Source organism: Janthinobacterium tructae (assembly GCF_006517255.1).
In the GTDB taxonomy this organism is placed as follows: Bacteria; Pseudomonadota; Gammaproteobacteria; order Burkholderiales; family Burkholderiaceae_D; genus Janthinobacterium; species Janthinobacterium tructae.
Map to the genome: position 1 here is coordinate 2452131 of NZ_CP041185.1, position 57153 is coordinate 2509283.

Here is a 57153-nt window from a genome sequence, read left to right on the forward strand (position 1 = left end):
CCTCGACATTGACTAGTGCATCGGTTTCCTTGCTGGCGCTTTGCATCTGCACGATGCCCACCACGGTCAGGCTCGTCAACAGCAGCAGGACGGCGGCAAAAGCGCCACCGAGGCGTACGCCGATTTTGAGGTTTTTCATTGCGTGAATCCTATCTGAAAAAAACAATGCACAGACGCCACGAAACCGACTTGCTGCCAGGTACCAATATAACAGGCATCTGCCGTGCGGCAATCACGAGCGGCAACGCAACCCTACCCACCTCGCCAGAATGGCAGCGCGCCGCAGCGCACCACTTTGGGGCAGATTGTGAGTGAACCAGGATGGTAATGCAAGAAATAAGATGCAGAAAAGCAACAATTTCAAGGTACTATGCCGCCACGCACGCGCGGCAGGCAAGCGTGGTCAGTTTTGCTTCACATAGATCAATTTTGACGTGTCGAAACCCAGCCCCTGGGCTTTCTCGACCAGACGCTGCTGCAAGGCAGGGTCCATGGTCGGCGTGCGCGACAGCAACCACAAGTATGACTTGTCGGGGCCGCTGATCATGGAATAGCTGTAGCCTTGCTGGTCCAGGTCAAACACAATGTAGGAACCATAGAAGGGGCCGAAAAACGATACTTTCAGGTAGCCCACGTCTTTCTTGTCGACAAAGTACGCCTTGCCTTCCGCTTCCTTCCACTGCGCGTCCGCCTCCTTGTAGCCGCGATTGAGTACTTTCAGGCCGCCATCCTGGCGCAGGCTGTAGTCGGCCGTCACATGGCTCAGGCCCCGTTCGAACGAGTGGTCGAGGCGCGCGATCTCATACCACTTCCCCAGATAGCGGGTCGTCTCGAAGTTGTTGACAGGCACGATATTCTCGGGACGGCCGACACAGCCGGCCAGCACGAGCACACTCAGGAACAACAGTTTTTTCATGGTCTTCTCCATAGCTCGAATCAAGGTAGCAACGTCAGGGTAGCAAGGTCACGGTAGCAATGCCTGGTCGACGATGCGGCGGATCGCGCCGTTGGTTTGCATGCGCACGATCGCGGCATTGAATTGTTCAATAAAGTCCTCGCGATAGGGGTAGGTGGCCGGCCTGCGCACCGTAAAACCCAGGTGGCCCTGCTGGCTGGCCAGCTGCGCCATTTCCTCGATTGCCTGCATAGGCGTGCCCGGCGGACTCTCGCGCCGGATGCGCTGCAATTCCCACTGCGCCGACAGGCGGTCGCTGACATAGCAATCGATGCGCCCGCGCATCAGCTTGAGCAGATTCGTGCGCGTGCCCTTGGCCGGGTCGAGCACGATTTTTTCGGCGCGCAAGGACTCCGTCAGCGCCGCATCGCCAAGCAGGAAACCCGCGTTCACGCCAATGTGCAGGCCGCCATAATCGGCTGGCCACTGCCGCAGCGCGCGCCTGGCCAGCACGTCCTGGCTGCACAGCACCACCAGCTGCTCCATCAGCAGCGGCACGGAATAGCGCACATACGGCCGTTCGCTGCGCCACGAATACGGCGGGTACAGGGCAAAGGCCTCGCCCGTCTGCAGCATCAGCAGCCCGCGCTTCCAGGGCACGGGGCGCAGCTGCACCGCATACTGCGGCATCGCTTGCACCGCTTCGCGCACGATCTGCGTGTAGATGCCTTTCAGCTGGCCATTCTCGACGTAGGAGTACGGCGGATAATCGTCGTCGCCATAGATCACCAGCGGCGTCGGCGTCCCGGCCTGCGTGCTGGCAGCGATGAACAGGCATAGCGCGGCAGGCAACATGGGCATTCTGAGCATGCCCAAAGATTAGCATGGAAGCGCCAACAGCGATCACCCGTTCGCGCTGTTCGTCCCCAGCATCTCGTCGAGCTGCGCCAGAGTGCCAGAGTCCTTCACGACGGCGCGCAGCCACAGGTGCAGCGGCAGCTCGCCCCAACTGGCGGCCTTCTCGGCCAGGTAGGCAACGGGGCTGTGCGGCTCCGTGCGGCGGAAGAAATCGGCCACCTGGCGCAACTGGGCCAGCGCCTGCTGGCGCTGCACGATGGTGCCCCCGCCCCCGTCGGCGCCCTGGCCGGCGGCGGCCGGCGCATCAGCGAAGTCCGCGCCGGGCGACAGCGGCGCGATGAAATGAATGACGTTTTCCAGCGCTTCGCGCGCGGCGCGAAAACTCGGGCCATCGGCGCCGAAACGCACATCGACGCTGCGTTCGAACGCCAGCAGCGACTGCATGCAGTATTGCGCATCGGCCAGCAAGCCGTCGGAAAAGGCGCGCGTATTCCTTTGCCGCGCCGCCTCCATCTGCGCCAGGGTCGCAGCGTCATCGTGGCGCGCATCGCCCCAGCCCTGCTCCGCTGCGCCCTGCGCCAGGCTGGCCGCCGCGCGCTGGCGCGCCGCATCGAAGTCCTGCAGTGAAAACAGGCCATCCGTCCCTTCGGTCAGCGGGATCTCGCGCAGCAACTGCGGCGTGCGCGACAGCAGCCAGAACACGTTGCCGATGCGCTGTTCCTGATCGCCCTCTTCCGCCGGCGGGTACAGGCCTGCCCAATAACGCTCGCACAGGCCGGCCAGCAGCGCGTAGCCATCGCCCAGGCCGCGGAAGTGGCGCGTCTTCGCGTGCGCCTCGGCCAGCCACACGGCCACGCGCAAATCCTTGCTGCGCGCGGCGATCAGCTGTTCGCAGCGCGTCGCCACGAACGGCCAGTCGGCTTCCTTCAGCGCCGTCACCCACTCGCCCTGGTCCAGGCTTGGATCGTCGTGCTGGCGCGCGCGCGCGATGGCGTCGAGCTCCTGGCTGAAGGTGATGTCTTCGCCGCATGGGCTGACGGCGCTGACGGGATGCAGCAACTGCTCCAGGTTGAACATGGCGCTCTCCGCAAGGTGGATTATCGGATCGTGTACTTGAACTGCCCCTGCTTGCCGGCGCTGACGCGTATCGAGGTGATCGGCTCGCCGTCTGCCATGCGCGCCAGCACCGCTTCGGCGATGGCCGGCAGCAGGCTACCGTTGAGAATTTGATCGACATTGCGCGCGCCCGAATCGACCTCGGTGCAGCGCGCCAGCACGGCGTCGACCAGGCCCGCGTCATGGCTGAACTGCGCCTGGTGGTTGCGCGCGATGCGCGCGCCGATATGCGCCAGTTTCAGGGCGATGATCTCGGCCAGCACCGCGTCGTTCAGCGGATAGAACGGCAGCACCTTCAGGCGTCCCAGCAAGGCCGGCTTGAAATGCGCCACCAGTTGCGGGCGCACCAATTCCTCCAGCGCGGCCGGCGTGGGCAAGTCTTGCGCTGCCCGGTTCAGGCAGGCGGCCATCATGGCGCCGGAACCCAGGTTCGAGGTGGCGATGATGATGGTGTTGCGAAAATCGACTTCGCGCCCTTCCGCATCATCGAGCACGCCCTTGTCGAAGACCTGGAAAAACAGTTCGAGCACGTCGGGATGCGCTTTTTCCGCTTCGTCGAGCAGCACCACGCTGTAGGGCTGGCGCCGCACGGCTTCCGTCAGCACGCCGCCCTCGCCATAGCCGACATAGCCGGGCGGTGAGCCTTTCAGGCCGGCCACGCTGTGCGCCTCCTGGTATTCGCTCATGTTGATGGTAATGAGCTTGCGCTCACCGCCATACAGCAGGTCGGCCAGCGCCAGCGCCGTTTCCGTCTTGCCCGTGCCGGACGGCCCCGTGAACAGGAACACGGCTTGCGGCTTGTTCGGGTCGTCCAGGCTGGCACGCGCCGTGCGCACGCGCTGTGCCACCGCCGCGATGACGTGGTCCTGTCCCAGCACCCGTTCGCGCAGCGCCCCGTCAAGGGTCAGCACCGTGCGGATCTCGTCCTTGAGCATTTTCCCCAGCGGGATGCCGGTCCAGCCAGCGACGATGCCGGCCACCACCTGCGCATCGACTTCCAGCGGCGACAGCGGTGTTTCTCCCTGCAGGGCCGCCAGTTCTTCCTTCAGCGCCAGCAGGCGCGCCGCGCCCACTTCGCCCGGCCGCTCGCCGCGCAACTGCGCGCGCAGGTCGCCGATCTGCGCCACCAGCGTTTTTTCGCGCTCCCATCGCTGCGCCAGGGCCGCGATCGCCGCCTGCCCTTCATCATGCTCGCGCCGCAGCTGCACCAGGCGCGCGGCAGCGGCTTTATCGGGCGCTTCGCCGTCAGTCGCCTCGCGCGTCAGGGCGGCGATTTCCGCGCCGATGCGTTCCTGCCGCCGGTTCGCGTTTTCCAGCTGCGCCGGCGTGGCGCGCTGGCCCAGCGCCACCTTGGCGCAGGCCGTATCGAGCACGCTGATGGCCTTGTCGGGCAGCTGACGCCCGCTGATATAACGGTGCGACAGGCGCACCGCCTCGACGATGGCGGCGTCGCGCACGCGGATGCCGAAATGGCGCTCCATCAGCGGCGCCATGGCGCGCAGCATGGCGCAGGCGATGTCCTCGCTTGGCTCTTCCACCTTCACCACCTGGAAGCGCCGTGCCAGCGCCGCATCCTTTTCAAAGTATTTTTTGTACTCGCTCCAGGTGGTGGCGGCGATGGTGCGCAGGGCGCCGCGCGCCAGCGCAGGTTTCAGCAGATTGGCCGCGTCGTTCTGCCCCGCCTGGCCGCCGGCGCCGATCATGGCGTGCGCCTCATCGATGAAGAGGATGACGGGATGCGGGCTTTTCGCCACCTCGTCGATAACGTTCTTCAAGCGGCTTTCAAATTCTCCCTTCACGCTGGCGCCGGCCTGCAGCAAGCCCATGTCGAGCGCGTGGATGTGCGCCCCCTGCAGCACCTCGGGCACGTCACCGGCGGCGATGCGCAAGGCCAGGCCTTCCACCACGGCAGTCTTGCCCACACCCGCCTCACCGGTAAGTATCGGATTGTTCTGGCGCCGGCGCAGCAGGATGTCGACGGCCTGGCGTATCTCGCCCTCGCGGCCGATCACGGGATCGAGCTTGCCGTCGCGCGCCAGTTGCGTCAGGTCGGTGGTGAACTGGTCCAGCGCCGGGGTCTTGCTGGCCAAAGTCGCAAGCGGATCGTCGGGTGTCTCGGAAAGCTGCGGCACGGCCGCGCTTTCCTCCCCGGAGCCGGCCGTCAGCTTGTCCGGATGGTGCTTCAATTGCTCCACGCTGAAGCGGGCGAACAGCTTCGAGCCGCGGTACGCGAGCTGCGACAATTCCGGCTCCGTCAGCAGCGCCAATAACAGATGGCGGCTGCGGATGGGTCCCGGCTGAGCCGTATCGAGCGAGGCGACCAGCCAGGCGTGCTCGAACAGCAGCGGCAAATGGGGAGAGAAGACGGGCGTGCGCGCGCTGCCCGTGCGGAAGCTGCCGATCTCGCGGCGCAGGTCCGCCTCCAGCGTCGTCAGGCTGATTTCGCTGCGCCGCGCGATAGTGACGAAATCGCTGCGTTCCTGTTCCAGCAGGGCCAGGAACAGGTGTTCGATATCGACTTCATACTGCCCCAGTCCCACGCAGATGCCGGCGGCGCGGGTGGCGGCCGTGCGCGACGTGTCATTCAGTTTGGCGATCAGGGTTTTCAAATGGTTGCTCATGCGGCGGCTCCCTTGCGGTTGATCGAATAGCGCAGTGACGACGGCTGCAGCACGGCGTCGAAATTGACCGTCTCGCCACCGGACATCACGGCCAGGGTGCCGCTGATGACGAAGCCGACGCGGTTGATGCTGCCCACCTCCCGCTCCAGGCGGGCGCGCACATTGCGCAGGCGCGGTTCGTGGCGTTCGATGGCCGCCTTCAGCGCGGCGCAGATGCGGGCGCGGTCTTCGCTGCTGGACAAACACATGCCGGCGAAATCGATCAAGCCATAGTTGACGATGGACGCCGCGCATTCCGGATAGGCGTCCAGCGCGCCGGGCGGCAGGGCCACGCGCGTGTTGAGAAGCTCTTCCAGGTCGCGCGCCACCGCATCCTTCAATTGTTCCAGCGACAGGCGCGCCGCCACGCCGCCCGCCGCACTGCCGTCGCCCATCAGGCGGTCGAACAGGCCGGGTACATAACTGTCCATGCGCTCTCCTGAAAAATCGGTGCGGCGCGCGGGCGTTGGTGGCCGCCGCGCGCCGCGCACCATCGATCAAGCCACGCGGTTCGCGGCCAGGTCCCAGCCGCCCGAGGTATTGCCGCCGGCGCCGCCCGTCACTTTTTGCTGCGTGTATTTCCACTTCACTTTCGAGAACTTGAAGCCGACGTGTTCACCGAGGATGTCGCCTTCTTCCACGTTCGGCGTGACGGCGCCGATCAATACATTCTCGATTTCGATTTCAAAGTACTTGACGCGCTCGCCCTGGCCGTCGGCGCGCATGAATTCGAAGCGCGCCTTGGGAATGGTCTTGCCGGCCGAGCAGGTTTGCAGCAGCACCGGCGAGGCCAGGTCGGCCAGCTTGGAGATGACGATGTCCTTGTGCTCGCAGCGTTCGGCCGTATGGCCGCCGCCCGTCGAGGCGGTGGCGGACTTCGGCTGCTCGACGCTCCAGCTGACCGATTTGCACTCGATCCAGTCCTTGTGCTTGTCATCTGTGGACTCGCCCTTGATGCCGTCTATCTGCAGATATACATCGATTGCCATGGTGTGCTCCTCTGGTTGAAAGATGGGTGGATCATGAATTGGTCGACTTCGGCAACTCCGCGACCAGTCGGAGCGAAACGGATAATTCATCGAGCTGGAAGTGCGGCCGCAGGAACGACACGGCGCGGTACACGCCGGGCCGGCCCGGCACTTCATGCACCTGCACGGACGCCTCGCGCAGCGGGAACTGCGCCTTCTGTTCCTGGCTGGCGTTATCGTCGAGCAGTACGTACTGCATCAGCCAGCGGTTTAGAAAATCTTCCACGTTGGAGGCGGCGGCAAAGCTGCCGATCTTGTCGCGCATCATGGCCTTCATGTAGTGGGCGATGCGCGAGACGGCAAAGATGTACTGCAGCTGCGACGACAGCACCGCATTCGCATTGGCCGCGTCGCTGTTGTACTTGCGGCTCTTCTGCGCCGACTGCGCGCCGAAAAACGCCGCGTACGCCGTGTTCTTGCAGTGCACCAGCGAAATGAAGCCCAGGTCCGACAATTCCTTTTCGCGGCGGTCGGTGATCGCCACTTCGGCCGGGCATTTCAGGGCCACGTCGCCCTCGTCAGTCTTGAAGGTGTGGGTGGGCAGGTCGTCCACCAGGCCGCCGCCCTCCACGCCGCGGATGGCGGCGCACCAGCCGTAATCGGCAAACGCGCGCGTCAGCTTGCTGCCGAACGCATACGCGGCGTTACACCACAGGTATTTGTGATGGTCGCTGCCGTCGACTTCCTCGACAAAGTTAAATCCTTCGACCGTGGTGCCGTCAACGGGATTGAAGGGCAGCCGGCCCAGGAAGCGCGGCAAGGTCAGTCCCACGTAGCGTGCATCCTCGGATTCGCGGAAGGCTTTCCATTTCGCGTACTCGATGGTGTCGAACACCTTGGCCAGGTCGCGCGGCTTGCCCAGATCGCCGTAGCTTTCCAGCCCAAACAGTTCCGGCGCGGCCGAGGCGATGAACGGTGCGTGCGCGGCGGCGGCGATGTGCGACATCTGCTCGACGAAATACATGTCTTCCGGCTGGCGCGAGATGGCGAAGTCGCCCAGCAGCGCGGCGAACGGCGCGCCGCCGAAGGTGCCGAACTCCTCTTCATACACCTTCTTGAACATGCTGCTCTGGTCGAACTCCAGCGCGGCCTGAAAATCCTTCACCAGCTCGCGCTTGGTGGCGTTGAACATGCGGATCTGCAGGCGCGTGCCTGTATCGGAATTGCCGACCAGGTAGCGCAGCCCGGTCCAGCTTTGTTCGAGCTGCTGGAACGGCGCCGCGTGCATGATTTCGCTGAGCTGGGCGGAGATCAGGCGGTCGATCTCCGCCACGCGCGCGTCCAGCGTCGCCGACAGGCTGGTCGACATCAGCACCGTGCCGTCGAGCACCTGCGCCACCAGTTCCGAGATCAGGTCGCGCGCGCGCGCATGCTCGGCGCCGGACTTGGCGACGCGGCTTTGCTCGACGATCTGGTCCAGCAAATCGGTCGCAGCCGGCGCATCGGCGGTGGATACTGCTAGGGCTTCTGCCTGGGCGTTCATTTCAATCCTCCTGCGCTGGGAACTGCGGTTTCAAACTGGCCAGGCTGTCCGTGTTGTTCAGCACTTCCGTCAGCAAGTCTTCCAACTTGTCGTTGCCGGCCAGCTTGTTGCGCAAGTCGGCCAGCTTGGTGCGCGCCTCGAGCAGCTTGCGCAAGGGATCGACCTGGCGCACCACCGATTCCGGGCGGAAGTCATCCATCGAGCGGAAGTGCAGGTCGACGGCGAACGTGCCGCCCGCCTCGCTGATGCGGTTTGGCACGGCGAAACGGGCAACCGGCTCCACGCCGGCCAGCACTTCGTCGAAGTTGTCGCTGTCGATGGCGACGAACTTGCGGTCCTTCAGGCGTTTTTTCTCGCTGTCCGGATTGCCGCCAAAGTCGCCCAGCACGCCCACCACGAAGGGCAGCTCCTTGTTTTCAATCGCGTCGCCAATCTCGACGTCATAGGTCATTTGCACGCGCGGTGCGCGTATCTGCTTCAGGCGTTTCTGCACGCTGTCGGACTTGGGCATGTCGCTTCCTTTGCAAGGGGATGGTGGGGATGCGGGCTTACTTCAAGCCGCTGAACGGGTCGGCCGCGCTGCCTGGCGCTGCCGCGCCCTTCGCCGCCGACGTGCCGGAACCGGCGGCGCGCTTGCCGGCCGCCGGCGGGCGCCTGGCCGGCGGCACCAGCACGTCTTCGCCGATGCTGGCGCGCAGCAGCTTGGCCAGCTCCTGCGCTTCCGAGCGCAGCGAACCATTCAGATTGTTTTGCCGCGACAGGTCGGCCAGCGCCTTGCCGGACAGGCGCAAACCGCTGACGGCGACGATGCTGTTGGCGACCTTGTCATCGGGGTCGCGTTCCAGCGCTTCGAGCGCATGGCCGATGGCGTCGCCGTACTGGCCGCGATCGAACTTCATCTGCGCCATTTGCAGCCACGGCGCCTTGTCGGCCGGGTAGCTGCCGCCACCGGACTTGAGCAGGGTCATGGCGCGTTCGTACTGGCCGGCGCGCGCGGCCGCATCGGCGTCGCTCATCACTTGCGCCAGGGTCGGCGCGGCAGGTTTGGTGGGCGCCGGCTGGTCTGGCGTGGCGCAGGCGGCCAGCAGCAAGGCGCTGGCGAGGCAGGCAATACGGGGCAACATGGTGGCTGGCTTCATCGGGCATTCCTTCACGTGGAAAACGCTACCGCTGGGAAAGATGGGCGGCGCCTTGGTGGAGGCCATTATTGATCGCCAATTTTTTTGCCAGATTGAGATTAATCAGCAAAGAAGAAGTTCCGCGCCACAGCGGCGGACAGCTCCATGAATCCTGATCTGGCGCAGTAATTGTCTTGATCGCAGGCGGACTTTGCGCCAACGCAAGCAGGCCGCTGGCACATGCGTTTAAATGACTGCAAGACTTTTATTTCCACTCACCATTTTTGCAAAGATCGTCCATGCCATCTGACGCCCCGCTCCGCCGCCTGGCGCGCACCACCCCGCTACTGCTGCCGGTGTTGCTGCTGGCCTTGCTGCAAGCCGGCTGCGCGGGCGGCGCCATCGGCACCCTGACCAACGCGGCTCTGCAAATGGCCGGCGTGGCCAAGCCGCCGCCCGAACTGCCGGACGCGCAAAAACCGCCGCGCAACGTCAGCATCCGCCTGCACGCGGCGCAACGCCTCAACACCGATGCCGAGGGCCGGCCGCTGGCGCTGGTGGCGCGCATCTACAAACTGCGCCAGAGCGCCGCCTTCGAGCAGGCCCCATATGACAGCTTCCTCGACGCGCAGCGCGAAAAGGCCGCACTGGGCACCGACCTGATGGAAGTGAAGGAAGTGCTGCTGGTGCCGGGCCAGCGCTACGAAGTGCAGGAAAAAGTCAGCAAGGAAGCGTATTTCATCGGCGTGGTGGCGCTGTTCCGCGCGCCTGCGGCGCAGCGCTGGCGCGCCACCTTTGGCGCCGCCGACGCGGAACGCGGCGGCATCACCGTCGGCCTGCACGCCTGCGCGCTGAGCGTCAGCGGCACGTCCACGCTGTCAAGCCCGCGCTGCCAGTAGCGCAAACACACGCCACACATTCAAAGGAGAAACGCGATGGGCATGGCAGCGAAAGTCTTGTGGGGAGAGGGCCTGTTCCTGCGGCCGCAGCATTTCCAGCGCCAGGATCAGTATCACGAAGCGCGCCTGCATCACACGGCCAGCGCACTGCATCCCTACCTGTGGGGCGTGGCGCACATGAAATGGGATCTGGCGGCGCTGCAGACGGGCACCTTGCGCCTGCTGGCCCTGTCGGCGATCTTCCGCGACGGCGAAGTGTTCGAGGCGCTGGGCGACGGCGCGCCGGGCAGCGATACCCTGCCCCCGCCGGTGGATCTGGAAGCGCTGCCGCCGGCGGTGCAGGAAGTGACGTACTACGCGGCGCTGCCCATCCTCAACCGCGAAGGCATGAATTACACGGCGCAGGCGTCAACGGCAGGCACGCCTGCAGCCACGCGCTTTGCGCACGCCATGCGCGCCACGCCCGACCTGTTTACGGAGTCCGCCGTGGCCGACGTGGCGTACCTGAAGAAGACGGTGCGCCTGATTCCCGACAGCGAGGCGCGCGGCTCCTACGACTGCCTGCCGCTGATCGCCCTGCGGCGCACGGTGTCGGGCGGCTTCGAGCCCGTGCCATCGTTCATGGCGCCCAGCCTGGCGATCGCCGGCGCGCCGCGCCTGCAAGGCCTGCTGGAACACCTGCTCGACGCACTGCAGGCGAAGGTGAGCGCGCTGCACGGCCACCACCGCGAGCCAAGCCGCAACGTGATCGAATTCCGTTCGGGTGACGTGTCCTCTTTCTGGCTGCTGCACACGGTCAGCACGGCCGCCGCCGCGCTGATGCACTATGTGCGCCATCCGGCCCTGCATCCGGAGCGCCTGTACGAGGCGCTGCTGGGCCTGGCGGGTGGCTTGCTCAGCTACTCCAAGCACTACACCCTGGCCAGCCTGCCCGCCTACGACCACGCGCATCCGGGCGCCTGCTTCGACGCCATCGACGCGATCATCCGCGAACTGCTCGACACCGTCATCTCGTCGAAGTATTTTTCCATCGCCCTGCTGGAAGACAAGCCGTCGTATTACCTGGGCAAGCTCGATTCGGGCAAGATCGACCAGCACACCACCTTGTACCTGGCAATACGCGCCGCCATGCCCGCCATCGAACTGGTGGATGTGGTGCCGCTGCGGGTAAAAGTGGGGGCGCCCGACGACGTGGAAAAATGCGTGCTCACGGCCATGCCCGGCCTCAAATTGTCGCATGCGCCGCAAGTGCCGGCCGCCATTCCCGTGCGCCCCGACACCTATTATTTTGTACTTGAAAACCGCGGCGCGCTGTATGAACAGATGCTCAAGGCGCAGTCGATTTCCGTCTACGTGCCGGCCGGCATACGCGACCTGCAGCTGGAACTGATCGCGGTGACGGCATGAGCCAGCTCATCGAACGGCGCGCGGCGCCCTCCCTGCTGGGTCCACGCGGTGCCGCCCCAGCAGGCAACAACCGGCAGGCCGGCGGCGCCCTGCTGGACCTGATGCACGAAGGCTTTTACATGCTGTTCATGCTCAAGCACGGTTCGACGCCCGGCGACGAGCAAAGCTTCATGGAGCGCATCACGGCCTTTCTCGCCGACTTCGAACGCGAAGCGAAAAAGATCCGCGCCGACGGCGATGATATCGAGGCGGCCAAGTATGCATTCTGCGCGGCCGTCGATGAAATCATCCTGGCCTCGCCCTTCACCCTGCGCAAGCAGTGGGAAAGGCGCCCGCTGCAGCTGCTGATCTTTGGCGACCAGCTGGCCGGCGAACACTTCTTCGACCGCCTCGACGCCTTGCGCGGCAAGGGTGCCATGCGCGTGCAGGCGCTGCAGGTTTTCCACATGTGTTTATTACTGGGATTCCAGGGCAAGTATGCGATCGACGGCGGCGAAAAACTCAGCTACCTGACAGCGCGCCTGGGCGACGAGATCGCCCACATCAAGGGCAAGAGCCGTGGCTTCGCGCCGCGCGCGGAACGCCCCGACCAGGTGGTCAACAAACGCGGCAGCGACGTGCCGCTGTGGACGCTGTCGAGCTTTTTCGCCCTGCTGGCCATCTGCGCCTACCTGGGCCTGAAAACGCATCTGACGCGCGGCACGCAAACGACGCTGGCCGCGTATGCGGACCTGGTCAAACTGGCGCCACGCCCGGCGAATTTGACGATCACCTTGCCCTGATCATTGCGCGTGGTTCATTGAGCAATGCGGAACTCGATGCGCCGGTTTCTCGCCCGGCCATCGGCCGTGGCGTTGCTGGCCACGGGGCGGTCCGGACCCTGGCCCGACACCAGCACCGACTCGGCCATGATGCCCTTGCTGGCCAGGTAGGTGCGCACGGCTTCGGCGCGCGCCTGGCTCAGGGCCACATTGCTGGCGCGCAGGCCCGTGTCGTCCGTATGGCCGATCACCTCCACCTTGCGTCCCCGCAGCTTGAGCATGACGGCCGCCATCTCGTCGAGGATGGCCAGGCCGGCCTGTGTGATGGAAGCCTTGCCGCTGTCGAATTCGATGATGCGTTTATCCAGCGCCGCATCGAGCAAGCCCTGCTCGGCCTCGGCCGCCTTGACGCGCAAGCCGTTGTTGACGATGTAGGTGGGATTGAGGCTGGTGGCGATGTCGCTGGCGATCTGCTGGCGCTGCGCCTCGTTCGCCACTTCGCCGCGCACGCTGACGTTGTTGCCGGCGATGCTGATCTGCCCCCGCGAAATGAGCTTCAAGTTCGGTGCAATCAGTTTTTGCACGTAGGCGTTCCAGTTGGCCGGCACGGCCACGTTGCCGATGGCGATCTGGTCGACCACGCGCTCGGCGCCATACAGTTCGCGCAGGCGGGCCAGCACGGCCGCCTTGCCCGCCTCGTCGGCCAGGGTACCCGTGACGAGGATTTGTCCCGGCATCGGCGTCTGGGGCGCTTGCGTCTGGGCCTGCGCGTGGCAGGGAACGGCCGCAGAAAGCAGCAGCGGCAGCAGGAAAATGTGAGATTTCATCGCAATCCTTCAGGCAAAGGTGTCGGCAAACATGGCGCAGGCCGAGCGCAGCGACAGCTGCTCCTGCTGCAGGCAGGCGGAAAACTGGCGCAGCGCCGCTGCGTCTCCCAGCTGCTCCTCGACCCAGTCGAGCTGGTCAAACACGATCAGCCGTTCGCTGCCGGCCTGCGGATCGATCAGCGCGCGCAAACCGTGCGGGTCGGCGCCGCAAAAACCGATCACCAGCACGGGCGCCTCGTCGAGGTGGGAAAAAAACAGCGCCAGTTCGAAATCGGCCTGGCGCAGGAAAGGCGCGATCAGGTGCAGCCAGAAGCTGGCGACCAGCTCGCGCAGCGGTGCCTCGTGCGGCAGCGGCAGCACCAGGCTTTTCTCCAGGCGCGGCAAGCCGCTCTGGCGCACCGGCTGCAGCAGCAGGCCCAGACCCAGCAGCAATTCACGCACCGTCACCGGGAACGCGGGCGAGGCCAGCATGGTCTGCAAGCCGTGCACGGTCTGCGCCTGCAAAAAGGCGGCCAGCCGCGCCGCGTGGCACGCTGCGGCCGGTTCGACTTCGACCACGTTGCCGGCCAGCGCCAGCAGGGCCGGACCCGGTTCGGCGCTGGTCACAATGCCTTGCGAGAGCTGCTCCACGCGCTGCCACAGGGGCGCCAGCGCCAGCGGGCTGCAAGCGACAAAGGCTTCGGCGTCATCGACTTCCAGCGCGCCCATGGCCATGAAGGGAAAGCGCCGCTGCGACTGGTCATTGCTCGCTTCCAGGCGCCCGGCGATGGCGCGCCGGCTGCGCGTGCCGACAAAGGCAAAGCGCAGCGGCGGCAAGGCGTCGTAATTGAGCTTCCAGCGCGGTTCCACCGTCAGGGCAGTCATGACCTGCGCCAGCCAGTCGTCGAGCAGCTGCACCAGCGCGTGATTGTCGCAAGCCTTGATGAAGTCGCCGCGCGCGGGGATCTTGCCGAAGTAGCCGAGGCGCACCTGCTGTTGCGCGCGCATCATGGCGACACTCCCGCCGCCGCAACGGCGGCAATAGCCGACACGGGTGCTGGAGCACCGACGATGGTCTCGGGCAGCTGCATGCCGCGAAAACCCTGCTCCTGCAGCGCCGCAGTTCCGCCCGCACCCGTCGCCGTCGTTTCCGCGCTGCTGGTGATTTTCAGGTCGACCGCCACGGCCACCTCGCCGCGCGCCCAGCGCAGTTCGAACACGCCGCCATCCTTGCGCTTTTTGCTCGCCGCATCGATCATGCGCTTCAGGCCGAATTGCCCCGGCTCGTTGAACAGCTCCACCGTGCGCCCGTCGAAGGTGACGGCCGTGATGCGCGCCCCTTGCATGCCCGACGCGCCCTGCGGGCCGGGATGAACCATGTTCGTCCACTGCGCCGGCGTGTTACGGTAGCGCAGCTGCTGCCCGTCGATCTCCACCGTGTATTCCAGGGTGCCGGGCGCGGGCGACGGCTGGATCTGGAACACGGTTTGCGCCGCCGTCGAGGTGGCCGCCACGCCGCCCGCGCCCAGCGGCGCGATCCAACCGGGAAACCGCGCCACTACCTGCGGCGACAGGCTGATGCCCATGTCGGCCCAGGTGCGCGGTGCCAGCACGTCGCCGCGCCGCACCACCAATGGTCCCATGGACGTCGTGACGAATTTCGCCACCAGGCCTTCCGGGCCGAAGAACTGGCCGATCTCCAGGTTGCTCGCCTCGATGCGCGCCGTGGGCGCGAACGGATATTTGTTGGCCAGCGATTTCTGGAACGGTTCGTACACCTGCGCCGCCCAGGTCTTGTTGATATCGAGTTCGGCCGGCGCGACGATGACGGCAAAGGTTTGCATCAGCGGGCGCACGAGGATGGGGCGAATCGCCTGCTTTTGCGCGTCGTTCATCCCCGTAAGCACCTGCTCATCGACCAGCTTCAGGGCGTCGGCCAGTTCGGAACCGCTGCCTTCCAGGGTCTGCTGCATGAACTGGCGCGCACCCGGCCCCGCGTCGCCCTGGTTCTTCAGCAAGTTCAAACGGCTGCGCAGTTTCGACAGCGCTTCCAGGTAGGCGCGCATCAGCGAGGCATTGTTGTCCCTGGCCGCCACCAGCTTGCCCACGCCGGCAAATTCGCGCCCCACGGGGCCCATGGGTTTATCCAGGCGGGCCGGGTCGATCTGCGCATTCATGCCCGGATTGGCCGTCACCTGCGACGGCGCGCGGCGCAGCACGGTTTCCTTGAACCAGGCGATGATGCCCCGCTCGGCCTTGCGCAATTGCGCATTTTGCAGCGCCGGATTGTCCCACGAGGTTTCATCGTAGATGGTCGTCAGCAGTTTGGCGATCGGCGACGCTTGCGGGTCGCCCAGGCGGTTCATCGCCTGCACGGCGCCGTCAAAGCCTTTCAGGTCGGCGACGGCCACGCCCTGCACGAATTTTTGCCACTCGCGCGCGTAGTCGGCCTTGTACATGGCCACCAGGTTTTTCTCGATCTGCTCCGGGCTGCCTTCCAGGGTCAGGTCATCGGTGGAGGCGCTTTTCAGCACCCAGTCGGCGCTTTGCAGCTCGCGGTTGGCGGCGTCGCGAAAGGCGCCCTCTACGAACTTTTCCCACGCCTGGCGCGTAAAGGCGCCGGAGACGGCGTAGCTGCCCGCCAGCAGCGCCTGATCCTGTTCGCCGACGATGCGCGCCACCGTCATGCCGGGAAAACGCGTCGAGGCGCGCGCGCGAATGTCGGCATACACGCGCTCGCGCGCCGGCATGCCGCGCACCACGCGGCGCAGGTTTTCGCGCGCCTGGTCGACCAGCGCCAGCTTCTGCTCGATGCGCGGCCAGGACGGATCGCCGATCTGCGCCAGGTAAAACGTCAGCAGCCGTTCGGCACTGCGTATCATCTGCTCGCGCGGCATGGCGCCCCGGTTACCTTCCAGCCAGCCGCGCCAGAAGCGCGTCAGCTGGTCGTTCAGGTGGCTGCTTTCCGCATGCGTCTTGTCGGCCAGCATCAGATAGGTTTTCAGCGCGTTGTAGGCATCTTCCACATTCGTCGCGCTGGCCGCCTGGTACTGAACATTGCGTGGCGCAGAGGATGCGGCGGCCGGTGTCTGCGGCGTGCGCGCCGTGGGCTGCAGCTGGTCGGCGCTGGCGTTCATCTCGAACAGCAAGGCTTCCAGCGCGCCCGCCACGGGGTCCAGCATGACCTGGCGCGCGCCGGCAAAATATTCCTCGCGCAGCTTGCGCTCAAGTAACTCACCCTGATACAGGCCCAGGCGCAAGGACCATGGCCGTTGCGTGCGGTACGCTTCCAGCTGCTCGATGCGGTCCTGCAAGATCTCCAGCGCTTCCAGGCGCGACTGCAAGTCCAGGCGGCGCTCCTGCAGTTTCACCACTTTGTTCAGATCGGCCTCGACGTTGGCCACCAATTGCCGGTTGCCCAGGTAGGACCAGCTCCAGCCACCCAGGCAGGCGCCCAGCGACACGGTGGCGGCAAAGAACACGGCGTACTTGAAGCGCAGCTTGGCGCGGTTGGCATAGTTGGCCACCAGGTGCTTGTCTGCAAAAATCACCTTGCGGAACAACTCCAGCAGGAAATAACCATGCTGGCGCGCGCCCGATGGCACGGCGGCCGGGGCCGGCGCGAAGGCCAGGTCGAAGCGGCGCGCCACCTGCTGCGAGGAGGCACTCACGGGCTCGCCCTCCTGCAGCGCGCTGGTGAAATAAAAGCCGCGGAACACGGGCTGGAACTGGAACGGGTTTTCCTCGAACAGGGTGGCGATGAAGGCGCGCAGGGCCGGCTTGATGGCGGCAAACTCCAGCGGAAAGGTAAATACGCCGGGCGCCATCGTCTTGCGTTGCCGGTGCGCCATGTTGGCCAGGCTCAGCTCCGTCAAGCCATCGTGCAATTCATCGAAACTCTGGTCGAAAAACGCCAGCAGGTCCGCCGTGGGCAGCTTGCGCTGGTAGGGCATGGTGGCGCCCCAGACACGCTCGCGTTCGCTGCGTTCGGCATCGGCAAAAAACTCCGTGAAGCCGGCGATCAGGTCTGCCTTGGTAAACACGATGTACAGCGGCGCGAACACTTCCAGGCGTTCGATGACGTCCTGCACGCGCTTGCGCAGGCTGCGCGCCAGTTGCATGCCCACATCGGGGTTGCCTCCCAGTTCGGCGATGCTGACGGCGATGAGGATGCCGTTGATGGGTGCCTTGCGCCGGTATTTTTTCAGCAGGTCGAGAAAGCCGAACCACTCGCCGCGATGCTCGTCGACGACAGAATAACGTCCCGCCGTGTCGAGCACGATGCCATCCGTGGTGAAAAACCAGTCGCAGTTGCGCGTGCCGCCCACGCCTTGCACGACCTTGCCGTCAGCGAAAGGGAATTGCAGGCCAGAATGCAGGATGGCGCTGCTCTTGCCGGCGGCCGGATTGCCGATGATCATGTACCACGGCAATTCGTACAGGGCGGCGGCGCCCGATTTGAGGCCCAGCCTGGACGTTTTGATGGTCTCGATGGCGGCCAGCATGTCCGTGCGCACGGCGTCGAGTTCACCCTGCCGGGTGCTGTTGGCCGTCGAGGCCGAGGCCGCTTGCGCGGCGGCGATCTCGGCCTCGTTGAGGATGGCTTGCCCCAGCGCCTGGGCGTCGCGCCGCGCGCGGCGCCGGCGCCACAGCCACAGGCCCAGCCAGGTGACAAAGGCCAGCAACAGCAAGGCCAGCGCCCAGATCAGCGCCACTTCCAGCACCTCGGCCCCCAGATACAGGAACACGGCCAGCGCCACGAAGCCGAGGATGGTCAGATTGCGGCTGTCGGTGAGGAAATACCAAATTCGTCGCAGCATGATGAGCCCAGGGTGAGGTCGCAAAGCAAGGCGGATTCGACCCATGCTGACAGCAAGTCGGCGCACCTTTGTTGACATATGACAAGTACCAGACGCCAGCGCACGACAGGCGCTGGCGTGCCATTGACGCTGCGCAAGCAAGCTTGCAGCTGTGAAAATGATGGCGCGGCGCGGCGCTAGAATGGCTGGCGCGGCTTACTTGCCCAGCACGCGCGGTTGCGGCAATTCCGTGTGGCCAAAATCCATCATGGTCCAGCGCCCGCCCCAGCGCAGGCCCACCGATTCGGCCGTCACGCCATATAAACGGTAGCCACGCATGGCCCAGGCATTTTTTTCAGAAATGATGAGCTTTCCTTCATGCATGAATGCGCAATCGGCCGCCAGGCCATACTGGTGATAGCTTTGAAACGCCCTGGCGTTGGTCACGTTCGGGCCGGCCGCCGCCAGCTGGTCCTGGCGCGCGGGGCTGCGATAGCCTTCCAGCAAGACCATGTCGTAGCCATGCACGTCCTTCATGATCTTGAAGACCAGCAACAGGCGCTGCGCGTAGTCGTGGTCGAGCAATTGCCAGTTGCGGCTGGCGCCGCCCAGCAGCGGGCGCAGCTGCGTCACTTCCGCCGTGGAAAACAGCAGCGGCGGCAAGGTTGGCGGCGGCACCAGCTGTTCGCCTTTCAGCAAGTCGCTGACCTGGTCATTGATGACGTGTTGCCGGTCGGCATAGCCACGCAAGGCGATACGGTCGCTGGACAACCACGCCAGCAGGGGCGGCACGATGACCAGCACGCTGCCTGCCAGGCTCAGCCAACGATGCCGCCACAGCAGCTGCCAGGCGCGCGCCATGCCCGAGCCCGTGTGCCGCCGCATGCGCTGCCACTGCGCGCCGCTGCCGCCTTTCAGATGCTGCGCGTGCCGCTGCACGCGCCAGCCCAGGTTGACGAGCGTGTGCAGCACGATGGCGCGACCGCCGGGAAACAGCAGCAGCCAGCAAGCAAAACAGGCAAGCAGGAAATACATCAGGACCAGGGCGACAAACATGGGCGCTCCGTGACAGGGGTAGTCTGGGCCGGACAGCAATTTCCCGGCGGTATCGCTAGATCGTAGGCGTCCGCGGCCCGCATGAGCGCGGTTTACATCAAGGTCAGTCGAGTTTGATCCACTGCGGAGGTGATATTTTGTCTCTATTGAAAACCGGGGATGGCCAGGCGCACGGTCCTGACCTGCTGAGCAAGGCCGGCACGGCTGGCGTGCACGGCGACGGCAAGGGCATCCTGTCGCAGCTCGAACACGGCGTCGCCGCGCCTGCGGCCAGGCCCGCCCTGCGCTGGCGCCCCGGCTGGCGGCACTGGGCCGCTGGCGCGCTGTGCCTGGCGGTGCTGGCCGTGCTCGCTTATGACACGAGCAGCATGCCGCCGGCGCCCGCCACGGCCGTGACGGTGGCTCCGCCCGCACTGCCTGTGCCAGCAGCACCAATTGTGCCCCCGCACACGGCGCAGGCGGCCACCATCGTCAATACGGCGGCCCCGCCCTTGCCTGCGGTCGCTGCCACAACGGCAAGCGCGCACGCCAGTGCGCCACGCAAGGCAGCACCGCCCGCGCGCCCGCAGGGGCCGAGGCCGGCTGCCGCGCCCGGCGACAGCGACGTCGCCTTGCTGACGGCGATGGTGGCCCATACGCACCGGCAGGAAGGTACAGCAAGACCCGTGCGCGACGTGGTGCTGCGCAGGCAGGAAGAAGAAACGGCGGAACTGTTGCAGCGCTGCAAGCAGCTGGGCCTGATCGAAGGCATGCTGTGCCGCTCGCGCATCTGCTCGGGCCGCTGGGACAGCGATCCCGCCTGCCATTGAGGGGGACGCGCCCGATGGGACGTCAGACCCGCTTGCCGCGGGTGGTCAATACCAGATGATCGAGGTGCTCTATCAAATGCTTCTCGGGTGAGTGGCCGCGTCCATGCGGCCTTGCAAAAAGCCTTCCATCAGCGCCAGCAATGCCTGCGGCTGCTCCTGGTGCGGTGCATGGCCGCACTGCTCGACCATGGCAGGCACAGCGTTGAGGGCCTGCGCCACGATCGTGTCAACCTGGGCCGCGCTGCCGTACTGGTCCTCGCTGCCCTGCAGCACCAGCGCCGGACATTCGACGGAAGGCAGCAGGTATTCGATGTTCCAGAACTGGAAACCGTAGCTGAGCCAGGTATCCGACCAGGCCTTGAAGATGGATTCCGTCTTGTCGCCATGGTATTTCGCCAGCGCGCGCAGCTTGCCCGCGCCAAACGCCGCGTCCGCCACGCGTATCCCATCGAGCGTGACGCCCTCGACAAACACGTGCGCCGCTTCGGTGATGATGCCGCGCAAGCGCGGTGGCTGCTGCGCCGCATAAATGAGGGCGATGCTGCCGCCATCGGAGTGGCCGATGAGAAAATGGTCCTGCCCCGGCAGCAGTGCGGCGAGCACTTGCGGCAGCTCGCACAGCGCGTAGTCGTGCAAATAATGGAGTTGGCGGCGCGCCGCCAGCGGCGACGATTGCCCATAGCCGTGGCGGTCATACAGCAAGCCGCGGCAGCCCGTCGCCTGGCATAGCTGCGCGGGGAAATCTTTCCACATCGCACAGCAGCCGAGCCCCTCGTGCAGGAATACCAGGCAAGGCTTGGCGGGGTCGCCCTCGATCAATTCGTAATAGATATCGGTTTCAGCACTCAGGTTCAGTATCGGCATGGGCTAGGCTCGCAACGGGTTGCGTATCGACAGGTCGGCTGCACCTATTGTGCCATTGTCCAGCGCGGCATGCGTGGCGGCCCCATAAAAATAGCCTGCGGGAAAAGATCTTGCGATTTGCCTGCAAGGTGTTTGCGCCAGCACAAGTTAGCGCCGTTTTTCCGGTGGCCTTGCGCGCTTTTTGCCCGCGCGTTTGCCTAGAATGGCTTACTCCAACAGCATGGAGCAGGCGGCTACCTTATCAGCCAGGACGTGACACTGGCCGTCACGGCAACAGATAGGGCGTCTTGCCACGCGACGACAGGCGCGGCATCCAAACTATCGATCAGGAGCACATCATGGATATGAAAGTAGAACATCGCACCGGCAGCAACCTGGCACTGGAAGAAACCGATGCACCGATGGAGCAGGAAGGAAAAAGCGCCAAAGGCGCGGCCGCACAGGACTTGAACCTGAGCGCCGCGGCCTTCACCACCTATTACACGTGGACCGCCAATGGCGTGCATCCTTCGGTCAACTTCGCCAATGCCAACGTGAAGGCCAATTCGCGCGTATTGCTCAACATCAGCGAATTTGGCGCGAATGCCCAGGATCGTTTCATCGGTGCCGCCCGCATGGCCGTGTACAACATCGCGCCATATAACGGCGGCTTCCGTGCCTGGGTGGATATCTCGTGGGGCAGCCCGCTCAAGGTGCGTTTCGACGTGTTTGTGGATCCCTGATCCGGGAAACACTGAGCATGCCCCTGCGACCAGCAGACCGGCACCGCGCATGTCGCTAAGACACTAATGGGAAGGCCAGCGTGAACGGGAAACCGTGCGCGCAAAACAAAAGGGCCACGTGTTGCCACGTGGCCCTTTGCTACTGCTTGTTCTGGCTCCCCGACCTGGACTCGAACCAGGGACCTGCGGATTAACAGTCCGTCGCTCTACCAACTGAGCTATCAGGGAAAGGAGGCCGAATTATATACGTCAAAATTTCTCATGTCCAGTTTCAATCTGCATGGCCAGCAAAATACGCCGCCAGGGAACAAGCCTTGGCAAGTGGCTGCGTCCGTCTGCGCGGCGCCACGCAAGATAGTAGAATAGCCAAGCCTTGCCAACACGCAAGGCGCTAACGGCATGCCGGCAGCGGGGCGTCGACCACCGCGCTGCCAGCATGCGCTTGCAAGGTTCATCCTTGCCCCTGGCTGACTGCTCTCACTCGACATGACAGAATCAAGCGCATCCCTGGTGGACAAGCCCGGCAGCGGCGACAGCTCGGCGCAAATTGCCGAGCATATGGCGGCCGCCATCGTGGCACGCCAATTGCCGCCCGGTACGCGGTTGCGTGAAGAGGCGCTATGCCGGCTGTATGGCGTCAGCCGCACCAAGATCCGCGCCGCCCTGCTGATTCTCTCGAAAGACAAACTCATACGCATGGTGCCCGACAAGGGCGCCTTCGTCAGCCAGCCCACCGAAGCGGAAGCGCGCGACATCTTCGCCGCGCGGCGTATCATCGAAGCGGCCCTGGCGCGCGAATTCGTCGCGCGGGCCAAACCCGCCGACTACCGGATGCTGGAGCGGCACCTGAAAGCGGAACGCCTGGCGCTGGCACAGGCGACGCCGCTGCGCTCGCAACTGCTGGGCGACTTCCACGTCTTGCTGGCCGACATCGCCGGCAACGCCGTGCTGCGCGATATCGTGCGCGAACTGGTGGGGCGCAGCTCGCTGATCACCATGCTGTACCAGTCCGGCCACGCTGCCGCCTGCTCGTACGACGAACACGGCCGTTTTCTTGAGGCGGCGCGCAGCGGCGACGCGGACCTGGCGGCGCGCCTGATGGTCGAGCACCTGACGCATGTGGAAGCGGCCTTGCGCTTCGATGGCAGCGCCGCCGACGCCAGGAAGGACCTGGTGGCGGCGCTGCTGATGTAAGCGACGCCATCATCAAAAAAGGCCGCCGATGCGGATGCACGGGCGGCCTGGTCATTGCGCCGGCAATTGCTTGCCGACGCCTGTCCTGCTCTCCTCGCTATTCGCCCAGGTAGATAAACTTGAACAGGAAGATGGCGGCGATGATGTAAGCCACCACCGACACTTGCTTGCCCTTGCCCGTCAACAGTTTCAATACCGCGTAGGTGATGAAGCCGAACGCCACGCCGCTGGCCACCGAATAGGTAAACGGCATCATCAGCGCCGTGATGGCGGCCGGAATGCTTTCCGTGCTGTCATCCCAGTCGATGAAGGTCAGTTCGCGCAGCATCAGACACGCCACGTACAGCAGTGCAGGCGCCGTCGCGTACGGCGGCACCGTGTGCGCCAGCGGGGCGAAGAACAGGCTGCCCAGGAACAGCAGCGCGACGGCCACGGCCGTCAAGCCCGTGCGGCCACCCGCTTGCACGCCGGCCGCGCTTTCCACGAAAGCCGTGGTGCTCGATGTGCCCAGGCAGGCGCCGGCGGCAATCGCCGTGCTGTCGGCCAGCAAGGCCTTGTTCATGCGTTCCATCTTGCCGTCTTTCAACAAACCGGCACGGTTGGCCACGCCCATCAGGGTGCCCGTCGCATCGAACAATTCCACCAGGAAAAATACCAGCACCACGTTGACGATGCCGATCGACAGCGCGCCCATGATGTCGAGCTTGAACAGGGTCGGTTCGATGGCGGGCGGCGCCGAGACGATGCCGTTGAACTGGTTGCCGCCGAAGAAGAAGCTGGCGATGGTGATGGTGAGGATGCCGATCAGGATGGCGCCCGGCACTTTCAGGCGGTCCAGCGCGACGATGATGAAGAAACCGAGGATGGCCAGGATGGGCGCCGCCTGGTGCAAGTCGCCCAGCGCGATGATGGTGGCGGGGTTCGATACCACGATACCGGCACTTTTCAGGGAAATGATGGCCAGGAACAGGCCGATACCGACGGTGATCGCCGTGCGCAGCGCGGGCGGGATGCTGTTGATGATCATCTCGCGCACCTTGAACAGGCTGACCAGGATGAACAGGCAGCCGGAAATGAAGACGGCGCCCAGCGCCACTTCCCAGCTCATGCCCATGCCCTTGACCACCGTGTACGAGAAATACGCGTTCAAGCCCATGCCCGGCGCCAGCGCGATCGGGTAGTTCGCATACAGGCCCATGATCAGGGTGCCGATGGCGGCTGCCAGGCAGGTGGCAACAAAAACGGCGTCTTTCGGCATGCCCGCGTCGCCCAGGATGGACGGGTTGACGAAGATGATGTAGGCCATCGTCAGGAATGTGGTCAGGCCGGCCAGCAGCTCCGTGCGCACATTGGTTCCGTTGTCCTTCAGTTTGAAATAGCGTTCCAGGAACTGCATGATTAACCCCTTGTTTTGGTAGAACCGCGCGCCTGGTCTTGGACTATGCGCATCTTTTTTTTTGCAACAACTACTTACTTGCTTACCTGACTACTTGCCTGGCGCGCTGGCCGGCTTGAAGGCCCACCAGCGGCTGCCCGCAAAATTCCAGACCAGCCCGATACCGGTCGCCAGCACCTGCGCCAGCCAGTAATACCAGCCCAGCTGGTGTACCAGCAGCCACATCAGGCCCGTATTGATGCACCAGCCGATGCCCAGCAAGGTGAAATACTTGGAAGCCGCCTCGCCATGCCCCTTGTCGCTCTTAAACGTGAAAAAGTAATTGAGGAGGTAGTTGACGACGGAACCCAGGATATAGCCGATGCCGGAAGCGGCGGCGGCGCTGATGCCGACCCATTCCACACCGCCCCACAGCACGCTGTATTGCACGGCCGTGCCGGAAGCGCCGACGGCGGCGAAACGTAAAAATTGGTGATGCAGGGAATGAGACATTGTCAATTTTCAAATGAGCGTAAGCAGGATAGTGCCAGAATAAAAAATGGCTACGATTGCTCGTAACCATTTTTCAGCCTGCATTTTACTGCAAGTTGCGCCCAACGTTCATATTCGCCGCCGATTCGACACTTACAACGCCTAACAAAACCGTAGCGAGCGGAAGGAAGTTGTGGTTGAGAAGCGCAACTGTACGAAAGTACAGTGAGCATCGCAGACCGCAAATTACGACGCGCAGTAGGTTTTGATAGGCGTTCACCCCTGGCGCCGGCGCAGCCATACAAACAGCGCGATCAGCAGCAAGATGCCCGCGATGCCGCCCGGCAGCATGAACGGTTGCGCCCGCGCCAGCACGGGCTTCTCGCCACCGCTGCGCGCCTGCGCCACATACGCGGGCGTGACGGACACATCCGGGTTGCCGTATTGCTTCAGCACGTAGTTGGCGATCGAAGCGATCTGCTCGTCCGTCAAGGGCTGCACGTAAGAACGCTGGTCGAAACGGGGCATGAACGCTTCGTGCTCTTCCCCTTCGATCTTGCGCTCGACGCCAAACAGCATGGCCGAGACCAGGTTGGCCGGCGTGTTGCCGCCCGTCGCCGTGTTGTGGAACAGGGCCGGATAGGCCTGGCCCGTGCTGCCGGCGCCGCTGGCCGAATGGCAGCTGGCGCAATAGCCGGAAAACAGCACCGCGCCGCTGTTCAGCGAGTGATGCTCGGTGGAGCCGGCCATGCCGCGCAGCGCGGCTTCTTCGCTGGCGGCGCTGCCGTAACTGAAGGCAGCCTTGGTCTGGCCCGGCGCGCGCACGGGCGGCACCGTGCGCAAGTACGCCACGATGGCTGCCACGTCGTCGTCGCGCAAAAATTGCAGGCTGTTCTGGATGGCTTCGGCCATGCCGCCCGCTGCCTGCCCCTTGCCTTCCACGTGACCTGTTTTGAGGTAGGCGGCGATTTCTGCATCCGTCCAGGCGCCGATGCCGCTGACCTTGTCGGACGTGATATTCGGCGCATGCCAGGCACCAAGCGACGCGCCCGCCAGGGTCTGGCTGCCGATTTCGGCCATCAGCGCGTTGCGCGGCGTGTGGCAGGCGCTGCAGTGCGCCAGGCCTTCGGCCAGGTAGGCGCCGCGGTTGATCTGCGCGCTCTTCGCCGGATCGGGCACAAAGCGTTTATTGTCGAGGAACAGGGTGTTCCAGCCCAGCATGGACAGGCGCACATTGAACGGGAATGGCAGCGCCGTCTGGCGCGCCGGCTCATCGACGGGCTGGACGGCCTGCATGAAGTAGTAATACAGGTCGCCCACGTCCGCATCCGTCAGCATCGCATAGCTGGTGTAGGGCATGGCCGGGTACAGATGGCTGCCATCGGCGCGCACGCCGTCGCGCAGCGCGCGCGCAAAATCCGCTTCGCTGTAATGCCCGATGCCGCCTTTTTTCGACGGCGTGATATTCGTCGCGTAAATCGTGCCCAGCGGCGAGTCGATGGCGTAGCCGCCTGCATACGGCTTGCCGCCGGCTGCCGTATGGCACGCCATGCAGTCGGCAGCGATGGCCAGATAGCGGCCCCGCTCCAGCCGTGCATCTGGCTTGGCGGCTGTACTTGCGGCCGGCGCGGCCGGGCGGTCCGGCGTCAGGGTGACGGGTGGCGCCGGTGGCACAGGTGGTAAAGCACGCGCGGCCAGCGGCAAGCCGGCCGCCAGGGTCAGCGTCAGCAAGAGGCGGCGCATCATGCTGCCTCCCTTGCCAGGGTACGGGCGATGTCGTCGGCCGCGCGCAAACCGAGCGCGGCCATGCTGAGGGTGGTGTTGACGACGCTGGCCGACGGCATGGCGCCGCCGCCCGGCAGCCACAAATTGGCATGGTCGTGCGCGCGGCAATTGCCGTCGACGACGGAGTCAAGACGGTTCGAACCCATGATGACGCCGCCCATGATGTGGTTATTCGCGTTCAGGCTGTCGGTGATATGGAATTCCACGGCGCCGAACAGCTTGCCGATGTGTTCGAGCTGCGCATGCGCGGCCTTCGCGCCATTACGCACGTAGTCGCCCACATCGTAATAAATGTCGGGACAGGCCAGGCCCAGCGGGTCCTTGCGCGTCTTGCTCAAGGTCAAGCGGTTGTGCGCCTCGGGCAGCGGTTCCAGGCTGATCGACAGGTCCACGCCAAACGCGGCGCGGCGGCGAATTTCATCGTCGAGGTCCTTGCCCACCAGGCCCAGCTTCAAGGATTGCTGCGTGGCAGGTCCCACCCTGGTGATATTGTTCAGGATCATCTTGTTAGCCGAATACTGCGCGCGGAAGGCACCGTCGCGCGGTCCCACCAGGCAGCTGCTCTGCGCGGGGCCACGGCCCGTCCAGATCGGTTCATTGGCGAGGAAGGTACAGTGAAAGCCCGAGTGATCCATCATGTTGCGGCCGACCTGATCCGAACTGTTGGCGATGCCGTTCGGATTGTTCTGGTTCGCTGCCAGCAGCAGCAAGCGCGGCGTTTCGATGCCATTGCAAGCAATCACGAAGGCCTTGCCGGTCGCCATGTGCGACTGTTTTTTCGCGTCATACCAGTGCACGGCCGTCACGCGGTTGTTCTGGTCCGTATCGATGCGGTAGACGACGGCCTCGGCCAGCACGCCAGCGCCTTTCAGCTCGGCCCGCTCCACGTGGTGGATGCCGTTATACATGGCGCCGATGGGGCAGATCGGCTGGCAATTGTTATTGCCGCAGCAGGTCGGGCGGCCCTGCCATGGGCGCGTCGAGCGCCCTTGCGGAATCGGCACGGAGCGGTAGCCGTGCGGGTTGACCACTTCGGCGAAGCGCTTGTCGCCATAACCCCAGGGCACCATGTCCATCGGATACGGTTTGCTGCGCTCGCTGGGCGACTGCAGCGCCGGATCGTTGGGGCCGGCCACGCCCATTTCCTGCTCGGCGCGGCAATAATACGGTTCCAGCTCAGCGTAGGAAATGGCCCAGTCGCGCCCTACCCCGTAATCGCTCTTCATGCGCATGTCGGACGGCAAATGGCGCCAGCACGACGCGGCCCAGTGCCAGGTGGTGCCGCCTACCGTGCGCAAATAGCCCTGCTGGAAGCTGCTGCCGCTGGGGCCGGACAATTCCACATAGTTGTTCTTTGGAAAATACAGGGGTGCGGGCGCGTTGTCCGCCTGCGGATACAGGCCCTGGAAGTCGGAACCGACGCGATTCTCGAACGGCATGTTGCGCCAGTTTTCCACGGCCTGGCCCCGCTCGATGCGCAAGCCCGCTTCCAGCATGATCACGGAATGGCCTTGGGCGGCCAGCTGGTCGGCCATCATGGCGCCCACGACGCCCGTGCCGACGATGACGACATCGGCGACGACGTCGCCATTACTCTTGAATTGGGGTGATTTCATTTTGCTTGCTTGCCTTTAGTTTCGGGGGTGCCGGTAGTGGCCGGGACCGGCACGGGTTTGGGCGCCACGGGCGCGGAGACGCGCACGGCCGGCGGCGCCTTCAGCCACCACAGGGGGCCGTAGTTGCAATAGGTGGGCACGACCTGGCCATCGGCCACCGTGCGATACATCAACGCTTCCGCATATGCGACGACGATGGACTTCGTGCCCTGCGCCGCGTTGCCGGCGACGGTGCCCGTGTACCAGGCGGCGACGATGGCCAGCGCCAGCTCGCGCAAGCCGGCGTCCGCGGCGGTGGCGGCCGCCAGCAGCGCCTTCGCTTCCTGGCCCGTGACGAGCAGCGCGCCCAGCTGCGGCAAGCGCTCGGCAAAGTCAGGCACGTTGCTGCGCATGGCTTGCTCGATACGCGCCGCCGTCGCGGCAGACAGGTCGCGGTGGCCCGTGATGGTTTGCGACAAGGTGTAGAACAGCATGCTGGCGCGCGCCAGGCCGGGCGCCGCAGCGCTGGCCGGCGCCTGCATGGCGGCGGACAGGGGATTGCTCCAGAAACCGGCCTGCGCCAGCAAGGCGGCCAGACCGATCAGGGCGTGGCGGCGGCTGATGTGTGGAAGGGATGAAACGGATGTTGCAGATGGTTCGCTGCCTGGATGGTTCATGAGACTCCCGCAAGACTTGTTGTTTTGTTGACTTGGATGATTGCGTTACATTGCATTTGCGCATAAATGGAACCGGTTCCACATTATCCTACATAAATAAATTGTTTGCCAATGGAGCATCAGGACTGGGGGTTGGTCTTTGATTGTTGCCTGGATTCCGCATGGATCCCGGCGTTTCGCGCAGGCGTCATGGCGACCCGTTGCGCTTGTTAGCCGATTCATGCACAGACGCGCTGGCGGCGCGAAATAAAGACAGAATGCCTGCGGCTTCCCGGAAATGATTGCGAATACGCGGAAAACTTGGCAGCATGGCAAATAAAACGGCTGCATGCCAGGCAAGGTCAATTTCTATAAAACCAAGTTTCTGACAAGGAGGCATATCGACGTACCCGATGGAGGCCATGCGATATATAGCTGTTCAACTGCGGCGCGGAATGCGTCCGTGCAAGCAACCTGAAACTGATCCTCAAACCATGATAAAAAAAATGACCTTGGCAGTACTCTTTGCCGCCCTGATTCCCTTCTACGGATGCCAGGCGCAAACCATGGCAGAAACGAAACCCGTTTCCGCCGAAGTCACCACCACCCTGACGCCCGACATCGGCGGCATCAAGCAAGTGCTGGAAATCAAGACTGACGACGCGACCAAACCCGTGCTCCTGTTCTTGTCCGGCGGGCCGGGAAGCTCCATGATCAAGGGCGCGGATGCCTTTACCAATGTGTTGAAAAGCCGATTTACGATTGTGCAATGGGATCAGCGCGACGCGGGGAAAACCTTGAAACTGAATCCTTCCCCCACGCAGCCATCCGTCGGGCAGATGGAGCAGGACACGTATCAAGTCATCCAATTCCTGCGCAAAGAATTAAAACAGGAAAAAATATACTTGCTGGGCAGTTCCTGGGGTAACGTCCTGGGCTTTTACATCGTCAAGCATCATCCGGAATTGCTGCATGCTTATTTTGCATCCAATCCTGTCGTGAGCCAGCTGGACAGCGAGAAAGAATTGCTGCAAGCCTTGAAAGCCCACTTCAAGGACAATGCCCTCGCCAGCCAGGAACTGGACAGCATCAGTTTCCCGTTTGCCAGTGACGAAAGCATGTTTTATTTAAGGAAATGGCTTTTTTACAAGGATGGCAAGGAATTTGCAACGACTGCGGGTTTCAAGACGGGCTTTCTTCAATGGTCAAAAACCTGGTCGCCAGTCTGGAACGAGGTCATGCACATTGATCTGCCCAAGACCTTGAAAAGCGTTGACTGCCCCGTGTATTTTTTCGTCGGCAAGAACGATATCCAGACCTCGACCAGGATCACGCAAGCGTATTTTGAGACCTTGAAGGCGCCAAAGAAGGGACTGTTTTTCTTTGACCATTCCGGGCATCAAATACACCAGGATGAACCGGTGAAATTTCAAGAAGCCATCATCAAGACATTGGAGACAATTCAACCGAACAAGTAAGAGCGTCTGAAACGCAAAAAGCCCAACCGGTAAAAGGCTGGGCTTTTTGCTACTACATGTTCTGGCTCCCCGACCTGGACTCGAACCAGGGACCTGCGGATTAACAGTCCGTCGCTCTACCAACTGAGCTATCAGGGAAACGAGGCCGCATTTTATAGGGTAAATTTTGCGATGTCCAGATTTCCCCGGAAAAAGATGTCTTTTCCTGCCTTACCTTGCCCGGCGGTCAGCCAGGATGCTCTTGCGGATAGTAGTCAAATACCAGCACACGGCCCAGCCATGGCTTGAGTTGCTCGACAAAGGCCAGGTGGGCCGGATGGGTCAGATACACGTCGCGCGCGCCGGCATCGTCGAAGGTCAGGGTAAAGCAATCGGTAAAGCCATCATCGAGGCCTTCCGGGCTGACGTTCGGTCCCCATTCAAATTGCCGCACGCCGGGAATGCGGTGTTTCAGCTGCGAGAACTCGTAGACGAGTTCGGCATGCTTGGCGGAAGTGATGCCATCGAGGAAGTCGCACAGGACGATGTGGCGCAAGGCGGAGGTACAAGTCATGGGAAGGGGCTCCTGAAGTGATGCATTCAGGATAGCGCAAAATGCGATCACGCACAGGCCAGCCCTGCTGACGGCGCCGGAAAACAAAAAAGGCCATGTTTTTCAACATGGCCTTCCGAATTCTGGCTCCCCGACCTGGACTCGAACCAGGGACCTGCGGATTAACAGTCCGTCGCTCTACCAACTGAGCTATCAGGGAAAAGAGGCCGTATTATATAGGCCGAACCTGGCGCTGTCCAGATTTCCATAGGGGAAATCTTATCTTGCCCAAAGTTACGCCCTGGCGCCGCACAAACAAAAAAGGCCACGTTTTTCAACGTGGCCTTCCGAATTCTGGCTCCCCGACCTGGACTCGAACCAGGGACCTGCGGATTAACAGTCCGTCGCTCTACCAACTGAGCTATCAGGGAAAAGAGGCAATATTATATGCCGGTTGTTTCGTATTTGCAAGACTCGTACTACATGTCGACAAACACGGCCATCGCCGACTTTCCACTGCCATCAGCGCTACACTTGGATGCAGCGCCGAAGAAGCAAGATCTTAAAGCACTTTGGCGATCGCGTCAATGACGATGTCGATATTGCGCGAATTCAACGCTGCCACGCAGATACGGCCCGTGTCGACGGCGTAGATCGATTGCTCGCGCAGGGTCGCTACCTGCTCCTTGGTGAGACCGGAGTACGAGAACATGCCGATTTGCTGGCGCACGAATTCGAAGTCGTGGCCTGGTGCCTTGACCTTCAGTTTTTCCACGAAGGCATTGCGCATTTCACGGATGCGCACGCGCATGCCGGCCAGTTCCTCTTCCCACAGCTGGCGCAGTTCCGGCGTGGCCAGGACGGTGGCGACCACCTTGCCGCCGTGTACTGGCGGGTTCGAGTAGTTGGTGCGCACGACGCGTTTCAATTGCGACAACAGACGGGCCGCTTCGTCGGCGCTCGATGCGACGACGCTCAGGGCGCCCACGCGCTCGCCGTACAGCGAGAACGATTTCGAGAACGAGTTCGATACCAGCAGCGGGCCGCCCGCGTCGGCGAAGCGGCGCACCACGGCGCCGTCTTCGGCGATGCCGTTGGCGAAACCTTGATAGGCCATGTCCAGGAACGGCACCAGGCCGCGCGACGTGACCACGCTGATGATCTGATCCCACTGGGCCACGCTCAGGTCGGCGCCGGTCGGGTTGTGGCAGCAGGCGTGCAGCACGACGATGGAGCCGGCTGGCATGGCATTCAGGCTGGCCAGCATGCCGTCGAAGTTCACGCCATGGGTGGCGGCATCGTAGTACGTGTAGTTATTCACGACGAAACCGGCGCTTTCGAACAGCGCGCGGTGGTTTTCCCAGCTCGGGTCGCTGATGTAGACTTGGGCACCCGGCGCGAAGCGCTGCAAGAAGTCGGCACCGATCTTCAGTGCACCCGTGCCGCCGATGGCTTGCACGGTCACGGCGCGGCGCTCTTGAATAACGGCGCTATCGGCGCCAAATACGAGTTCTTGCACCGCCTTGTCGTAGGCAGCCAGGCCTTCGATCGGCAGATAGGTGCGTGGCGAGGCCTGTTCGATCAAGATGGCTTCCGCCTTGCGTACGCAAGCTAACAGAGGCACCTTGCCGTTGTCGTCATAATAGACGCCAACGCCCAGATTGATTTTGGCGGGATTCTGGTCCGCGTTAAATGCTTCGGTGATGCCCAGGATCGGGTCGCGTGGGGCCATCTCGATGGCGCTAAACAGACTGGCAGAAACAGTTGGGTTCGTCATGATAAGATTGGATTCGATTGGAAGCAGGTTCACAGCGGAGTTGTAGACAGCGCCCCAAAATACAACGCCAGGGCCGCCAGCAGAGCACTATTCTAACAAAGGTCTGATTCACATGCCCGAATTATCTACCGCCAGCGAGGCGGAAAGCGCAATTATCTCTTTCCCGGATTCCCCCTTCAAGCTGCACCAGCCCTTCTCTCCGGCCGGCGATCAGCCGGCGGCGATCGCCCAGTTATCCGAGGGGATCGCCGACGGACTGGCCTTCCAGACCCTGCTGGGCGTGACCGGTTCCGGCAAGACCTACACCATGGCCAACGTCATCGCGCGCATGGGCCGGCCCGCCATCGTCTTCGCCCCCAACAAGACGCTGGCGGCGCAGCTGTACAGCGAGTTCCGCGACTTTTTCCCGCAAAATGCGGTCGAATACTTCGTCAGTTACTACGATTACTACCAGCCCGAAGCCTACGTGCCGCAGCGCGACCTGTTCATCGAAAAGGACTCGTCGATCAACGAGCATATCGAGCAGATGCGCCTGTCGTGCACCAAGTCGCTGATGGAGCGGCGCGACGTCATCATCGTCGCCACCGTCTCGGCCATCTACGGTATCGGTAACCCCAACGAATACCACCAGATGATCCTGACGTTGCGCGTAAAAGACAGAGTCAGCCAGCGCGACGTCATCGCGCGCCTGATCCAGATGCAGTACACGCGCAACGAGGTCGATTTCGGCCGCGGCACCTTCCGCGTGCGCGGCGATACCATCGACATCTTCCCCGCCGAGCATGCGGAACTGGCCGTGCGCCTGGAAATGTTCGACGACGAGATCGAATCGATCCAGCTGTTCGACCCGCTGACGGGCAGAGTACGGCAAAAAATCCCCCGCTTCACCGTGTACCCGGGTTCGCACTATGTGACGCCCCGCTCCACCGTGCTGCGCGCCGTGGAAACCATCAAGGACGAGCTGCGCGAACGCCTCGAGTTCTTCCGCAAGGAAAATAAACTGATCGAAGAGCAGCGGCTGGAACAGCGCACGCGCTTCGACCTGGAAATGATGGCCGAAATCGGTTTCACCAAGGGCATCGAGAACTACTCGCGCCACCTGTCCGGCGCGCTGCCGGGCGAACCGCCGCCCACCCTGGTCGACTATCTGCCGCCCGACGCGCTGATGTTCCTCGACGAGTCGCACGTGCTGACGGGCCAATTGAGCGCCATGTACAACGGTGACCGCTCGCGCAAGACGAACCTGGTCGATTACGGCTTCCGCCTGCCGTCGGCGCTGGACAACCGGCCCTTGAAATTCGAGGAATTCGAACAGAAGATGCGCCAGACGGTGTTCGTCTCGGCCACGCCGGGCGACTACGAAAAAAACCATTCCGACCAGGTGGTCGAACAGGTGGTCCGCCCCACGGGCCTGGTCGACCCGCAGATCATCGTGCGCCCCGCCAGCACGCAGGTGGACGACCTGATGTCGGAAATCGTCGAGCGCATCAAGAAGGACGAGCGCGTGCTGGTCACCACGCTCACCAAGCGCATGTCGGAACAATTGACGGAATACCTGGGCGATCACGGCATCAAGGTGCGCTACCTGCACAGCGATATCGAAACGGTGGAGCGCGTGGAAATCCTGCGCGACCTGCGCCTGGGCACCTTCGACGTGCTGGTGGGGATCAACCTGCTGCGCGAGGGCCTGGACTTGCCGGAAGTGTCGCTGGTCGCCATCCTCGACGCGGACAAGGAAGGCTTCTTGCGCTCCGAGCGCAGCCTGATCCAGACCATCGGGCGCGCCGCGCGTAACCTGAACGGTACGGCGATCCTGTACGGCGACCGCATCACTGACTCCATGCGCCGCGCCATCGACGAGACGGAACGCCGCCGCGCCAAGCAGATCGCCTTCAATACGGCCAACAACATCATCCCGATCGGCGTGAAAAAATCGATCCGCGAAATGATCGACGGCGTCTACAGCCCGCAGGAAGCGCGCGACAACCTGCAAGTGGCGCAGGAAGCGGCGAAGTTCGAAGCCATGAGCGAAAAACAGGTCAGCAAGGAAATCAAGCGCCTGGAAAAACTGATGCTCGACCACGCCAAGAACCTGGAGTTCGAAAAGGCGGCGCAGGTGCGCGACCAGCTGCACATCCTCAAGCAGCAGCTGTTCGGCGCACCGGGCACGGACAATGTGGCGTCGATACTGGGCAAATGAATACCATGCCATGCGTAGGTCGGATTAGGCCCTGCGGGCCGTAATCCGACAACATTGTTGGCGCTGGTGGTGGTGTCGGATTACGCGGCCTTGCCGCTACTCCGGCAGCGAGTAATCGATGTCGTAGAAATGCTGGCCGTTTTCAATGCGGATGGCCAGCGTGCCGCTGATCCCCGTCAGTTGCCCCGTGCCGGAATGCGGCACGATGACGATAGTCAGCTGCTGTCTGCCGTCGGCCATCGTGCCCGCATGCTGCGCCACGAAGCTGCCCTCCCTGCCCTCCAGCACGCCCGTGATGGCTTCCATCGCGACATAGCCAGCCGCGCCTTGGGTGTCGGTCACGGCATTGAGCATTTCGCCCTTGGCCGTGGCGACCAGGTCGCCCGCATACACCTTCTCAAGCAGCACCCTTCCCAAGCTCGTGCGCCCCGCGCGTTGCGGCGCCGTGGCCGGCGTCATGCTGATGCTAAAACTTCCCGTAGCGTGCGCGTGCATGCGATGATCTCCTTCTGTAGATGCAGACGAGGCGACGCCGGCTGGCGCCACCGATAGACAACATGCGGCCAGCAGCAGGCCAGCCAGACTGTGTGATTTCATGATTCCCTTTCCATCGATGCGAGAGAACCATCCTAAGGCCGCGCAGGAGACAAATATTGGATAAAACCGACAGCACGATAAATCTGCTCGCCGCGCGCGGCCAGGCGCCAAAAGGCATCGTCGACCCGCAGGCGGCGGCGCGCCGCATACGCCTGGCAACCTATCCACCGGCTGCCGCGCTGGCGCCGTTTGTCGACTACTTCTGGGTGGTGGAATGGGACAGGCGAGGCTGCGCGCCGGAGACGCAGCGCGTGCTGCCCTACCCGAACGCCCACCTGGTCTTCGACCTTGGGCGCACCGCCATTCATGGCGTGGTGCGCGGCGCCTTTGACCGGCCGTTGAGCGGTGCGGGCAAAGTATTGGGCGTGCGTTTCGCGCCGGGCGGCCTGCGCCCGCTCATCACGCAACCACTGTCGACCTTCACCGACACGACCATCGCGGCCAATGCGCTGCTGGGCATGCCGGCAGCGCAGGCCGAGGCGCGGGTGTTAGGCGAGTCCGACGATCTGGCCATGGTGGCGCAGGTACAGGCACTGCTGCTGGCAAGGCTGCCGCAGGTCGATGACGCCGCCCTGCTGGCCGCCAGGCTGACCGCAGCGGCGGCAGCCCACAACGGCCCGGCAAGCGTGGCACAACTGTGCGAAAACATGGCCATCGGCGAGCGCAAGCTGCAGCGCCTGTTTGCCAACTACGTGGGCGTGCCGCCGAAATGGGTGATCCAACGCTACCGCCTGCAGGAGGCGATCTGGCGCCTGGCGCAGCCCGATGCGCCCGACCTGGCCAGCCTGGCGCATGCACTGGGCTTTTTTGACCAGGCCCATTTCAGCCGCAGTTTTGCGGAACTGGTGGGCAGCACGCCGTTCGACTATCGCCGCTCGCAGCTGGCGACAGTCGCCTAAGAGCCTATCCCAGTAGGGAGCGTCTTCTGCTGGCAGCGCATCAGGAGCGCGGACAAGGCGTGAGGAGGACGCGTGGCGAGCCACGCAACGACGATCAACGCAGTCCCCGCTTCTGAGGGGCGCCAGCAGGGGATGTATTCATCTACTGGGATAGGCTCTAAGGCCCACCCCTTTAAAGGTGTACATTGACAGCCCCGTCTTTTAATACCCGTGCCGTTGATACGTGGCGTCGCGCAACAGCGCCGGCCACGTAGCCTTTTTTCACTGTTTTTTTCGGGCCGCGAGGGTGTTTGCGCAGCGTTTTTGGTTTGGCGTAAGCGGCAATCTGAAGCAGTAATTTGCTCAGCTCTGATGCACACATGGCGTCGTAACGCTGCCATGCTTTGGTTGGCACAGCCATCACCATGCCGGCATAGTGCGCTCGCACCTCCACGGCCACATAAAACGGCGATAGCTCAATGCCGCTGGCAACTAGGTCGTGCGCGGCGCTTACCGCGCACTGCAAGACAGTCAGCACGTTATAGGCCAGGATCGCGATACCGAACGCGAACAAGGCTGCGCGCGGGTGTCCGAGAGTCTTGACTTCACTGTGCAAGACCGATTCGAGCCGCTGGAACATTGTCTCGATCCGCCAGCGCTTGCTGTATAGGCGAGCAATGGCGCGTGCGCTGAAATGCTCTTTTGGTAGATTCGTCAGTAATCGGAGAATCATTTCGCCATCGTCAGTGGGCTTGTAAAGTTGCAGTTCAATGCGACGTGATGCTACCTTCTGTCCTGTAGCTCCAGGGATGGCAACGCACTGTTCAAAGACGGCGCCGGTCGCGATTCTCCCTCGATATGTCAGCTCGTCGAGCGGTGCCGGATTGGGCGTACGACCGTGCTCACGCACGATGAAGGCACACCCACGGCGATCCCATTCGGACAGGATCATGCGCGTGCTGAAGTTGCGATCAGCAATCCACAGGTCGCCCGGATGCGAACGCTCCAGTAACGGCGGCATCACGGCGCGTTCCTGCGAGTGTGCATCTTCGCAAGGCTCCATATCGACGACCAGGCCCGAATCAGGGTCATACACCACAAGGGACTGGCCAGGCATTGCGGCGCCGCGAAAGGCGCGTAAAGGCTTCAACCGCTTTTCGCTTGCAGGCAAATGGTTACCGTCCACGATTCGGGTGCGGTAACCCGGAACCAGCGGTGCATTCCCCTGCAAAAATGGCGTGATCACATCTCCAAGGCGCTCGACGCTGCCGGTGACCAGCGCCCGTACCAGGTTCGGCTCGGTACGCTTGACCTTGTCATATAAAGCTTGCACCGAAACAGGCAAATCAGGGTAAGCCTGCGCTGCAGCGTGAAGCGATGGCCGCAGCCCAACTGCGACCACGGACATCAGTTCGACTGTCGTCGAGAACAGTAGCTCCCTCTGGTACTGGGCGCCACGTTCGCGCTCGAAAAGTGCATCGACCCAAGCAGGATCGAGGGCACGTTGCAGCGCCAGCCTTGCCATTACAGTCAGCGGGCTGATTTTTGCGCAGTGCGATACCACAGCATTCATCATCATGGCAGTTTCCTCCTGTCCCAGTTAGATGATGTTTGCTACAAAGAGTGCAGGTTTTATCTCATCTGTGACGACGCACCTTTAAAGGGGTGGCTCTAAGGCCAGACTGGCCGTCGCATGTGAAACAAGCTGTCCGGACCGATTTCAAAATAATCGGCCGGGCCGCCGCCGCGCAAGACAGGAGCAGCTGCGGCGGTGTCGTACACACCTTCCACGAGCAGATGGCGCGCGATATGCACGCCCACCACTTCCCCCAGTACCAGCCAGCTGCCGACGCCGTCCCCATTCAATCCTTGCAGCTCGATGATCTGCGTGCGCCGGCATTCGAAGGACACGGGACTCTCGGCCACGCGCGGCACCTTGACAATGCGCGAGGCAGCCGGCGTCAGGCCGGCGAGCGCGAATTCGTCGACCTCGGGCGGCGCCGGCGCGCAACTGATGTTCATCGCCTCGGCCAGCGGCCGCGTCGCCAGGTTCCACACGAATTCACCCGTCTGCTCGATATTGCGCAAGGTATCCTTGCGGCCGATGCTGGAAAAACCGATCAGCGGCGGCGTGTAATTGAACGCATTGAAAAAACTGTAGGGCGCCAGATTGAGCACGCCTGCGCTGCTGCGCGTGGCGATCCAGCCGATGGGACGCGGCCCCACGATGGCGTTGAAGGGATCATGCGGCAGGCCGTGGCCCTGCGCAGGTTCATAAAAGTGTATGGGATCAAGCACGCGCGTTCCTGAAGTCAAAAGAAGTCAAAGGCACCCGGGGATGGAATGCCTGGAACGACAGCTTACTGGAATAGCCGCCACCGCGCTGCCGGCGCGCCGGCGCCAGGCGTGCCCGCGCACAGACTACCAGCGCGACAATTGTATGGCACGCGGCACGCGGCCTCGCTTATGATGAGACAACTCAACCCTTATCATTGCGCTACCGCCCATGCATACCCTCACGCTGCACCAGAAAGTATTCTTGCTCCTCTTGAGCATCGTCACCATCGGCTTCGGCTGGATACTGGCGCCGTATGCGGGCGCCATCTTCTGGGGCGTCGTCCTGGCGATCCTGTTCGCGCCCGTGTACCGCTGGCTGCTGCGGAAAACCAGGGGCCGCGCCGGCCTGGCGTCGCTGCTGACCTTGCTGCTCATCGTCGTCATCGTGATCCTGCCGCTGTCGCTCATTTCCGTGTCGCTGGTGAACCAGGCGGCCAGCGTCGTGGCGATGGTACGTTCGGGCGAAATCACGGTCGGCATGTTCTTCAATAAAATCATGGCGGTACTGCCGCAATGGTCGATCAATTTGCTCGAACGCTTCCACCTGAGCAGCCTGGCCAGCCTGCAGGACAAGCTGGCCGAGGGCGCCAAGCAGGTGAGCCAGGTGGTGGCGGTGAAAGCCATCAATGTTGGCCTGTACACCTTCGAATTCCTCACCAGCCTGTGCATCATGCTGTACCTGCTGTTTTTCCTCATGCGCGATGGCTCCACCCTGTCGGCCCGCATCAAGGGCGCCGTACCGCTGAGCCGCAAGTACAAGCAGCGCCTGTTCACCAATTTCACCACGGTGATCCGCGCCACCGTGAAGGGCAACATCCTCGTGGCGATCGCCCAGGGCGCCCTCGGCGGCCTGGCGTTCTGGTTCCTCGACGTGCCCGCACCCCTGCTGTGGGCAGTGCTGATGGCTTTCCTGTCACTGCTGCCAGCCGTCGGCGCCGCCCTCGTCTGGGCGCCCGTGGCCGTCTACTTCCTGGCCACGGGCGCCATCTGGCAAGGCGCAGGCCTGGCCGCTTTCGGCGTCTTCGTCATCGGCCTGGTCGACAACGTGCTGCGTCCCATCCTGGTCGGCAAGGACACCAAGATGCCCGACTACGTGGTGCTGCTGTCGACCGTGGGTGGCATGGCCCTGTTTGGCCTGAACGGCTTCGTCATCGGCCCCGTGGTGGCAGCCCTGTTCATCGCTTCGTGGGATCTGTTCGTCTCGGCCAGCGAATTCCAGGCCGAAGATTAGGGCGTGGCGGCCTGGAGTGACGGCTTGAGAACATCATCGCGCAGGCGCGTTTTTCAGTACCCTGGGGAGCACAATCCGCGTTCTGCCCGAAACCTGTTTACAGCGCTGTTGCGAATTTGCATACTGATGCCACCTTCACCACCGTGGGCGCGACACCGATGCGCATTGACCTTGCACGACAGGAGCATGATTTTTCTCTCGGCCAGCGTGCCCATGGCCCGTACATCGCCGCGATTATCCTGCTGCACCTGGCGCTGTTCTGGGCGGCCACGCGGCCCGCACACACCAGAATCGAGCACGATGACCGGGTCTGGCTGCAGCTGATGCCGCCACTGCCGCCAACAAGAGGGTTCATTCCACCCGCCGAGCCCAATCCGGCGCCGGCACGTCCGCCAGCCCTTCCATCGAGCGTGGCAAGCGTGTCGCCACCGAAGGAGGCGACGGCACCGCTGCAGGACCAGCCGCAAGACGATGTCCTGCCGGCAGAACCGGTGCCTGCCGCACCCAAGGCCGCCCCCCTCCCCCTGGCGCAACAGGCGCTGCAGGCAGCCGGCGCCATCGACCGCCAGTTGCGCGCAGAGCATCCGCAGGAGTTCGTGGCGCCACCCGAGACGGCGCACACGCGCCTGGCGAAAGGCTTCGCGCAAGCGCATGCAGCGGTCAAGCCGAAGTGGTTCGAAGCGGCGCGTATCGAACTGTGGAGCGCACCAAACGATCCCAAGCGCATCTACCGCGTCATTACGGCGACCGGTGAATACTGCATCTATTTGCCGGACAAAGGCAACATGACGCTCAACCTCAGCGCGCGATCCGGCTACGCCGGTTTTGGCGAAGGGACCGCGGCACCTTGTCCCATCCGGTTTTAATAGCGCTCGATAGCGGAAAAGCGCGCCGTTTCAGGCAAACACAGGGCGGAAAAAACTGCGCTCGTAGCTGACGATGCAGCGCGTCTCCTCCGCGTAGCGGAAGGCGGCCTGGCACTCGGCGTCCTGCATCGAGTCGCTGCGGTACTGTTCATACAGGGCCAGGCTGGGAAACGAGAACATGGCCAGCGCGACGTTGCTGGCGCCTTCGGACGGCAAAAAGTAGCCGTGGTGCTGGCCGCCGAAACGTTCGACCAGCGGTATCCACAGCTTGCCGTAGGCTTCGAATTCCCGCAATTTATACGGGTCGATGATGTAGCGCAAATAACAGGTGATCATGCGGTTTCCTTGTGAAGGTTCAACTCCATCAGCATGCCAGCTTCCCACGAGCCGATGGCGGCCAGTGGCGAAGCAGGCAAGAAGTCCAGCGCGCAGGGGTAGATAAAATCTTCCTGCGCCAGCACGCCGAGACCGGGCCAGCCATAAAACAGCAGCTTGCCCTTGCCGATGCGTCCCAGCGCGCTGCCGTCGGGCAGCCAGCGCAAGGCGTTGCCCGTACCGCCGCCCGCCTCCACGGGCACCTTGGCCAGACAACTGCCGTCGGCCAGCGCGTACACGGACAGATACTGCGCACCGCCGGCGTGGTGCAGCACGGCCAGAGACTCCCCGTCCGGCGACGGCGCGCACGACATCAGGCCTGGCAGCGACAGCACCACGCGCCCGCCGCCGTCTTGCAAGGGCCAGTCCCACACACTGCAGTAGTCAAGCGGCTGCACCTGCCCCTCGTCCACCAATTTGACGCCGTGCTGGAGCAGCAAACGCCGCCCGCCATCGATGGCGTAGACTCCCCGCAGCATCTCGCCCGGATGCTCCTGCGTGAAAAGCGTCTCGCCCGTTTGCGCGTCGCGCATCCGCAGACGGCCATCCCAGCCGCCGTCGGCCAGATACCGGCTGCACGGCGACCATGCGGGACCGCAGCCTTCGCCATCCTTCTTGTTCTGCAAGTTCAGCAGCAACTGGCCCGCCTGCGCATCCACCACGGCGATCTGGCCCGTCGTGCTCTTGATAGCCAGCCGGCTGCCATCGGGCGAGAAGGCCATGTCCGACATGTGCGCGATGAATTTTCCGCGCCACAGCTTGGTTCGCGCCGCCACGTCCCACAGGACCAGGTCGCGGCCCAGCACGGCCAGGCGCGTGCCATCGGGCGAAAACCGTACACCGTAGCTGCAGCCCAGCTTCAGGGGCTTCGACCCTGCCGTCATGGGCGCGCCAGGCGGTACACCACGCTGTCGAGGTCGTAGTGGCGTTCCATGCCCACGTATTGCATGCCCAGGCGCGTCATGACCTTGATCGAGGCGGCATTGTCCGGGTGCGCCACGGCCACCACTTCGGGCGCGCCGACGACGTCGAAGGCATGCGCGACGATCGCTTGCGCCGCTTCGCTGGCATAGCCCTTGCCCCAGCCAGAGCGCGCCAGGCGCCAGCCGATTTCATGCGGCTTGGCCTTGTCGCCGCCGATATGCTGCAAGCAGGCCAGCCCCACCAGCACCTCATCTTCGGTACGCATCAAGGCCCACCACGAATAGCCCCACTCGGCCCAGCGGCCCATGATGCGGGCAACGGCGGCGCGCGTGTGCTCTTCCGTCTCCGGCTGGCCCGCATTCAGGTAGGTCATCACTTCGGTATCCGAGTTCATGGCATGCATGGCGTCGTAATGCTGCTCGGTGACGGGTTCGAGGCGCAGCCGCGCCGTGTGCAAAATGGTCATGCCAGACTCCTTCAGACGAAAAAAAAGACGATACATGATCGTCTTTTTTTTGCAAGAGCGCACGCAATTACTTGCCTGCTTCGCCCTTCTTGATCCACGCCGCCAGCTGGTGCGGACGCAGGCCGTCATAGTCTTCGAACGGCTGATGGATCCACGGGTTGTGCGGCAGTTCGTCGAGGAAGTAGTCAGGACGCACGACGGAGCAGCCTTTCAGCCAGATCACGGCCGATTTGACTTCGGTCACGTCAGGGAAGTTTTCCTTCAGGTGACGCGTGACCTTGTCCAGCGTGACGCCCGAATCGGCCAGGTCGTCGACCAGCAGGATGCGGCCGGCCAGCGGGCCCTTGGTCATGGTCATGTACTTGGCGATATCGAGATCGCCGCGCACGGTGCCTGCGTCTTCACGGTAGGAGCTGGTCGACAGGATGGCCAGCGGCAAATCAAAAATGCGCGAGAACACGTCGCCGGGACGCACGCCGCCGCGCGCCAGGCACAGTACCTGGTCAAATTTCCAGCCCGATTCGTAGACCTTGAGCGCCAGGCGCTCGATCAGGCGGTGGTACTCTTCCCAGTTGACCCAGAGATGTTGATCGTTCGATTGTGGGGTAGTCATGATAGTGAAATCTTATTCTTAGCGTGATTAAAAAAATCCGCCTTGCGGCGGATTGTGTCCAGCAGCTTACTCGAATGGGTGGCGCAGCACGATCGTTTCTTCACGATCGGGACCGGTCGAAACCATGTCCACCGGTACGCCGACCAGTTCTTCGATGCGCTTGATGTAAGCGCGCGCCGTCGCCGGCAGGGCCGCCAGCGATTTCGCGCCGACCGTGCTTTCCGTCCAGCCTGGCATTTCTTCGTACACCGGTACGCAACGTGCTGCTTCTTCAGCGCCCGATGGGAAGATGTCCGTGGCCACGCCGTCGATGGTGTAGCCGGTGCACAGTTTCAGCGTTTCGATACCGTCCAGTACGTCCAGTTTGGTCAGGCACATGCCCGTCACACCATTGATCTGCACGGAGCGGCGCAGCAAGGCGGCGTCAAACCAGCCGCAGCGGCGGGCACGGCCCGTCACGGTACCGAATTCATGGCCGACTTGCGCCAGGTGGTGGCCCACGCCTGCATCCGTTGGCAGTTCCGAAGGGAACGGACCGGAACCGACGCGCGTCGTGTAAGCCTTCGTGATGCCCATGATGTAGTGCAGCATGCCTGGACCTACGCCCGAACCGGCGGCGGCATTGCCGGCCACGCAGTTCGACGAGGTGACGAACGGGTAGGTGCCGTGGTCGACGTCAAGCAGGGAGCCCTGCGCGCCTTCGAACAGCAGGTTCGCGCCGGCCTTGTGCGCCTTGTACAGCGCGCTCGACACGTCGGTGACCATCGGACGCAGGCGCGGCACATAGGCCAGCGCGTCGTCGAGGGTCTTCTGATAGTCGACTTTCGGCGCCTTCAGGTAGTTTTCCAGCACGAAGTTGTGGTAATCGAGGTTTTCGGCCAGCTTTTCAGCGAAGCGCTTCTCGTTCAGCAGATCGGCGATACGGATCGCGCGGCGCGCCACTTTGTCTTCATAGGCCGGGCCGATGCCCTTGCCGGTGGTGCCGATCTTCGCATCGCCACGCTTGACTTCACGCGCCAGGTCGATCGCGGTGTGGTACGGCAGAATCACGGGCGCCGCGTCCGACACTTTCAGGCGCGAGGCGACTTCGACGCCGACAGCTTCGAGCTTGTCGATTTCGCGCAGCACGTCCGGCACGGAAACGACCACGCCGTTACCGATGTAGCAGGCGACGCCTGGACGCATGATGCCCGAAGGGATCAGTTGCAGCGCGGTTTTCACGCCGCCGATGACCAGCGTGTGGCCTGCATTGTGGCCGCCCTGAAAGCGCACCACACCTTGGGCGTGATCGGTCAACCAATCGACGATCTTGCCTTTACCCTCATCGCCCCATTGGGTGCCGATGACAACGACGTTCTTTGCCATAATTTTCTTTGACATCACTCAACCTAAGTTTTTAAGAATCCAGCTACTACCATTATCGGCAAGTACCAGCACGCGATCGCACTCGAACTCGTCTTGTTCATTACTGTGACCCGGCATACTCTGGATCACGACCTCGCCCGCCTTGCGCAACTCGGCGATTTTTTCCTTCAATTCTGGCGCGCTGCCCCACGGCGCGCGGATCGAATGCTTCCGTTCCGCGGTCGGCAACAGGCGCGCCAGTTCGCGCAAATCGAGCGAGAAGCCGGTCGCGGGACGAGCCCGGCCGAACGCTTCGCCGACGTGGTCATAACGGCCGCCGCGCGCAACCGCGTTCGGCAAGCCAGGTACATACAGCGCAAACATCGCGCCGCTTTCATATTGGTAGCCGCGCAGGTCGGCCAGGTCGATCGCCACTTCCGCGCGACCCAGCGCAGATCCTGCCAGCGCGGCCAGCTCGGCCAGCGCCTTCAGCACGCCCGGCAGCGGCGGCAGCACTTCGCGCGCACGCGCCAGCACGTCGATGTCGCCGTACAGGTTCGGCAAGGCCAGCAAAGCATCGCGCGTGACGGGATCGTAGGCGGCAGTCAGCGCACGCAGGCCCGGCGCATCTTTCGCACGCAGCAAGGTGTACAGCGCAGCCTCGTCGCGCACGGCAGCGGCGTCTTGCGCAATGATAGCGCGCAACAGACCGACGTGCGACAAATCCAGGCGGACCGCGTCGAAACCGGCCAGTGCCAGCGAAGCGAGCGCCAGTTCCTGGATCTCGGCATCGGCTTCCAGGCCGGCGTGGCCATAGATTTCGGCGCCGATCTGCAGCGGTTCGCGGGTGGCATGCAGACCCGACGGACGGGTATGCAGCACGCTGCCGGCGTAGCACAGGCGGGTCACGGTGGCACGGTTCAGCAGGTGCGCGTCGATGCGCGCCACTTGCGTCGTCATGTCGGCACGCAGGCCGAGCATGCGGCCCGACAGCTGGTCGACCAGTTTAAAGGTGCGCAGGTCGGTATCCTTGCCAGCGCCGGTCATCAGCGATTCCAGATACTCGAGCAGCGGCGGCATCACCAGTTCATATCCGTACAGACGGAAATTATCCAGCATGAGGCGGCGCAGCTCTTCGATCTTGCGCGCTTCCGACGGCAGAACATCGGCAATATTTTCGGGCAAAAGCCAATTCGGCATGAGGGAGCGAGATACGGAAGAAAGTTGAAAAAATGCATCATGCGAGGCAGCGGCGAGCGCGCCAGGCAAGAGGCCGAACCTGATATTTTACGCGAAAACACGGGCCTTTAGGGACAAGTTCTCCGAATAGCTGCCACACAGCCCTAAAAACACCGCATTTTACGCCTTCCCGCAACAGCCTGGGCGCAGCAAAAAAAACGGGGCCGGCATTGACGCCGGCCCCGCTGCTGCTGCCACCCGTCCTTGCGGCCAGGCGCAGTCTCGATGCTGCCTTACTTCTTGGATGGAGCGGCCGTGCCGTTACCCTTGAAGTACTTGAAGAATTCCGAACTCGGATCGACCACCATCACGTCGCCCTTGTCCTTGAACGTGGCGCGATAGGCTTCCAGGCTACGGTAAAACTTGTAGAACTCCGGATTCTTGCCAAACGCTTCCGCATACACCTGCGACGCCTTGGCATCGCCCTCGCCGCGGATCTTCTCGGCTTCGCGATACGCTTCGGCCAGGATCACCGTGCGCTGCTTGTCGGCGTCGGCGCGGATTTTCTCGGAGTCGGCCGAACCGGTGGAACGCAGCTCATTGGCCACGCGCACGCGCTCGGACTTCATGCGCTCGTACACGGAGTTGTTGATCTGCTCGACGTAATCGACGCGTTTCAGGCGCACATCGACGATGCCCACGCCGATAGCCTCGGCCTCGGCCGCCACCTTGGCTTTGATCGCCTGCATCACCTTGCCACGCTCGCCCGAGATCACTTCGCGCACGGTGCGCTTGGTGATTTCATCGTTCAGGGCGGCCTTGACGATTTGCGACATGCGGTTGCGGGCGCGGCTTTCATCGCCGCCGAAGCTGCGGAAATAGGTCTTCGGATTGACGATGCGCCACTTCACATACGCGTCAACGAGGATGTTCTTCTTCTCGGCCGTGATGAAGCGCTCCGGCTCCGGCGTGTCGAGCGTCAGGATGCGCTTGTCCAGGTAGATAACGTTCTGGAACGGCGGCGGCAGCTTGAAGTACAAGCCAGGTTCGCTGATCACGTCCTTGACTTCACCGAGGGCGAAGACGATAGCGTATTTACGCTGATCGACGACAAACACGGTCGAGGAAAGGAGCATGATCGCGATAAAGCCCGCGATCAGGGCGGCAACGATACGGTTCATTAGCGGCTCTCCCGTTCACGCGAAGAGCGGCTGTCGCGGCGCTGATTGACTTCTACTGTCGGCATGGCTTCCTGTGGTAAAACGGTGTTGGCTGCGGGTGTCGCGGCAGCACGGGCGGCAGCAGCGGCAGCATCGGTGGCAGCCGTCTGGGCGATCAACTTGTCGAGCGGCAGATACAGCAGATTGCTGCCCGTCTTGGCATCAACCATGACCTTGCTGGCACTGCTGAACACTTGCTGCATCGTTTCCAGGTACATGCGGTCGCGCGTGACGGCCGGCGCCTTCTGGTACTCAACCAGCACCTGCTTGAAGCGCGAGGCATTACCTTCGGAGTTCTCGGTCACCATGGCCCGGTAGGCCTCGGCTTCCTGCACCAGGCGGAATGCTGCGCCGCGTGCTTTTGGAATGACGTCGTTGGCGTAGGCCTGGCCTTCATTCTTCTGGCGCTCACGGTCCTGGCCTGCCTTGACGGCATCGTCGAAAGCGGCTTGCACCTGCTCTGGCGGCTGCACGGCCTGCATCGTCACGTTGTTGATCAACACGCCAGCCTTGTAACCTTCAAGAATTTGCTGCATCAATTTCTGCGTGTCGAATGCCACTTTTTCGCGGCCTTCATACAGCACGAAGTCCATCTTGCTGCGGCCGACCACTTCGCGGATCGCCGTCTCGGCGACTTGGCGCAAGGTGTCTTCCTGGTCGCGCAGGCTGAACAGCCATTCCACGGGATCTTTCAGCGTGTACTGCACCGCGAACTGGATGTCGATGATGTTTTCATCGTCCGTCAGCATCAGCGACTCGCTGGCCTGCTTGTTGCGCAGCGACTGGCGGTAACCCACTTCCACCGTGCGCACCTGCGACACGTTGACGGTTTCATCGGTCTGGAACGGATACGGCCAGCGCCAGTTGAGACCGGCCGGCGCCGTGCGCGTGTATTGGCCAAACGTCAGCACCACGCCGCTCTGGCCCTCTTGCACGATGAAGGCGCCGCTGGCGAGCCAGATGAAGACGGCGATCACGCCGACCACGCCGGCGGTGATGCCCGCACCCTTCATGTCGGGACGCGGGCCGCTGCCGCCACCGTTGTTATTGCCGCCGTTGTCGGGACGGTTCTTCTGTCCGAAAAAGGCGTTCAGGCGCTGATTGAAATCGCGCCACAACTGATCGAGGTCCGGCGGACCTTCGCCGGGTTTTTTGCCTTCTTGGGCTTTCTTGCCGTCGTCCTTGCGATTGCCCCAGCGGGGATCGTTCAGGGACAACTTCAAGCCTGTTTTTTTGAGTAGGGAGACAAGCATAACTATCGTGTTCCGACTTGGGAGTGGGTGGAAATCCTATCGTCCTCGCCAGGCTCTTCGTCCTGGTCCGGGGCGGCGCCATCGTGCTGGTCGTACTGACCGTCCAACTGATCTTCCTGCGGTGCTGCGTCGTTCTGATACAGGTGCGCCGAACCAGGCGCCTTCCTGGCCATCTCGACAATCGCATCGCGCAGCAGGTCGAGCCCGCTGCCCTTCTGCGCACTCACGAACACGCGACTGATCGTAGCATATTCGTCGCGCTCCACCGAAGGCTCCAGCCCGGCCGCGTCGATCTTGTTCCACACGAGGATTTGCGGAATGTGATCGGCGCCGATCTCTTTCAAGACCAGATTGACCTGCTCGATCTGCTCCATGCGTACCGGCGACGCAGCGTCGACGACATGCAGCAGCAAATCGGCATGGATGGTTTCTTCGAGCGTGGCGCGGAAAGCGGCCACCAATTGATGCGGCAATTCGCGCACGAAGCCGACCGTGTCGGAGATCACCACGTTGCCCACTTCCTGGCCCAGGTAAACCCGGCGCGAGGTGGTGTCGAGGGTGGCGAACAACTGGTCGGCAACATACACGCCGGCCTTGGTCACGGCATTGAACAGGGTCGACTTGCCGGCATTGGTATAGCCGACCAGGGACACCGAGAATGTGTGATTGCGGCCGCGTGCGCGGCGCTGCGTTTCGCGCTGCTTGTGCAGCTTTTCCAGGCGGGCGCGCAAGGCCTTGACACGGTCGCCGATCAGCCGGCGGTCGGTCTCGAGCTGCGTCTCGCCGGGACCGCGCAAGCCGATACCGCCCTTTTGCCGCTCAAGGTGGGTCCAGCCGCGGATCAGGCGCGTGGCCAGATGCTGCAGCTGGGCCAGCTCGACTTGCAGCTTGCCCTCGTGGCTCTTGGCGCGCTGCGCAAAGATATCGAGGATCAGGCTGGTACGGTCGAGCACCCGCACATTCAGGCGCTTTTCCAGATTGCGCTGCTGGGCAGGTGAGAGGGCGTGATTGAAGATGACGATTTCCAGGCCATCGTTGACGACGACGTCGCCAATTTCATCGGCCTTGCCGCTGCCGACGAAATACGCGGAATCGGGACTGGAACGCTTGGCGGTAATGGTGGAAATCGGGTCCGCGCCAGCCGAACGCGACAACAGCATGAGTTCTTCCATGCTGGCGTCGAAGTCGCTGTGACCGAAGTCAACCCCGACTAGTACGGCGCGCATGATGGCATCAGACAAGTTGCGGCGGACGCCGACGCCGATGCAAACGCATCAGCGCCGCTGGCGCGGACGGAGGCGATGGAGGGTGAAAGGCGCTGGGCCTTCAAGCTCAACGCTTTACTCCGCTTCAGATTCAATATTGAGATTGACGGCACGGGCCGGCACCACTGTCGAGATGGCATGCTTGTACACCATCTGTGTCACCGTATTGCGCAGCAATACGACATATTGATCGAACGATTCGATATGGCCCTGCAATTTAATGCCATTGACCAGGTAGATCGAGACAGGAACATGCTCTTTGCGTAATGCATTGAGGAATGGGTCTTGTAACAGTTGCCCTTTGTTGCTCATAACAGCTCCGTTGTTTATGTTGTTGTGTAAGAATTGGAGGCGACTCGCTTGATTTCAAGTGCTCTCACACCTTTCAAAGAAAGAAAGATGCGTCATAGCTACTGTAACCTGTTTTCGCGATCGCTGTCGCGCATGGCGCATTAACACTTTATTATTTCCGTGCAAACAGCCATTAATGGTTGTCGGCGCCGCATTATCTCTGCGGCGCCTTAATATGCACTTAATCCAGCGATGAACTCATTACTTGCTCGGCGTGCGTGCAAACGGGTTTTTACCCGTACGCAATTCGATGCGCAGCGGCGTGCCGACCAGCGCAAACGTATCGCGGAAATGTTTTTCCAGATAGCGTTTGTACGGATCGCCGACGGCGTCGAGCGCATTGCCGTGAATCACGATCACCGGCGGGTTCATGCCGCCCTGGTGGGCGTAGCGCAGCTTCGGACGGATCGAGCCCTTGCGGCGCGGCTCCTGCTTCTCCACGGCCTCGATCAGGGCGCGCGTCAGCTTCGGCGTCGACAGGTCGCACATGGCGGCTGCATACGCGGCGTTGAGCGACTTCATCAATGGACCGATGTTGGTGCCCTTCAGCGCCGAAATGAAATGCATCTGCGCGAACGACAGGAAATCGAGCTTGCGGTCGATATCGATCTTGATCTCGTCGCGTTCGTGCGATTGCAAGCCATCCCATTTATTCACGGCCACCACCAGCGCGCGGCCCGATTCCAGGATGAAGCCGGCGATATGCGCGTCTTGTTCGGAAATATCCTGCTGCGCGTCGAGCATCAGCACGACCACGTTGGCTTCGGAAATCGATTGCAGGGTTTTCACCACCGAGAATTTCTCGATCGCTTCAAACACCTTGCCGCGGCGGCGGATACCGGCCGTGTCGATCAGCGTGTATTGCTGGCCATCGCGCTCGAACGGGATTTCGATCGAGTCGCGCGTCGTGCCCGGCATGTCGAAGGCGATCACGCGCTCTTCGCCCAGCAGCGTGTTGATCAAGGTCGACTTGCCCACGTTCGGACGGCCGACGAGGGCGATCTTGATGCCGCGATCGGTCTTTTCCAGCTCTTCAGGCTCATCCGGACGCTGCGCGAACGCCAGGTCCAGCATCACTTCGACGAGGTCGTTGACACCGTCGCCGTGCGCCGACGAAATCGCATACGGATCGCCCATGCCCAATTCATAGAATTCGGACACGACGGCCGTATAGCGCATGCCTTCGCTTTTGTTCACCACCAGCAAGACCGGGCGACCGCTCTTGCGCAGGAAGTCAACGATGGTCTTGTCATGCGGGGTCAGGCCTTGACGGCCGTCCACGATGAACACCACCACATCGGCCTCGGCCACGGCCTGCTTGGTCTGCAGTGCCATCTGGTGCATGATGCCTTCCTTGGCGACGGGTTCGAAACCACCCGTATCGATGACCAGGAAGGGACGTTCGCCGACACGGCCTTCGCCATAGTGACGATCGCGCGTCAACCCAGGCAAATCCGCCACCAGCGCATCGCGCGAGCGGGTCAGACGATTGAATAAAGTCGATTTCCCAACATTGGGTCGACCTACTAGTGCAATTACCGGCTTCATTGTATTACTCGACCGCGAGAGCGGTCACTGTCCCTGATTGGGTTTGAAAAATCAAATTCGAACCGGCAACAACGGGAGCCGAAACAATCGGGCTTCCATCGGTGCTGACACGACCTATTAATGCGCCATCTTCCCGTGACAGGAAGTGGATATAACCTTGATAGTCACCGACGGCGACGCTGCGGCCGAAAGAGGCCGGCGTCGACAGGCGGCGGCGCGCCAGCGCCTCATTCTTCCAGGCGCTCTGGCCGCCTTCGCGGCTGAACGCCACCACGGCGCCCTGGGCGTCGGCGGCAAACACGAAACGCTGGTCGACGGCCACGCCCACATCGGACGAGATCGGCTTGGTCCAGCGCGGCACGCCCGTAGCGGCATCGAAACAGCCCGCCTTGCCCTGATACGTGACGGCGCACACTTCACCCTCGAACACCACCGGCGTGCCGGCGATGTCGGAGACGCGCTCCAGTTCGGTAGCGCCGCGCGGTTCGCTGACGACGATCTCCCAGCGTACCACACCGGTGGCCGCCGTCAGTGCCAGCAGCTTGCCGCCCGGCTGGGCCACGTAGACATTCGCGCCGCCCAGCACCATGCCCGGCGCATTGCGCAGGGTCAGTGCCGGCGTGGCGCGCTGCACCGTCCACTTGCGCTCGCCCGTCTTGGCATCGAAGCCGACGATGCGGTTATCCACGCTGCGCACCACGACCACGCCCTGCCCCACGACGGGTGCCGTCAATACTTCGCTGGACGCCTGTGCCTTCCACAACTGCTTGCCATCGGCGTCAAACGCCAGCACGGCGCCCTTGGCGGCGCCCACGGCCACCACGCTGCCATCGCTACCGGCGCTCGACGTGATGTCGCTGCCGGCCTTGACGCGCCAGGTTTCACGGCCGCTGGCCGCATCCAGGCGCGCCAGCGCGCCATCGGCATTGACCACGTACAGGCTGTTGCCGGCCAGCGCAGGCGTAAACGCGTACACGCCGGCCTTGCCGATCGAATACTTCCAGGCGTCGCGCACGGCAATGCTCGATTTTAACTCGACCAGCTTGGCCGGTTCGACTTTCGGGTCTTTCGAGGCGAACGGGTTCCAGGACGAGCAACCTGCCATCAGGGCCAACAGACTTGCAGCTACCAGCTTTTCAGTGACACGCATAAGTGTTATCCAACCTTTTTCTTGTACTTGTAAGGGCAAGGCAGGCGGCGGGTACGCCGCGCAGCAAAACCATCAGTGTTCCTGTCAGGCGGCGGCCTTGTCAGCCTTGGCCTTGTCTTCCGGTACCGTACCGCCAATCGCTTCCAGTTTGACCTGGATCAGTTGACGGCCTGGATTGTTCTTGTCCGTCGCGGCTATCGCGGCCAGGTAGGCCGTGCGTGCATCGGCCAGCTTGTTTTGCGCCACCAGGATGTCGCCCTTGCGGTCGGCCACGGCACCGGCAAATTGCGCCACGGAAGCCGTCGCCAGCACTTTCAACGCTTCATCGTAGGCTTTTTCGTCCAGCAAGACACCGGCCAGGCGCAGCTTGGCGATGACCTTGTACTCTTCCGTGCCATGCTCGGCTACCCATTGCAGCTGGGTCTTGGCCGTTTTCAGGTCATTCGCGTCGAACGCCACCTTGGCCGCGGCCAGGGCGCTCATCTGCGCATATGCCGTGCCGCTGAAGCGCGACTGCATGTCGCCGGCCGCGCGCATCACCTTGGCCGTGTCCTTGGCGGCGATGGCGTTTTGCAGTTCGTCGTACAGCTGGCCCGCTTGCGCAGCCTGCGTGCGCTGGTAGTACTGCCAGCCAGCCCAGCCGCTATAGCCTGCCAGCGCCACGATCAGGACCCAGGAGGTCAGATTGCCATTGCGCTGCCACCAGGCCTTCAGGGTTGCCAGTTGTTCTTGTTCTTCGTGATCGTATGCCATGTGTCGTCAGTTTTAATGAGTAGTTGATCGAGGGTAGTACGGTCTTACTTCAAATCAATGGTGGTGATGCACATGGCCGCCAGGACCGTGGTCGTGGCCGCAATCGTGGTCGCCGATGATCTGGTCCACCACGTAATCGACGACATCGTCGAACGGTACCGTGCTCTGCTGCGCGCCGGCATCGGCTTCGCGCATGGCTTTCACCGTGGCGACATTGTTGGCGATTTCATCGTCGCCCATGATCACGGCAAACGCCGCGCCGCTGGCATCGGCCTTTTTCATTTGCGTCTTGAAGCTGCCGCCGCCGTTGCTCGCTGCGCAATGTAGCACAACGTCGAGGCCCGCATCGCGAATCCGCTCGGCCAGCACGAACGCTTGCAAGCCTGCCTGCTCGCCCTGGTGCACCAGGTACACGTCGCACTGGGCCGGCGCTTCCGGTTCAGCCGCATCCTTCATCAGCAGCACCAGGCGTTCGACGCCCATGCCGAAACCGACGGCTGGCGTCGATTTGCCACCGAACATTTCCACCATGCCGTCGTAGCGGCCACCGGCGCACACCGTGCCTTGCGCGCCCAGCTTGTCGCTGACCCACTCGAACACCGTGCGGTTGTAGTAATCGAGGCCGCGCACCAGGCGTGGATTGATGGTGAACGGGATATTGTTGTGGTTCAAGATCTTCTGCACGCCATGGAAGTGCGCCAGCGATTCCTCGCCCAGGTAATCGAGCAGTTTCGGCGCGCCATTGACCAGGTCCTGCATGGCAGGATTCTTGGTGTCGAGGATGCGCAGCGGATTGCTGTGCAGGCGGCGCTTGGCTTCTTCGTCCAGCAGCTCACTGTGGCTTTCCAGGTAGGTGATCAGGTCGGCGCGGTGGCGCAGACGCTCGGCCGCGTCGCCGATCGAGTTCAATTCCAGACGGATGCCTTCCAGGCCCAGGTCATCCCACAGACGGCGCGACAGCATGATGATCTCGGCGTCGATATCAGGCCCCGTAAAACCGATGGCTTCCACGCCGAACTGGTGGAACTGGCGATAGCGGCCCTTTTGCGGGCGCTCGTGGCGGAACATCTGGCCCTTGTACCACAGGCGTTTCGGGCCTTCGTAGACGAGGTTGTGTTCGACCACGGCGCGCACCACGCCGGCCGTGCCTTCAGGACGCAGGGTCAGGTTGTCGCCGTTCATCGAATCGGTGAACGAGTACATTTCCTTTTCCACGATATCGGTCACGGCGCCGATGGCGCGCGCGAACAATTTCGTTTCTTCCACGATCGGCGTGCGGATCTGCTGGAAGCCATAGCTTTGCAGCACGGATTGCGCCGTATTTTCAAACAATTCCCACAGCGGGGCGTCGGCGGGCAGCACGTCATTCATGCCTTTGACGGCGGTGATTTTATCGAGCTTTTTATTTTCGGACATAGTGTTCTCTTTAACTTGATTGTCGGATTACGCGCGTAGCGCTAATCCGACCTACGCTGCTGCGCCATAATGGCTTTTAACATAATTGAGGACGATGTCCTGGAATTCCTCGACGATGCGTTCGCCGCGCAGGGTGACGACTTTTTCGCCGTCGACAAACACGGGCGCGGCCGGCGACTCGCCCGTGCCGGGCAGGCTGATGCCGATGTTCGCATGCTTCGATTCACCGGGGCCGTTGACGATGCAGCCCATGACGGCCACGTTCATCGCTTCCACGCCCGGATACGATTTTTTCCATTCCGGCATCTGCTCGCGCAGATACGTCTGGATGTTGTCGGCCAGCTCCTGGAAGGTGGTCGATGTGGTGCGGCCACAGCCCGGACAGGCAATCACCATCGGCGCGAACTTGCGCAAGCCCATGGTTTGCAAAATTTCCTGACCGACGATCACTTCGCGCGTGCGGTCACCGCCCGGCTCTGGCGTGAGCGAGATGCGGATGGTGTCGCCGATGCCCTCTTGCAGCAGCACGGACAGCGCCGCGGTGGACGCCACGATGCCCTTGCTGCCCATGCCCGCTTCCGTCAGGCCCAGGTGCAGCGGATAATCGCAGCGCTGGGCCAGTTCGCGGTACACGGCGATCAGGTCTTGCACGCCCGAGACCTTGCACGACAGGATGATCTTGTCGCGGCCCAGGCCCAGCTCTTCGGCGCGCACGGCATTTTCAATCGCCGACGTCACCAGCGCTTCATACATGACGGCTTGCGCCGGCCACGGGTCGCTGCGGCCCGCGTTTTCGTCCATGATGCGCGCCAGCAAGGCTTGATCGAGGCTGCCCCAGTTCACGCCGATGCGCACCGGCTTGTCGTACTTGCAAGCCGCTTCGATCATTTGCGCAAATTGCGTGTCGCGCTTGGCGCCCTTGCCCACATTGCCCGGATTGATGCGGTACTTCGACAGCGCGCGCGCGCAATCGGGGTAATCGTTGAGCAGGGTATGGCCGTTATAGTGAAAATCGCCCACCAGCGGCACGTCGATGTCCATCTTGTCGAGCTGCTCGCGGATATACGGCACGGCGGCCGCCGCTTCCGGACGGTCCACCGTCAGGCGCACCAGTTCCGAACCGGCACGCGCCAGTTCCTTGATCTGGATCGCCGTGCCGATGGCGTCGGCCGTATCCGTGTTCGTCATCGACTGCACCACCACGGGGGCGTCGCCGCCCACCCAGATCTGGCGCTGGCCGTGCGCGATCAGCACCTTGCGGCTGTCGCGGCGGCCGGAAGGACCGGAGCCGATCGCTGTTTTCGAGGTAGCCATAATATTATCTTCTGAGTTTGCTTGAACGGTTACTGCAACTATTTGATGCTGACACGGGAAATTGTGCCACCGGCAACGGTCGGCAGATCCAGCTTGGTACCGCGCAAGGTTGCCTGCACGACACCCGGTTTGCCCACCACCAGAGTGGCCGGTCCCGTGATATCGAACGTTTCCGTGCTGCCCGCCTTGACCATGCGCGAAATCAGCGGCGTGCTGCCTGGGCGGCGGATTTCCACCCAGGAATCCTGCTCCACCTTCAACACCAGCGTATTCGCGCCCACGGCAGCGGCGGCGGCCGGCGCGACGGCAGCCGTTGTCGCTGGCGTCGTCGCCGGAGCAGCTGCTGGCGGCACGGCGGCGGCCGGCGCCGAAGCGACGTTGGTGGCAGGTGCGCCCGTCTGCGTATCGTTGCCTGGCGGCGGCGGTACGGAAATCAGGGGCACGGACGGCGTCTGCACGGGCGTCAAGTCCTGGCCCGGCTTGATCAGGGTCGTCTCCACAGGGCCAACGTCCGCATGCGCGGTTTCTTTCTCGGCGTGCGAGGACACCAGGCTGGCGGGTACATAGCCGAGCTTGTAAGCGCCAAAGGCGGCGGCCACGACGACGGCCACGGCGCCGGCGATCCAGAGGGGAGTCTGGTTCGACGAGCGCTGCGTCATCGACGGGAAGCGCGATTCGGAAAACGTGGCGGAAATTTCACGCCGCACGGGCGCGGCCGGGTCTTGCGCCGGCGCCGGATGGACTTCGATCATGGCCACCAGCGGCGCCGCATCGAGACGCACCACCTTGGCGTAGGCGCGCACGAAACCGCGCACCACGGCCAGGTTCGGCAACGCCGCCATGTCGCCAGCTTCCAGCGCGATCACCTGGCGTGGCGCCAGCTTGAGCTGGTCGGCCACCTGCTCCACCGGCCAGCCCAGCGCTTCACGCTGCGCCTTCAACTGTGCGCCTGCCAACGCAAGATTGCCCTGGGGCTGCTGCTGAGGCGTTTCTGCCCACTCTGAATTCATTGGTATCCCTGTCTCACTCATCAAACGCCCCATTTTGATAAGCAGCATATTCGGGGGAGCCGGAATGGTGGTTGCGCAAATGCGCCCCCAGGCCAGCTTCCGCACCCGCATCCCCGAGCTTATGCTGCACCTTGATCCCGAGCCACAGCACATCGGCCGTCTGGCTCTCCATTGTCGCTACTTTACCGAGCCGCTCAAGGTAATGAGCCGCCTGCCGGTAGTCTTGCTGTTGGTAATACACGCGCACCAGGCCGGCATACGTGATGGCCACGCCAGGTGCGATGCGCTCCGCCTTGAGCCAGTAGCTGGCGGCGCGCGGGTAATCTTGCATGATCAGGCTGCACGCCGCCGCATTATGCAGCGCCAGTTCAGGCGTGCCATAGGCAACATCTTGCAATGCAGCATCAAAATACGCCAACGACTGCGCCGCGCGCCCGGTCTGGCACAGAAACAGGCCATAATTATTGCTCAACTCGGGATTGTGGGGCGCGAGGCGCAATGCGTAAAGAAAATCTTTTTCGGCAGCCACAGGTTGGCGCAGGGCAGCAAAAATCAGGGCGCGCATGCCGCGTACCTGGGCGTTCTCCGGTACCAGCTGCACCGCCTGCTCTGCCTCGGCCAAGGCCACCACAAACTGGTCTTGCATATAATAGGCGCTGGCCAGCTGCAAGCGCAAGGCGGCGCGCTGTTCGACAGAT

At 62.9% G+C, this 57153-nt stretch carries 53 protein-coding genes and 4 tRNA genes (2 of these 57 running past the window's edge); 11 read left to right on the plus strand and 46 right to left on the minus strand.

Translation table 11 applies throughout. The features are described from left to right. From FJQ89_RS10775 to FJQ89_RS10820, 10 genes are all read right to left on the minus strand, one after another. On the minus strand, nt 1–139 hold the start of the coding sequence (locus FJQ89_RS10775; protein WP_141170171.1) for a methyl-accepting chemotaxis protein. Its footprint begins 1613 nt before the window's first position; the window shows 139 of its 1752 coding nt (coding positions 1–139); the start codon lies at nt 137–139; the stop codon falls past the left edge of the window. A gap of 264 nt (nt 140–403) precedes the next feature. Further along, entirely contained in the window at nt 404–916 is a 513-nt protein-coding gene (locus FJQ89_RS10780; protein ID WP_141170172.1) for a lipocalin family protein, read from the minus strand. Nucleotides 917–964: 48 nt separating this feature from the next. Beyond that, on the minus strand, nt 965–1750 hold the full coding sequence (locus tag FJQ89_RS10785) for a substrate-binding periplasmic protein (RefSeq protein WP_243136509.1): 786 nt from the start codon (nt 1748–1750) through the stop codon (nt 965–967). Between the two features lie 48 nt (nt 1751–1798). Next, nucleotides 1799–2830: a type VI secretion system protein TssA gene (tssA, locus tag FJQ89_RS10790; RefSeq protein WP_141170174.1), complete on the minus strand. Its 1032-nt coding sequence runs from the start codon at nt 2828–2830 to the stop codon at nt 1799–1801. 20 nt (nt 2831–2850) lie between these two features. Beyond that, complete coding sequence (gene tssH / locus FJQ89_RS10795; RefSeq protein WP_141170175.1) at nt 2851–5490, minus strand: type VI secretion system ATPase TssH; 2640 nt, start codon at nt 5488–5490, stop codon at nt 2851–2853. Continuing rightward, nucleotides 5487–5960: a type VI secretion system baseplate subunit TssE gene (gene tssE, locus FJQ89_RS10800; protein WP_141170176.1), complete on the minus strand. Its 474-nt coding sequence runs from the start codon at nt 5958–5960 to the stop codon at nt 5487–5489. Before tssE ends, tssH begins: the two co-directional genes overlap by 4 nt. Before the next feature lie 66 nt (nt 5961–6026). After that, nucleotides 6027–6518, minus strand: coding sequence for an Hcp family type VI secretion system effector (locus tag FJQ89_RS10805; RefSeq protein ID WP_034750126.1), 492 nt, complete (start codon nt 6516–6518; stop codon nt 6027–6029). A 31-nt stretch (nt 6519–6549) separates the two neighbouring features. Then, nucleotides 6550–8040 carry a type VI secretion system contractile sheath large subunit gene (tssC, locus tag FJQ89_RS10810; RefSeq protein WP_141170177.1) on the minus strand — a complete coding sequence of 497 codons (1491 nt, stop codon included), beginning with the start codon at nt 8038–8040 and terminating at the stop codon, nt 6550–6552. A gap of 1 nt (nt 8041) precedes the next feature. Continuing rightward, nucleotides 8042–8551, minus strand: coding sequence for a type VI secretion system contractile sheath small subunit (gene tssB / locus FJQ89_RS10815; protein WP_141170178.1), 510 nt, complete (start codon nt 8549–8551; stop codon nt 8042–8044). Nucleotides 8552–8588: 37 nt separating this feature from the next. Continuing rightward, entirely contained in the window at nt 8589–9179 is a 591-nt protein-coding gene (locus FJQ89_RS10820) for a tetratricopeptide repeat protein (protein WP_243136510.1), read from the minus strand. A 278-nt stretch (nt 9180–9457) separates the two neighbouring features. Here FJQ89_RS10820 and tssJ point away from each other — a divergent pair, with 278 nt between their 5' ends. The 3 genes from tssJ to icmH are packed head-to-tail and all read left to right on the plus strand — an operon-like array spanning nt 9458 to nt 12246. Further along, the gene (gene tssJ / locus FJQ89_RS10825) at nt 9458–10057 is read left to right on the plus strand and encodes a type VI secretion system lipoprotein TssJ (RefSeq protein WP_141170180.1); all 600 of its coding nucleotides are present in this window, start codon (nt 9458–9460) and stop codon (nt 10055–10057) included. A gap of 36 nt (nt 10058–10093) precedes the next feature. Next, a complete protein-coding gene (gene tssK, locus FJQ89_RS10830) occupies nt 10094–11464 on the plus strand; it encodes a type VI secretion system baseplate subunit TssK (RefSeq protein WP_141170181.1) in 1371 nt (456 codons plus the stop codon). Further along, on the plus strand, nt 11461–12246 hold the full coding sequence (icmH, locus tag FJQ89_RS10835; protein WP_141170182.1) for a type IVB secretion system protein IcmH/DotU: 786 nt from the start codon (nt 11461–11463) through the stop codon (nt 12244–12246). The genes tssK and icmH overlap by 4 nt, the downstream gene beginning before the upstream one ends. A 14-nt stretch (nt 12247–12260) precedes the next feature. Here the strand turns inward: icmH and FJQ89_RS10840 are convergent, their stop codons facing one another. The 4 genes from FJQ89_RS10840 to FJQ89_RS10855 all read right to left on the minus strand — a co-directional run bounded on the left by FJQ89_RS10840 (nt 12261) and on the right by FJQ89_RS10855 (nt 18886). Next, entirely contained in the window at nt 12261–13052 is a 792-nt protein-coding gene (locus FJQ89_RS10840) for an OmpA family protein (protein ID WP_141170183.1), read from the minus strand. A gap of 9 nt (nt 13053–13061) precedes the next feature. Then, nucleotides 13062–14042 (minus strand): type VI secretion system-associated protein TagF, encoded by a 981-nt coding sequence (tagF, locus tag FJQ89_RS10845; protein WP_141170184.1) that lies wholly within the window; start codon nt 14040–14042, stop codon nt 13062–13064. Then, entirely contained in the window at nt 14039–17851 is a 3813-nt protein-coding gene (tssM, locus tag FJQ89_RS10850; protein WP_141170185.1) for a type VI secretion system membrane subunit TssM, read from the minus strand. Before tssM ends, tagF begins: the two co-directional genes overlap by 4 nt. 195 nt (nt 17852–18046) lie before the next feature. Continuing rightward, nucleotides 18047–18886 carry a M15 family metallopeptidase gene (locus FJQ89_RS10855; protein WP_141170186.1) on the minus strand — a complete coding sequence of 280 codons (840 nt, stop codon included), beginning with the start codon at nt 18884–18886 and terminating at the stop codon, nt 18047–18049. A gap of 137 nt (nt 18887–19023) precedes the next feature. On the opposite strand from FJQ89_RS10855, the gene FJQ89_RS28045 reads away from it, so the two are divergent. After that, nucleotides 19024–19695, plus strand: a complete 672-nt coding sequence (locus FJQ89_RS28045; RefSeq protein ID WP_168208309.1) for a hypothetical protein — start codon at nt 19024–19026, stop codon at nt 19693–19695. A 72-nt stretch (nt 19696–19767) separates the two neighbouring features. Here FJQ89_RS28045 and FJQ89_RS10865 read toward each other — a convergent pair whose 3' ends face one another. Beyond that, nucleotides 19768–20559: an alpha/beta fold hydrolase gene (locus tag FJQ89_RS10865; RefSeq protein ID WP_141170187.1), complete on the minus strand. Its 792-nt coding sequence runs from the start codon at nt 20557–20559 to the stop codon at nt 19768–19770. 338 nt (nt 20560–20897) lie between these two features. Here FJQ89_RS10865 and FJQ89_RS10870 point away from each other — a divergent pair, with 338 nt between their 5' ends. Beyond that, nucleotides 20898–21281, plus strand: coding sequence for a hypothetical protein (locus FJQ89_RS10870; RefSeq protein WP_243136511.1), 384 nt, complete (start codon nt 20898–20900; stop codon nt 21279–21281). Nucleotides 21282–21433: 152 nt separating this feature from the next. On the opposite strand, the gene FJQ89_RS10875 is transcribed toward FJQ89_RS10870, so the two are convergent. Beyond that, nucleotides 21434–21509, minus strand: a tRNA-Asn gene (locus tag FJQ89_RS10875). 330 nt (nt 21510–21839) lie between these two features. Here FJQ89_RS10875 and FJQ89_RS10880 point away from each other — a divergent pair. After that, entirely contained in the window at nt 21840–22475 is a 636-nt protein-coding gene (locus FJQ89_RS10880) for a GntR family transcriptional regulator (protein ID WP_423245213.1), read from the plus strand. A gap of 97 nt (nt 22476–22572) precedes the next feature. On the opposite strand, the gene FJQ89_RS10885 is transcribed toward FJQ89_RS10880, so the two are convergent. The 5 genes from FJQ89_RS10885 to FJQ89_RS10905 all read right to left on the minus strand — a co-directional run bounded on the left by FJQ89_RS10885 (nt 22573) and on the right by FJQ89_RS10905 (nt 28399). Next, nucleotides 22573–23871, minus strand: a complete 1299-nt coding sequence (locus FJQ89_RS10885; RefSeq protein WP_096236789.1) for an NCS2 family permease — start codon at nt 23869–23871, stop codon at nt 22573–22575. A gap of 90 nt (nt 23872–23961) precedes the next feature. Continuing rightward, nucleotides 23962–24363: a GtrA family protein gene (locus FJQ89_RS10890; protein WP_141170190.1), complete on the minus strand. Its 402-nt coding sequence runs from the start codon at nt 24361–24363 to the stop codon at nt 23962–23964. A 255-nt stretch (nt 24364–24618) separates the two neighbouring features. Then, the gene (locus tag FJQ89_RS10895) at nt 24619–26088 is read right to left on the minus strand and encodes a c-type cytochrome (protein ID WP_243136512.1); all 1470 of its coding nucleotides are present in this window, start codon (nt 26086–26088) and stop codon (nt 24619–24621) included. Next, on the minus strand, nt 26085–27743 hold the full coding sequence (locus tag FJQ89_RS10900; RefSeq protein WP_141170191.1) for a GMC family oxidoreductase: 1659 nt from the start codon (nt 27741–27743) through the stop codon (nt 26085–26087). The genes FJQ89_RS10895 and FJQ89_RS10900 overlap by 4 nt, the downstream gene beginning before the upstream one ends. Next, nucleotides 27740–28399 (minus strand): sugar dehydrogenase complex small subunit, encoded by a 660-nt coding sequence (locus FJQ89_RS10905; protein WP_141170192.1) that lies wholly within the window; start codon nt 28397–28399, stop codon nt 27740–27742. Before FJQ89_RS10905 ends, FJQ89_RS10900 begins: the two co-directional genes overlap by 4 nt. A 401-nt stretch (nt 28400–28800) precedes the next feature. Between FJQ89_RS10905 and FJQ89_RS10910 the strand changes: the two genes are divergently transcribed. Next, nucleotides 28801–29856, plus strand: coding sequence for an alpha/beta fold hydrolase (locus FJQ89_RS10910; RefSeq protein WP_243136513.1), 1056 nt, complete (start codon nt 28801–28803; stop codon nt 29854–29856). Nucleotides 29857–29918: 62 nt separating this feature from the next. On the opposite strand, the gene FJQ89_RS10915 is transcribed toward FJQ89_RS10910, so the two are convergent. From FJQ89_RS10915 to FJQ89_RS10935, 5 genes are all read right to left on the minus strand, one after another. Next, nucleotides 29919–29994, minus strand: a tRNA-Asn gene (locus FJQ89_RS10915). Nucleotides 29995–30082: 88 nt separating this feature from the next. Beyond that, complete coding sequence (locus FJQ89_RS10920; protein WP_116745121.1) at nt 30083–30409, minus strand: Dabb family protein; 327 nt, start codon at nt 30407–30409, stop codon at nt 30083–30085. Between the two features lie 123 nt (nt 30410–30532). Further along, nucleotides 30533–30608 (minus strand) — tRNA-Asn (locus tag FJQ89_RS10925). 135 nt (nt 30609–30743) lie between these two features. Beyond that, a tRNA-Asn gene (locus FJQ89_RS10930) sits at nt 30744–30819 on the minus strand. A 131-nt stretch (nt 30820–30950) separates the two neighbouring features. Next, complete coding sequence (locus FJQ89_RS10935) at nt 30951–32165, minus strand: amino acid aminotransferase (RefSeq protein WP_205704597.1); 1215 nt, start codon at nt 32163–32165, stop codon at nt 30951–30953. Between the two features lie 112 nt (nt 32166–32277). On the opposite strand from FJQ89_RS10935, the gene uvrB reads away from it, so the two are divergent. Then, the gene (uvrB, locus tag FJQ89_RS10940; RefSeq protein ID WP_141170193.1) at nt 32278–34365 is read left to right on the plus strand and encodes an excinuclease ABC subunit UvrB; all 2088 of its coding nucleotides are present in this window, start codon (nt 32278–32280) and stop codon (nt 34363–34365) included. Between the two features lie 96 nt (nt 34366–34461). Here the strand turns inward: uvrB and FJQ89_RS10945 are convergent, their stop codons facing one another. Further along, nucleotides 34462–34962 (minus strand): DUF3224 domain-containing protein, encoded by a 501-nt coding sequence (locus tag FJQ89_RS10945; protein ID WP_243136514.1) that lies wholly within the window; start codon nt 34960–34962, stop codon nt 34462–34464. A 56-nt stretch (nt 34963–35018) separates the two neighbouring features. Here FJQ89_RS10945 and FJQ89_RS10950 point away from each other — a divergent pair, with 56 nt between their 5' ends. After that, nucleotides 35019–35861 carry a helix-turn-helix domain-containing protein gene (locus FJQ89_RS10950; protein WP_243136515.1) on the plus strand — a complete coding sequence of 281 codons (843 nt, stop codon included), beginning with the start codon at nt 35019–35021 and terminating at the stop codon, nt 35859–35861. Between the two features lie 172 nt (nt 35862–36033). On the opposite strand, the gene FJQ89_RS10955 is transcribed toward FJQ89_RS10950, so the two are convergent. Continuing rightward, on the minus strand, nt 36034–37365 hold the full coding sequence (locus FJQ89_RS10955) for an IS4 family transposase (RefSeq protein ID WP_141172643.1): 1332 nt from the start codon (nt 37363–37365) through the stop codon (nt 36034–36036). 146 nt (nt 37366–37511) lie between these two features. Beyond that, the gene (locus FJQ89_RS10960) at nt 37512–38138 is read right to left on the minus strand and encodes a flavin reductase family protein (protein ID WP_141170194.1); all 627 of its coding nucleotides are present in this window, start codon (nt 38136–38138) and stop codon (nt 37512–37514) included. A 208-nt stretch (nt 38139–38346) separates the two neighbouring features. Between FJQ89_RS10960 and FJQ89_RS10965 the strand changes: the two genes are divergently transcribed. Together FJQ89_RS10965 and FJQ89_RS10970 are read left to right on the plus strand one after the other, a co-directional pair. Beyond that, nucleotides 38347–39408 carry an AI-2E family transporter gene (locus FJQ89_RS10965; protein ID WP_141170195.1) on the plus strand — a complete coding sequence of 354 codons (1062 nt, stop codon included), beginning with the start codon at nt 38347–38349 and terminating at the stop codon, nt 39406–39408. Between the two features lie 116 nt (nt 39409–39524). Then, on the plus strand, nt 39525–40274 hold the full coding sequence (locus tag FJQ89_RS10970; protein ID WP_141170196.1) for a hypothetical protein: 750 nt from the start codon (nt 39525–39527) through the stop codon (nt 40272–40274). A gap of 30 nt (nt 40275–40304) precedes the next feature. Here the strand turns inward: FJQ89_RS10970 and FJQ89_RS10975 are convergent, their stop codons facing one another. The 17 genes from FJQ89_RS10975 to pilW form a co-directional block, all read right to left on the minus strand. Beyond that, nucleotides 40305–40610 carry an NIPSNAP family protein gene (locus FJQ89_RS10975; protein ID WP_034752016.1) on the minus strand — a complete coding sequence of 102 codons (306 nt, stop codon included), beginning with the start codon at nt 40608–40610 and terminating at the stop codon, nt 40305–40307. Beyond that, on the minus strand, nt 40607–41533 hold the full coding sequence (locus FJQ89_RS10980) for a WD40 repeat domain-containing protein (RefSeq protein WP_141170197.1): 927 nt from the start codon (nt 41531–41533) through the stop codon (nt 40607–40609). The genes FJQ89_RS10975 and FJQ89_RS10980 overlap by 4 nt, the downstream gene beginning before the upstream one ends. After that, nucleotides 41530–42039, minus strand: coding sequence for a GNAT family N-acetyltransferase (locus FJQ89_RS10985; RefSeq protein ID WP_071076286.1), 510 nt, complete (start codon nt 42037–42039; stop codon nt 41530–41532). Before FJQ89_RS10985 ends, FJQ89_RS10980 begins: the two co-directional genes overlap by 4 nt. A 67-nt stretch (nt 42040–42106) precedes the next feature. Continuing rightward, on the minus strand, nt 42107–42652 hold the full coding sequence (locus tag FJQ89_RS10990) for a phosphoribosyltransferase (protein ID WP_034752020.1): 546 nt from the start codon (nt 42650–42652) through the stop codon (nt 42107–42109). A gap of 66 nt (nt 42653–42718) precedes the next feature. Further along, nucleotides 42719–44032 carry an adenylosuccinate synthase gene (locus tag FJQ89_RS10995; protein WP_096236844.1) on the minus strand — a complete coding sequence of 438 codons (1314 nt, stop codon included), beginning with the start codon at nt 44030–44032 and terminating at the stop codon, nt 42719–42721. A gap of 3 nt (nt 44033–44035) precedes the next feature. Beyond that, entirely contained in the window at nt 44036–45196 is a 1161-nt protein-coding gene (locus tag FJQ89_RS11000) for an ATP phosphoribosyltransferase regulatory subunit (RefSeq protein WP_141170198.1), read from the minus strand. A gap of 272 nt (nt 45197–45468) precedes the next feature. Next, on the minus strand, nt 45469–46356 hold the full coding sequence (hflC, locus tag FJQ89_RS11005) for a protease modulator HflC (RefSeq protein WP_141170199.1): 888 nt from the start codon (nt 46354–46356) through the stop codon (nt 45469–45471). Next, nucleotides 46356–47648, minus strand: a complete 1293-nt coding sequence (hflK, locus tag FJQ89_RS11010; protein ID WP_141170200.1) for an FtsH protease activity modulator HflK — start codon at nt 47646–47648, stop codon at nt 46356–46358. The genes hflC and hflK overlap by 1 nt, the downstream gene beginning before the upstream one ends. Before the next feature lie 2 nt (nt 47649–47650). Continuing rightward, nucleotides 47651–48874 carry a GTPase HflX gene (gene hflX / locus FJQ89_RS11015; protein ID WP_141170201.1) on the minus strand — a complete coding sequence of 408 codons (1224 nt, stop codon included), beginning with the start codon at nt 48872–48874 and terminating at the stop codon, nt 47651–47653. Nucleotides 48875–48988: 114 nt separating this feature from the next. Beyond that, a complete protein-coding gene (gene hfq / locus FJQ89_RS11020; protein ID WP_008450615.1) occupies nt 48989–49225 on the minus strand; it encodes an RNA chaperone Hfq in 237 nt (78 codons plus the stop codon). A gap of 240 nt (nt 49226–49465) precedes the next feature. Then, nucleotides 49466–50812, minus strand: coding sequence for a ribosome biogenesis GTPase Der (der, locus tag FJQ89_RS11025; protein WP_034752028.1), 1347 nt, complete (start codon nt 50810–50812; stop codon nt 49466–49468). A 4-nt stretch (nt 50813–50816) separates the two neighbouring features. Next, the gene (gene bamB, locus FJQ89_RS11030; protein WP_141170202.1) at nt 50817–51962 is read right to left on the minus strand and encodes an outer membrane protein assembly factor BamB; all 1146 of its coding nucleotides are present in this window, start codon (nt 51960–51962) and stop codon (nt 50817–50819) included. 84 nt (nt 51963–52046) lie between these two features. Continuing rightward, nucleotides 52047–52715: a YfgM family protein gene (locus FJQ89_RS11035; RefSeq protein ID WP_141170203.1), complete on the minus strand. Its 669-nt coding sequence runs from the start codon at nt 52713–52715 to the stop codon at nt 52047–52049. Nucleotides 52716–52769: 54 nt separating this feature from the next. Next, nucleotides 52770–54131: a histidine--tRNA ligase gene (gene hisS / locus FJQ89_RS11040; RefSeq protein WP_141170204.1), complete on the minus strand. Its 1362-nt coding sequence runs from the start codon at nt 54129–54131 to the stop codon at nt 52770–52772. Nucleotides 54132–54182: 51 nt separating this feature from the next. Next, on the minus strand, nt 54183–55445 hold the full coding sequence (gene ispG / locus FJQ89_RS11045) for a flavodoxin-dependent (E)-4-hydroxy-3-methylbut-2-enyl-diphosphate synthase (protein ID WP_141170205.1): 1263 nt from the start codon (nt 55443–55445) through the stop codon (nt 54183–54185). A gap of 38 nt (nt 55446–55483) precedes the next feature. Next, a complete protein-coding gene (locus tag FJQ89_RS11050; protein ID WP_341474484.1) occupies nt 55484–56386 on the minus strand; it encodes a RodZ domain-containing protein in 903 nt (300 codons plus the stop codon). 82 nt (nt 56387–56468) lie between these two features. Continuing rightward, on the minus strand, nt 56469–57153 hold the 3' portion of the coding sequence (pilW, locus tag FJQ89_RS11055; protein WP_243136516.1) for a type IV pilus biogenesis/stability protein PilW. Its footprint extends 47 nt past the window's final position; the window shows 685 of its 732 coding nt (coding positions 48–732); the start codon falls outside the window, past its right edge; its stop codon occupies nt 56469–56471.

Coding starts and splice junctions, on each gene's coding strand:
- tssB (WP_141170178.1), bottom strand. CDS start 8,551: ATGCCCAAGTCCGACAGCGTGCAGAAACGCCTGAAGCAGATACGCGCA.
- ispG (WP_141170205.1), bottom strand. CDS start 55,445: ATGGCTACCTCGAAAACAGCGATCGGCTCCGGTCCTTCCGGCCGCCGC.
- FJQ89_RS11035 (WP_141170203.1), bottom strand. CDS start 52,715: ATGGCATACGATCACGAAGAACAAGAACAACTGGCAACCCTGAAGGCC.
- FJQ89_RS10820 (WP_243136510.1), bottom strand. CDS start 9,179: ATGAAGCCAGCCACCATGTTGCCCCGTATTGCCTGCCTCGCCAGCGCC.
- tssH (WP_141170175.1), bottom strand. CDS start 5,490: ATGAGCAACCATTTGAAAACCCTGATCGCCAAACTGAATGACACGTCG.
- tagF (WP_141170184.1), bottom strand. CDS start 14,042: ATGATGCGCGCGCAACAGCAGGTGCGCCTCGGCTACTTCGGCAAGATC.
- hisS (WP_141170204.1), bottom strand. CDS start 54,131: ATGTCCGAAAATAAAAAGCTCGATAAAATCACCGCCGTCAAAGGCATG.
- FJQ89_RS10885 (WP_096236789.1), bottom strand. CDS start 23,871: ATGCAGTTCCTGGAACGCTATTTCAAACTGAAGGACAACGGAACCAAT.
- FJQ89_RS10870 (WP_243136511.1), top strand. CDS start 20,898: ATGGATATGAAAGTAGAACATCGCACCGGCAGCAACCTGGCACTGGAA.
- FJQ89_RS10780 (WP_141170172.1), bottom strand. CDS start 916: ATGAAAAAACTGTTGTTCCTGAGTGTGCTCGTGCTGGCCGGCTGTGTC.
- FJQ89_RS10880 (WP_423245213.1), top strand. CDS start 21,840: ATGGCGGCCGCCATCGTGGCACGCCAATTGCCGCCCGGTACGCGGTTG.
- FJQ89_RS10785 (WP_243136509.1), bottom strand. CDS start 1,750: ATGTTGCCTGCCGCGCTATGCCTGTTCATCGCTGCCAGCACGCAGGCC.
- tssC (WP_141170177.1), bottom strand. CDS start 8,040: ATGAACGCCCAGGCAGAAGCCCTAGCAGTATCCACCGCCGATGCGCCG.
- FJQ89_RS10920 (WP_116745121.1), bottom strand. CDS start 30,409: ATGACTTGTACCTCCGCCTTGCGCCACATCGTCCTGTGCGACTTCCTC.
- FJQ89_RS10895 (WP_243136512.1), bottom strand. CDS start 26,088: ATGATGCGCCGCCTCTTGCTGACGCTGACCCTGGCGGCCGGCTTGCCG.
- bamB (WP_141170202.1), bottom strand. CDS start 51,962: ATGCGTGTCACTGAAAAGCTGGTAGCTGCAAGTCTGTTGGCCCTGATG.
- FJQ89_RS10955 (WP_141172643.1), bottom strand. CDS start 37,365: ATGGCAAGGCTGGCGCTGCAACGTGCCCTCGATCCTGCTTGGGTCGAT.
- FJQ89_RS10975 (WP_034752016.1), bottom strand. CDS start 40,610: ATGATCACCTGTTATTTGCGCTACATCATCGACCCGTATAAATTGCGG.
- der (WP_034752028.1), bottom strand. CDS start 50,812: ATGAAGCCGGTAATTGCACTAGTAGGTCGACCCAATGTTGGGAAATCG.
- hflC (WP_141170199.1), bottom strand. CDS start 46,356: ATGAACCGTATCGTTGCCGCCCTGATCGCGGGCTTTATCGCGATCATG.
- FJQ89_RS10995 (WP_096236844.1), bottom strand. CDS start 44,032: ATGTCAAAGAAAATTATGGCAAAGAACGTCGTTGTCATCGGCACCCAA.
- FJQ89_RS10990 (WP_034752020.1), bottom strand. CDS start 42,652: ATGACTACCCCACAATCGAACGATCAACATCTCTGGGTCAACTGGGAA.
- FJQ89_RS10840 (WP_141170183.1), bottom strand. CDS start 13,052: ATGAAATCTCACATTTTCCTGCTGCCGCTGCTGCTTTCTGCGGCCGTT.
- FJQ89_RS10980 (WP_141170197.1), bottom strand. CDS start 41,533: ATGACGGCAGGGTCGAAGCCCCTGAAGCTGGGCTGCAGCTACGGTGTA.
- tssK (WP_141170181.1), top strand. CDS start 10,094: ATGGGCATGGCAGCGAAAGTCTTGTGGGGAGAGGGCCTGTTCCTGCGG.
- FJQ89_RS10855 (WP_141170186.1), bottom strand. CDS start 18,886: ATGTTTGTCGCCCTGGTCCTGATGTATTTCCTGCTTGCCTGTTTTGCT.
- hfq (WP_008450615.1), bottom strand. CDS start 49,225: ATGAGCAACAAAGGGCAACTGTTACAAGACCCATTCCTCAATGCATTA.
- FJQ89_RS11000 (WP_141170198.1), bottom strand. CDS start 45,196: ATGCCGAATTGGCTTTTGCCCGAAAATATTGCCGATGTTCTGCCGTCG.
- uvrB (WP_141170193.1), top strand. CDS start 32,278: ATGCCCGAATTATCTACCGCCAGCGAGGCGGAAAGCGCAATTATCTCT.
- FJQ89_RS10945 (WP_243136514.1), bottom strand. CDS start 34,962: ATGAAATCACACAGTCTGGCTGGCCTGCTGCTGGCCGCATGTTGTCTA.
- FJQ89_RS10900 (WP_141170191.1), bottom strand. CDS start 27,743: ATGAAATCACCCCAATTCAAGAGTAATGGCGACGTCGTCGCCGATGTC.
- hflX (WP_141170201.1), bottom strand. CDS start 48,874: ATGCGCGCCGTACTAGTCGGGGTTGACTTCGGTCACAGCGACTTCGAC.
- tssM (WP_141170185.1), bottom strand. CDS start 17,851: ATGCTGCGACGAATTTGGTATTTCCTCACCGACAGCCGCAATCTGACC.
- tssA (WP_141170174.1), bottom strand. CDS start 2,830: ATGTTCAACCTGGAGCAGTTGCTGCATCCCGTCAGCGCCGTCAGCCCA.
- FJQ89_RS10985 (WP_071076286.1), bottom strand. CDS start 42,039: ATGACCATTTTGCACACGGCGCGGCTGCGCCTCGAACCCGTCACCGAG.
- FJQ89_RS10890 (WP_141170190.1), bottom strand. CDS start 24,363: ATGTCTCATTCCCTGCATCACCAATTTTTACGTTTCGCCGCCGTCGGC.
- tssJ (WP_141170180.1), top strand. CDS start 9,458: ATGCCATCTGACGCCCCGCTCCGCCGCCTGGCGCGCACCACCCCGCTA.
- FJQ89_RS10910 (WP_243136513.1), top strand. CDS start 28,801: ATGCGATATATAGCTGTTCAACTGCGGCGCGGAATGCGTCCGTGCAAG.
- FJQ89_RS10865 (WP_141170187.1), bottom strand. CDS start 20,559: ATGCCGATACTGAACCTGAGTGCTGAAACCGATATCTATTACGAATTG.
- FJQ89_RS10935 (WP_205704597.1), bottom strand. CDS start 32,165: ATGACGAACCCAACTGTTTCTGCCAGTCTGTTTAGCGCCATCGAGATG.
- FJQ89_RS10965 (WP_141170195.1), top strand. CDS start 38,347: ATGCATACCCTCACGCTGCACCAGAAAGTATTCTTGCTCCTCTTGAGC.
- FJQ89_RS10805 (WP_034750126.1), bottom strand. CDS start 6,518: ATGGCAATCGATGTATATCTGCAGATAGACGGCATCAAGGGCGAGTCC.
- FJQ89_RS10905 (WP_141170192.1), bottom strand. CDS start 28,399: ATGAACCATCCAGGCAGCGAACCATCTGCAACATCCGTTTCATCCCTT.
- hflK (WP_141170200.1), bottom strand. CDS start 47,648: ATGCTTGTCTCCCTACTCAAAAAAACAGGCTTGAAGTTGTCCCTGAAC.
- icmH (WP_141170182.1), top strand. CDS start 11,461: ATGAGCCAGCTCATCGAACGGCGCGCGGCGCCCTCCCTGCTGGGTCCA.
- tssE (WP_141170176.1), bottom strand. CDS start 5,960: ATGGACAGTTATGTACCCGGCCTGTTCGACCGCCTGATGGGCGACGGC.